This window comes from Kocuria dechangensis, from assembly GCF_014636775.1.
GTDB classification, from domain to species: domain Bacteria; phylum Actinomycetota; class Actinomycetes; order Actinomycetales; family Micrococcaceae; genus Kocuria; species Kocuria dechangensis.
In genome coordinates this window covers 1-55,360 of record NZ_BMEQ01000024.1, presented here as the reverse complement: position 1 = coordinate 55,360, position 55,360 = coordinate 1, and the positions used below count along the sequence as shown (strand labels likewise).

The following is a 55,360-nucleotide window of genomic DNA, read 5'->3' as shown; positions in this document are numbered from 1 at the left end:
TCGACGGGGTGGCCTGCCCCGACCCCGGCGCCGAGGTCCCGGCCGGAGCGACCCTCGACGTCCTCCCACCCTTCTCCGGCGGGTGAACTCTTGCGGTTCCGTCGAGCGGATGGACCAGCTCACCGCCGAAACCTCGTTCCATTCCCGACCTCAAGGAAACGACATGACCGTGCACGACGACAGCGCCCCCGACCTGGACCAGTGGAGCCGGCGGCTCACCCAGGCTCTGCAGATCCTGGACCTGAAGGTGGACACCCAGGAGATCCTACAGCTCGCCCGGCAGGCCTCCGGGTCCGTCTCCCCCGAGGCCGGGGCGCTCACCACCTTCTACGTGGGCTACGCCGCCGCGCTGGACGCCGCGGGGAACCGGTCCAGCAGGACCCCGGACCAGGCGGTGCGGGACGCCGCCGCCACGGCCGCTCGCCTGGCCGATCAGGGCGTCAACGGCGGCCCGGACAGCGTTGGCTGGGCCGCCACCGGCCAGTAGGCGCAGGGTCCGGGCGGCGCACGGCGTCGCCCGCGCCCTGCGCGACGCGGCGCGGCCGCCGCCCCCTCGAGGGGACGGCGGCCGCGCCGCTCTTGTCCGATGACCGGGAGGATCAGGCGGTGGCGGGCACGCCGGCCACCGCGTTCTCCTGGCTGCTGCCGCCGGAGGGGCCCTCGGCCGTCGGCTCCAGGCGCACGATCACGCCCTTGGACACGGGGGTGTTGCTGCCCGTGACCGTGTCGTCGAGGGGCACCAGGACGTTGGCCTCCGGGTAGTAGGCCGCCGCGCACCCGCGGGCGGTCGGGTAGGAGACGATCCGGAACCTCCGCAGCACCCGGTCCTTGCCGTCCACGTACTCGCCGTGGACGTCCACGAGCTGGCCGTCCTCCAGGCCGAGCTCGGCGATGTCCTCGGGGTTCACGAACACCACGTGCCGGCCCTTCTTGATGCCGCGGTAGCGGTCGTTGTAGCCGTAGATCGTGGTGTTGAACTGGTCGTGCGAGCGCATGGTCTGCAGGATGAGCCGGCCCGGCGGGCACTCGAGCGGATACAGGGCGTTGACGGTGAGCTGAGCCTTGCCCGTGGGGGTGTTGAAGGTGCGGGAGTCGCGAGGCCCGTTGGCCATCACGAACCCGCCCTCCTGCCGGATCCGCTCGTTGTAGTTCTCGCAGCCGACGACGACGTTCGCGATGTGGTCGCGGATGCGGTCGTAGTCGGCTTCGAAGCCCTCCCAGTCCGCGTCGAGCCTCTCTCCGAGCGTGGCTCGTGCCAGTCGGCTGACGATGGCGACCTCGGAGAGGAGGTTCGGCGCGACGGGCTCGACCTTGCCCCAGGAGGGGTGCACCGCGCTCACGGTGTCCTCCACGGAGACGAACTGGGGGCCGGTGGCCTGGATGTCGACCTCGGTCCGGCCCAGGGTGGGCAGGATCAGCGCCTCCGCGCCGGTCACCGTGTGGGACCGGTTGAGCTTGGTGGAGATCTGCACGTTCATGTCCAGCTTGTCCATCGCGGCCTCGGTCGCGACGGTGTCCGACATGGCCGCCACGAAGTTCCCGCCCAGGGCGAGGAAGAACTTCATCCGGCCGTCGCGCATCCTGCGGACGGCGTCCACGGCGTCGACCCCGTGGTCGCGGGGCGGGGCGAAGGAGAACTCCTGGCCCAGGGCGTCGAGGAACGCCGGCGGCATCTGCTCCCAGATGCCCATGGTGCGGTCGCCCTGCACGTTGGAATGCCCGCGAATGGGCGATGCCCCGGCACCGGGCTTGCCGATGTTGCCGCGCAGCAGGAGGAGGTTGATGATCTCCTTGATGGTCGCCACGCCGTTCTTCTGCTGGGTGACGCCCATGGCCCAGGTGATGATGACCTTCTCGGCCTGCAGGTAGCGCTGCGCGAGCTCGTCGATCTCCGCGGAGGTGAGACCGGTGGCTTCGAGCACCGTCTGCTCGTCCAGCTCGGCGAGGTGCGCTGTGAGCTCTTCGAGCCCTTCGCAGTGCTCCGCGAGGAACTCGTGGTCCAGCACCGTGCCGGGAGCGGCTGCCTCCGCCTCCAGCACCCGCTTGGACACGGCCTGCAGCAGGGCCATGTCCCCGCCGCTGCGGATCTGCAGGAACTGGTCCGCGAGCTGGGTGCCCCTGCCCACCACGCCCTTGGCCTTCTGCGGGTTCTTGAACCGGCGCAGCCCTGCCTCCGGGAGCGGGTTCACGGCGACGATCCGGCCGCCGTTCTCCTTCAGCCGTTCCAGGGCGGTGAGCATGCGCGGGTGGTTGGTGCCCGGGTTCTGCCCGATGATGATCATCAGATCCGTGCTGACGTAGTCGTCGTAGCTGACGGTGGCCTTGCCGACGCCGATGGTCTGGCCCATTCCCCACCCGGAGGACTCGTGGCACATGTTCGAGCAGTCGGGCAGGTTGTTGGTGCCGAAGCCCCGCACGAACAGCTGGTAGAGGAAGGCCGCCTCGTTGGAGGCGCGGCCGCTGGTGTAGAATGCCGCCTGGTCCGGGGAGTCCAGGCTCTTGAGCTTGTCGGCCACGAGGGAGATCGCCTCGTCCCAGCCGATGGGCCGGTAGTGCTCCTCGCCCGGCGCCTTGTACACCGGTTCGGTGAGCCGGCCCTGCATGCCCAGCCAGTACTCGGAGCGCTCGCGCAGTTCGCAGATCGAGTGCTCCGACCAGAACTCCGGGGCGATCGTCACCGGGGTGGCCTCCCAGGTGACGGCCTTGGCGCCGTTCTCGCAGTACTCGAAGGTGCTGCGGTGCCCGGGATCCGGCCAGGCGCAGCTCATGCAGTCGAAGCCGCCCTTCTGGTTCATGCTCAGCAGGATCCGGCCGGCCCGCACCGGACCCATGTGGTCCAGCGCGGGCTCCATCGAGTAGTAGACGGCCGGCAGGCCGGCGGCCCACTCCTTGGGGGGGTGGACCTCGAGGTCGTTCTCGTCGACCTCACGCACCCGGGGGTTCTGACGTGTCATGGCGCACTTCCCTTCTCTGTCGTTGCTCGCATCGCGCAAACGACGTCACGGAAAGTTCCGCCCGACTGCGTCCCATACGGACACAGAACTCCTGGGATTTCCGTGCCGCTCGGCACCGAGCGCATGTCTGCTGCCCGCAACCGGGGCCGAGGAGCACCGGTCGGTCAACTGGCTTGGGGGTCCTGGGACTCGTGCCCGGTGGTGGTGAGGCCAGGAGGAAGGTTGGGGGCTTCCCGCGATTCCTCGACCATGATGTAGCCGTCGACGACCTCGACCCTGTGCGTCCGCACCGGCAGCTTGGCCGGGGGTGAATCGACCGCCCCCGTCCGGAGATCGAATTTCGAGGCGTGCAGAGGGCATTCCACCTCGCAGCCCTCGACCCAGCCGTCGGCCAGGGAGGCGTCCTGGTGGGTGCAGGTGTCGTCAAGGGCGAACAGCTGTCCGTCCTCCGTGTGGAACACCGCGATCGGGGGAGAGGTCTCGAGCCGAATGGCGTCGCCGGGGGCGAGATCGGTCAGAGCGCAGGCCTTGTGCATGGGAGTGGTTCTTTCGCTGGGTCCTGAGGAGGAGCGCCACGGAGATCTGAAAAACCATCTCGGTATGCGCAACCTCTGCCGTAATACGCAACATTCTCCGAGAGCCGGAGGAGGGGTGTCAAGAGGCGTGGGCCGTCGGAGGGGCGGGCGCAGGGTGTCGATCGGGGGTGCGAGGTAACAGGTGCGTGAAAAACGGCCGTGACCCTTGACAGGCATTGGTGACGCACCTCACGCTGGTTCTCACATTACGAATCGGGTTGCGTAATACGCATCCCATCGAAGATGGGGGTCTCCGACTCCCGTTGCCGTTCGCCTGTCTTTGCATCCTGATACCCGAAAGGGGTCGTTCATGGAGTCCCTCGTCATCGTCGGAGCTTCGCTCGCCGGCCTGTCCGCCGCGCGAGCCGCCCGCCGTCAAGGCTTTGTCGGTCGTCTCGTGATCATCGGTGATGATCCGGAGCGCCCCTACGACCGTCCTCCGCTGTCGAAGGAGTTCCTCAGCGGGCAGTGCCAGGCCGAGGACCTCGCCCTGGAGGCCGAGGGGGAGCAGCTCGACGCGGAGTGGCTGCTCGGGGTGCGCGCCGTCTCCTTCGACACCCTCACCCGTGAGGTGCGGCTCGAGGACGGGCGCGTCGTGCACGCCGACCTCCTGGTCGTCGCCACCGGCGCCTCGGCGCGCCAGCTGCCGGACCTCGCCGGCCTCGAGAACGTGCTGACGCTGCGGACGCTCGAGGACGCACGGAAGCTGCGGGCGCTGGTGCAGCGCGGCGGGCGGCTGGTGGTCGTCGGCGCCGGGTTCATCGGCGCGGAGGTCGCCTCGACCGCCCACTCCCTGGGCCTGCACGTGACCGTGCTGGAGAAGTCGTCCACTCCCCTGTGCGGGCCGCTGGGTGCCGAGATGGGCTCCGTGGTGGCGCGTCTGCACGACCGGGCCGGCGTCGAGCTGCTCTGCGGTGTCGGCATCGAAGGCTTCACCACGGACGGAGACGCCGTCACGCACGTCCGCCTCGACGATGGGCGGGTGCTCCCCGCTGACATCGTCGTGGTCGGCATCGGAGCCCAGCCCAACGTCGCCTGGCTCGAGGGCTCCGGGATCGAGATCGGCAACGGCGTGGTCTGCGACGCCACTGGGCGCACCAGCGTGCCCGGGGTCGTGGCCGTCGGCGACTGCGCCGCGTGGCTGGACCCCCGCACCGGGCAGCATCGGCGCGTCGAGCACTGGACCGGCGCCCTGGATCGCCCCGCGATCGCTGTGGGCGCCCTGCTCGGCCACGCGGACGCGTCCCTGCCGGTGGAGCAGCCCTACTTCTGGTCCAACCAGTACGGGGCGCGACTGCAGTTCGTGGGCGACATCACCCGCGCCGACCGCGTCGTCTACGAGCACGGCGGACCCGGAGAGGACAGCTTCCTGGCCGTCTACTACGCCGCCGATGAGCCGGTGGCCGCGCTGGGCTGGAACCAGTCGCGGCTCTTCTGCCGCTGGCGCAAGTCCCTGGCCAAGACGGCCACGCCCGTGCCAGCCCACACTCTCACCGCCTGAAGGGCGGATTCCGCACCCGTTCCCCGTTTCCGCCCCGTGAAACAGATCTACAAGGAGGACCCCCTGTGTCGACCAACATCATCTCCGAGAGCCTCATCGCCACCCTGCCCGGCAACACCTACACCGACGAGGCCGTCTTCCGGGCCGAGCAGGAGCGCATCTTCGAGCAGATGTGGTTCTGCGCCGTCCGCGCCGCGGACCTGGACAAGCCCGGTGCGTTCCGCACCGTCCAGATCGGCCGGGAGAGCATCATCATCACCCGCAACCGCAAGCACGGCATCCGGGCGTTCTACAACGTCTGCCGGCACCGCGGGGTGAAGCTGTGCATGGAGGAGAAGGGCGAGGCGGGCCGCTCCTTCCAGTGCCCCTACCACGCATGGACCTACGACTTCGACGGCAAGCTCGTCGCCGCCCCCAACCTCACCAAGATGCCCGACATCGACCGGCAGGAGTACGGCCTCGTCACGGTCCCCGTGCGGGAGTACCTTGGGTATGTGTGGGTGTGCCTGGCCGATGAGCCCCCCTCGTTCGAGGAGGACGTCATGGGCGACATCGAGGAGCGCCTGGGCGACACCCAGGCCATCGAGGGCTACGACGTCGCGAACCTGGCTCTGGGGCGGAGGATCACCTACGACGTGAAGGCGAACTGGAAGCTCATCATCGAGAACTTCATGGAGTGCTACCACTGCGCCACCATCCACCCGGAGCTCACCGAGGTGCTGCCCGAGTTCGCCGACGGGCTGGCCGCCCAGTACTTCGTGGGCCACGGCGCGGAGTTCGGCGAGGACGTCATGGGCTTCACCGTCGACGGCTCCGAGGGCCTGGAGAAGATCCCCGGCGTCGACGAGGACCACGACCGGCGCTACTACGCGATCACCATCAAGCCGACGGTGTTCGTCAACCTCGTCCCCGACCACGTGATCATCCACCGGATGTTCCCGATGGCGGCCGACCGCACGATCGTCGAGTGCGACTGGCTGTACCTGCCCTCGGTCGTGGAGTCCGGCAAGGACGTCTCCGCCTCGGTGGAGCTGTTCCACCGGGTCAACCAGCAGGACTTCGACGCCTGCGAGCGCTGCCAGCCCGCCATGGGGTCCAAGGTCTACGCCAAGGGCGGGGTGCTGGTGCCCAGCGAGCACCACATCGGCGCCTTCCACGACTGGGTCATGGACAAGGTCGGCGACGTCGTCGAGGCGGCCCACCGCTAGGCGGACGTCGAGGCGCGCACGCCGCCGACCCCGGTGCGGTCATCTCTCGTATGAAGGACGGTGGTCCCAGGAGATGGAGGGAGCGGTGCCGGTGGCCGGGGCGCTCGGCCACCGGCACCTGTTCGCATGCTGAACCACGTGATTCGAAGAGTCGGGCGAAGCTGTACCGCTTCGGCAGCACGATGTTCCGGCCTCATATATTCCCGGAAAGGGACCATGATGAGCAATGAAAATCTGAATGCAGGGCCGGGGCCGGACCCCGGAGCGCCGGCCTGTCCGGTGGACGATCCGACGGATCTGCACCATGCCGAAGCCGAGGAGGCGAAGATCCTCGGCGAGCTCAAGGAGGGCGTGCAGGAACGGCGCGGCTCGCTGCGGGAGGGCTTCGAGGGTCTCGACAAGGTCATCCTCGGGGTGACGGGCGCGCTGGTCGTGGCCTTCGTGGTGTGGGGCTTCGTCGCCACCGAGAACCTGTCCAGCGTCTCGACGGCGGCGCTGGGCTGGGTGCTGGAGAACACGGGTTGGATCTTCGTCCTGTTCTCCTCCCTGTTCGTCGTCTACGTGCTGTGGCTGGCGCTGGGCCGTTTCGGCGCCATCCCCCTGGGGAAGGACGGCGAGCGGCCGGAGTTCCACACGGTGTCGTGGATCTCGATGATGTTCGCCTGCGGGATGGGCATCGGCCTGATGTTCTACGGCGTGGCCGAGCCCCTGTACCACTACATCTCCCCGCCCCCGGCCACGGTGGACGGGCAGACGGCCGAGGCGATCGAGACGGCGATGGCCACGTCGCTGTTCCACTGGACCCTGCACCCGTGGGCCATGTATGCGGTGGTGGGCATCGCCATCGCCTACGGCACGTTCCGCATGGGCCGCAAGAACCTGCTCTCCGAGGCGTTCGTCTCCCTGTTCGGGCGGCGGGCGGTCGACGGCGTCGGCGGGAAGGTCATCAACATCCTGGCCATCTTCGCCACCCTCTTCGGGTCGGCGGCCTCGCTGGGCCTGGGAGCGCTTCAGATCGGCAGCGGTCTGCAGTTCAACGGTGTCGTGGGCCAGGTCGCCACCCCGCTGCTCGTGCTGATCATCGCGGTCCTGACGTTCTGCTTCGTGGCCTCGGCGGTGTCGGGGATCGAGCGCGGCATCCAGTTCCTGGCCAACTCGAACATGGTGCTGGCCGTCCTGATGGCCGTGGTGGTCTTCGCCGTGGGCCCCACCCTGTTCATCCTTAACCTCATCCCCAACGCGATCGGCTCCTACTTCCAGCAGTTGCCGGAGATGGCGGCCCGGACGGAGGCGGTGGGCGACGAGTCGATGCGCGAGTGGCTGTCCGGGTGGACGGTCTTCTACTGGGCCTGGTGGATCTCCTGGACCCCGTTCGTGGGCATGTTCATCGCCCGGATCTCCCGCGGGCGCACGATCCGCCAGTTCGTCACCGGCGTGCTGCTGGTCCCCTCACTGGTGTCCCTGCTGTGGTTCGCCGTCTTCGGCGGCACCGCCGTCCACATCCAGCACACCGCCGACGCCACCCCGGACCCGTCCGACGGGATCGCCACGGTCGTGGACGGCGTGCCCACGATCTCCTTCGACGGGGCGATCTACGACATGTTCAACGCCCTCGGCACCTCGCAGGCCCTCACCGTGGGGCTGGCGGTGCTGGCGATGGTCCTCACCGGCATCTTCTTCGTCACCGGCGCGGACTCCGCCTCCATCGTCATGGGCTCGCTGAGCTCCCGCGGCAGCCTGGAGCCGTCCCGGCCCGTCGTGATCTTCTGGGGCGTGCTCATGGGCGGAGTCGCCGCCGTCATGCTCCTGGCCGGCGGGGACACCCCCGCCGAGGCCCTGGGCGGGCTGCAACGGCTGACCATCGTGGCGGCGCTGCCGTTCGTGCTGGTGATGTTCGTGCTCTGCCTCGCGCTGACCCGCGACCTGCAGCGCGATCCCATGTGGCTGCGCCAGCGCCTCTCCGACTCCGTGATGCGCCGGGCGATCCGCACCGCCGTGGACGAGTACGGCCACCAGAAGTTCACCTTCGTCACCCGGGAGAGCACCGAACCGCTCACCGCCCAGTTCCAGGCCGTGGACGCCACGGCGGCCGGACAGCCCATCTACCCGTCCGAGAACGGCAACGGGGACGGGCGCCGGCGGAGACTTCGCGGTGAACGCACCGAACCGCGCATCGAGAAGGAGCCGATCGTCGGAACAAGGCAGGCTCCGAGCCGTGAGACTCCTGACGGTGAGGTCACCCCGACCAAGCTGTGACCGGCACGCCACCACCCAGGACCAGAAGGCCTCCGGTCCGATGCGGAACGACGAACCGCATCGGACCGGAGGCCTTCGACCGTCGACGGGCGCGCAGGTCGCGGGGCCGTCCTCCCTCGGCGGCCGCGGGAACGAGGGGGTTCCGTGCCCAGCATCTTTGTCCTAACATCTTTACATCCGTAGAAATGAGGTCTGTGTCACTTCTGCGGGTGCGGTGTCGGACCGACCGATCGCCGGCGTGAAGAGCGCGATCCTGCGCGTGAACAAAGGAATCTCCCGTGGCCACCACCTCCTCGCCCCATGAAAAAGCTGCTTCGCTGCCTCCACTGACCCCCGGTCCGCATCGCATGCGCCTCGGTCTCATCTCCGTCGTCGCCTGCTTCGGCGGTCTGCTCTTCGGCTACGACACCGGGGTGATCAACGGGGCGCTGCGCCCGATGTCGGAGGAGCTGGGCCTCACCCCGTTCACCGAGGGCGTGGTCACCAGCTCGCTGGTGTTCGCGGCCGCGATCGGTGCGCTCTCCGGCGGGCGTCTCTCGGACGCCTGGGGGCGCCGGAAGACCATCCTGCTGCTCGCCGTCCTGTTCTTCATCGGCACGGCGATCGTCGTGTTCACTCCCAGCTACGAGATCCTGGTGGTCGGGCGCATCTGCCTGGGCCTGGCCGTCGGCGGCGCCTCGGCGGTGGTGCCCGTCTTCCTCGCGGAGCTGGCCCCCTACGAGATCCGCGGATCGATCGCGGGACGCAACGAGGTGGCCATCGTGATCGGTCAGCTCTCGGCGTTCGTGATCAACGCGATCATCGGCAACGTCTTCAGCGAGTCCCCGAGCGTCTGGCGCGTCATGTTCGCGGTCTCCGCGCTGCCGGCCGTGGCGCTGTTCATCGGGATGCTCCGGATGCCGGAGTCCCCGCGGTGGCTCGTCGAGAAGGGCCGGCACCAGGAGGCCCTCGAGGTGCTCAAGAGCGTGCGCTCCGAGGACCGGGCGATCGCCGAGCTCGGCGAGGTCGAGCACGTCACCGAGGAGGAGAGGGCCGCGCAGCAGATCGGACTGCGCGCGATCCTGAGCAACAAGCACCTGGTCCGCATCATGCTCGTCGGCATCGGCCTCGGCGTGGCCCAGCAGCTCACCGGCATCAACTCGATCATGTACTACGGGCAGATCGTGCTGATCGAATCGGGCTTCAGCGCGAACGCGGCCCTGGTCGCCAACATCGCCCCCGGGGTGATCGCCGTGGTCGGCGGCTTCATCGCGCTGTACCTGATGGACCGGCTCGACCGGCGGAAGACCTTCATGATCGGCCTGACCCTCACGACCATCTGCCACCTGCTGATCGGGTTCTCCTCGATGGTGATGGAGGAGGGCAACCCGCTGCGGCCCTACGTGATCCTGGCGCTGGTGGTGGCCTTCGTCGGCTCCATGCAGACCTTCCTCAACGTCGCCGTGTGGGTGTACCTCTCCGAGGTGTTCCCGCTGCACATGCGCGGCTTCGGGATCGGGGTGTCCATCTTCATGCTGTGGGTCGCCAACGGCTTCCTCTCGCTCTACTTCCCCTCCCTGGTCGCCGCGGTCGGGATCACCGGGACCTTCTTCCTCTTCGCCGCCGTCGGTGTGCTGGCACTGCTCTTCGTCGCCACCCAGGTCCCCGAGACCCGTGGGCGGACGCTCGAGGCACTCGAGGAGGACGTGTCGACCGGCGCGATCTACACGGTCAAGGCGAAGGCCTCCCGGTAGGGGTACGTGCCGAAGGTCTCCGCCGGTCGTCCCCGGGAGCGGGAGAATGCAGGAACGGCTCAGGCCCCTGGCGCATCGTGCGCCGGGGGCCTGGGGTCGTGGTGGCCGCCGGGGGCGGGGAGGGTTCAGCCCTCGCAGTCGGTGCAGTAGCTGGTGCCGTTCTTCTGGCGGGCGAGCTGGGAGCGGTGGCGGACCAGGAAGCAGGAGGCGCAGGTGAACTCGTCGAGCTGTTCGGGGATCACCGCCACGGTGAGCTCCTCGTGGGAGAGGTCGGCGCCGGGCAGGTCGATGCCCTCGGCGGTGTCGAAGTCCTCGGCGTCGATGACGGCGGTCTGGACGGTGGCGCTGCGCTGGGCCTGGATGGCTTCCAGGGACTCGTTGGCCGGCTCGTCCTCGGGCCGGGTGCGCGGGGCGTCGTAATCGGTGGTGGCCATGCTGTGGTGGGTCCTCCTGGACAAGGGGGAAGAGGGAGTCGCCGTGCAGGAGAGTCCTGCACGGGAGAGACAAGAGTGTATCCCCACGGGGTGAGGGGCTGCTGAGCCCCCGGGTGGCTGCAGGATCGGCCGCTCGGCGCAGAGGTCCCGCGGGCGCTCCGGTGCCCGGCTCAGTGTCGCAGATAGCCGGCCAGGTTGGCGAGGGACGAGGCGAGTCCGGCCGCGTGGTCCTCTGCGGAGATGCCGGGAGGAACGTTGTCGGCGCGGATCTCCACGAGAGTGCCGCCGTCGACCTCGGTGAGCTCCCACGTCATGGTCATGGTGCCGGCGTAGGCCGGGTCGTCGGAGACGAAGTCCACGGCCTGCACGATGCGCACGCCGGGCACGACGTCCACGAAGCGTGCGTCCACGACGTCGGTGTCGGCGGCGGCCTTGCCCGGCGCGGCTGAGGCGTCGGTGTAGGTGAGGACCATCCGGTAGGACCCGCCCGGCCGGGGGTCGAACCGTTCGATGCGACCGGTCATCCCCTCCGGCGGCAGCCAGGCCGTGAGCGCGTCCGGGTCGACCAGCGCGGCGTAGACGCGGTCGGGTGGGGCCGGGACCACCTGTGAGGCTGCGTCCGTTCGTGCCATGGCGTCATCGTAGGACCCGGGCGCTCGCCGTGCACCGTCTCGGGCTCCTTCCGGGAGCGGACTCCGTCGCCCTCACCGCGGGTCGCGGTCACCCGGATCAGCGGTCACCCGGATCAGCGGTCGACCGGCGACCGTGAGGCGGGGCGGCGTCGTCGGCGCCGTGGAGATGGGCGCGCTGCCCGTCGTGGTCGAAGACGGTGAGGATCTCCACGGGTCCGTGGTGGGCCTCGATGGCGTGGGGGACCATGGTCGAGAACTGGGCCGCGTGGCCTGCCTCGACGAGCACGGTCCGTTCACCCAGGCGCAGGCGTGCGGTGCCGGAGAGCACCGTGAACCACTCCCGGCCCGGATGCACGGCCAGCTGCTCCGCGTCCGCGGGCCGGGCCGGGCTGATGCGCATCTTGGCGACCGTCATCCCGTGCAGCGCATCCTCCCTGGACAGCAACCATGTGGTCACTCCGGGAGCGTGCCCGGGTTCGGGGCGGATCACCACGTCCTCGTCGCCAGGGGATTCCACGAGCTCGTCCAGCGTGGTGCCCAGGGCCTTGGCGATGGGCACCAGCTGGTCCAGGGCGATCCGGCGGTGCCCCGTCTCGATGCGGCTGAGGGTGGAGGGGCTGAGGTGGCACCGGCCGGCCAGGGCGTCCAGCGACCAGCCGCGGGCGAGGCGCAGGCCGCGGATGCGCCGGCGGATCACGGTGTCCACGTCAGATTCTTGCGTCATGAGCAAGAGTGTATGCGTTGGAGGCATGACCCGCCTACCCTCGGGGCATGACGAAGCACTCTCACCCGCAGCTCCCCACCGGCCACGACGCCGACCACGGGCACGAGGAGGGCCTGGCGCAGCTGCTGGATCTGGACGCCGAGGTCTCCGGCTCCGTTCTGGAGGACCTGACCGCGTGGGCCGCGCAGCTCGTGGTGGCCGGCCCGCACCGGGTCGTCGACCTGGGCGCCGGAACGGGCGCCGGCGGCCTGGCCCTGGCCCGGCGCTTCCCCGCCGCGGAGGTGCTGGCGGTCGACCGGTCGACCGTGATGCTCGAGCGCGTGCGGGCCGCGGCCCGCGGCCAGGGGCTGGACGGCCGGGTGCACGTCGTGCACGCCGACCTGGACGTGGCGTGGCCCGCGGTCGCGTCAGGGGTGGACCTGGTGTGGGCCTCGTCGTTCCTGCACGAGGTCGCCGACCCCGGCGCAGTGCTGGGGGGCATCCGTGCCGCACTGCGGCCCGGCGGGCTGCTGGTGGTCGTCGAGATGGACGCCCTGCCCCGTTTCCTGCCCGGCGACACGGGGACCGGCCTCCCGGGGCTGGAGTCCCGGTGCCACCAGGCCCTGGCCCGAGCGGGCTGGAACGCGCACCCGGACTGGCGGCCCCACCTGGAGCGAGCCGGGTTCGAGGTCCTCGGCCCGCGGACCGTCAGCACAGAAGCGCACCCGGCGCAGCCGGCCACCGGTCGGTTCGCCCATGCCTGGTTCTCCCGCATGCGGACGGCTCTCCAGGGCCGGCTGGCCCCCGAGGACCGTGCCGTCCTGGACCGCCTGCTGGCTCAGGATCACCCCGAGGCCCTGCTCAACCGCCGGGACCTGAGCATCCGCGGTAGCCGCACCGCCTGGGCTGCACGGCGCCCCTGACCCGCGCCGGTGCGTCCGGACCAACCCGACAGATCGAGGAGCTCTCCCATGAACACCACCCCCACCCATGATGTCGCGGTCCTCGGAGGCGGCGCGGCCGGACTGAGCGCAGCCGTCGCGCTGGCACGCTCGCTCCGCTCGGTGGTCGTCGTCGACGCCGGCGAACCCCGCAACGCCCCGGCCGGCGGCGCCCACAACCTCCTGGCCAGAGAAGGCGTCCCACCGCTGGAGCTGCTGGCGACCGGCCGGGAGGAGGCCCAGCGCTACGGCGCGCACCTGCGGCGGACCCGTGCCCTCGCCGCACGCCGGGTCGACGGCGGCTTCGACGTCGAGCTCGCCGACGGCGGGACCGTCCGGGCGCGACGGCTGCTGCTGGCCACGGGGCTGGTCGACGAACTGCCCGAGATCCCCGGCATCCGCCGGTTCTGGGGCACCAGCGTGCTGCACTGCCCCTACTGCCACGGATGGGAGGTCCGCGGGCAGCGCATCGGGGTGCTCGGCGCCGGTCCTGCGAGCATCCATCAGGCTCTGCTGTTCCGCCGGCTCAGCGAGCACGTCACGCTCGTGCGCCACAGCATGCCCGATCCGGGCGAGGCGGCGTGGGAGCAGCTGGCCGCCGTGGGCATCCGCGTCGTGGATGCCGCGGCGGAGAGGCTGCGCGGCACGGACGGGGTCCTGCAGGCGCTCGTCCTCGAGGACGGGCAGGAGATCCCCCTCGACGCCCTGGTCGTCGCACCGCGGTTCACGGCCCGGACCGAGCTGTACGAACAGCTCGGCGGAACGCCTGCCGAGCACCCCCTCGGGACCTGCGTCGCCACCGACGCCGTGGGCCGCACGGACCTCCCCGGCGTCTGGGCCGCGGGGAACACCGCCGATCCCGCAGCGATGGTGTCCGTCGCCGCGGGATCCGGGGTCGTGGCCGCCGCCGCCATCAACGCGGACCTCCTCGCCGAGGACACCGACGCCGCAGTCCGGGCCCGCTCGGCTGCTTCTGCCCGGCCCCGAGGAACGCGGGCAGGTGCAGCGCCCCGGTGAGTTCCGTGCCGTTCCGTCTTCCCCGCCGGCGGTGCCGGCCCGGCCTCAGTACTCGGTGCGGGCGGTGTTCGCGGCCCACGCCTCGAAGGGCGCCGTGCGCTCCTCGAGGTCCACGGAGCGCACCGGCAGGGACCGCTCGTCGGCCGGCTTCGTGAAGAACTCGTGGAACTCGGCGTCGTCGAACCCGCCGGCCGCGGCGTCGTACCGGTCCGCCGCGAAGTACACGGCGTCCAGGCGGGCCCAGAGGGCCGCGGACAGGCACAGCGGGCACGGCTCGCAGCTCGTGTAGAGGGTGGAGCCGCTCAGGTCGAAGGTCCCGAGCTCCCGGGAGGCGGTGCGGATGGCCATGACCTCAGCGTGCGCCGTGGGGTCGTTGTCGGCCGTGACGCGGTTGACGCCGGGAAAGCGGCGCCCGTCCGCGGTGACCACCAGGGCGCCGAAGGGTCCTCCGTCGCCGGAGGCGTTGCTCACGGCCAGGTCGATGGCCTCCAGCAGCCGCTTCCGGACGGTGGACTCGGTGCTGTCGGGGGTGTCGGCGCTGTCGGTGGGGTGCGGTGCGTCCATGCGGACCTCCGGGGGTCGGGCAGGCGCCGCCGTGGGGCTTCCGTCTCGAGACGGGAGGCATGCCGACGGCGACCGCTGCGTGCCGGCTGGTGCAGATCTGCCTGGTAGATGGTCCGTGGGGGACCCGCCGTTGGCCTCTCCGAGACTACCCAGCAGGTGCCGGTGCCACAACGACCGCTGCACCGGTCGCCACACCGGCTGCCACACCGGCTACCACACCGGCGGCCGGTCGCGCGGCATCCCGGCGCGGGCGAGCGCGGTGGCTAGGCTGGGCGGCGGAGAAGACCTGCCACCGCGACCCCTCGAGGAGAGCCGCATGCCCGTGCCCATGATCCAGCGCCACCTGTTCGGTCCCGGCCCGTCCAACCCCTACCCCGAGGCCACCGCGGCGCTCACGCACCCGCTGCTGGGCCACCTGGACCCGGCGTTCCTCGAGGTCATGGACAGCGCCTGCGACGGCCTGCGGGCGGTCTGGGGCACCGGGAACCGGCGGACGCTGCCGCTGAGCGCCACGGGCTCGGCCGGGATGGAGGCGGCCTTCGTCAACACCGTGGAGGAGGGCGACGTCGTCGTCGTCGCCGTCAACGGGCTCTTCGGCGAGCGCATGTGCGACGTCGCGGCCCGCTGCGGGGCCGAGGTGGTGCGGGTGGACTTCCCGTACGGGCAGCCGATCGACCCGCAGCGGGTGGCCGAGGCCCACCCCGCCCCGAAGATCATCGCCGCCGTGCACGCGGAGACCTCCACCGGGGTCCGCTCCGACATCGCGGCCCTGGGCGAGCTCAAGGGCGACGCCCTGCTGCTCGTCGACGCCGTGACGTCGATCGGCGGCATCGAGCTGCGCGCGGACGACTGGGGCGTGGACATCGGCTACGCGGGCACCCAGAAGTGCCTGGGGGTGGCCCCCGGCCTGGCGCCCTTCACGATCTCGGACGCCGCGTTCGAGCGCCGCGTCGAGCGCCCGCGCTCCTGGTACCTCGACCTGGGGATGCTGGGCGGCTACGCGGGCGAGGCCCAGGGCCGTGCCCGCACCTACCACCACACCGCGCCCACGGCGATGATCGCGTCCCTGGACGCCGGTCTGCGGCGGATCTCGGACGAGGGCCTGGACAACGTCTGGGCGCGGCACCAGGCCGCCGGGGACGCCCTGCAGGAGGGCCTCGAGGAGATGGGCCTGGAGCTGTTCGCGGCCGAGGGCCACCGGCTGCCCGAGCTCACCACGGTGAAGGTGCCCGAGGGCGTGGACTCCGCCGCCGTGCGCGGCTACCTGCTGGAGCACTTCTCCCTCGAGATCGGGGCCGGCGTGAAGGAGCACGCGAGCACGGTGTGGCGGATCGGGCTGATGGGCCCGAACGCGAACCCGGGCTCGGTGGCCCTCGTGCTCGGGGCGCTGCAGGAGGCGCTGCGGAAGGTCCCCCAGCCGGTCTGAGCCCTGCCCGTCCCGCCGGGCCGGATCAGCTCAGGTCGGTCTCGGAGCGCTCGATCCGTTCGCCGGTCACCGGGTCCGCCACGGTCCGGCGGGTGGAGCGGCGCCGGGACGGCACGGCGGCCGAGAGCAGGACCAGGGCCAGGTAGGCCACGCCGACCCAGAAGACGATCTGGCCGACCAGCCGGAGGTTGACGGGTCCCACCACGGAGGGCAGTGCCAGCCAGAGGATCAGGCCCAGGGCGATGGTGATCAGGGGGCCGGCGAAGCTGACGCGCATGAGGGGTCCTCTCGGAGTCGGGCACTGGACGTTTATTGTCGCAAATCCCGGCCCTCCGCGGGAGGGGGGGCGGCGCCCGGGTCCCGCCCCGGGGACGGGGGTCCCCGCCCACCGGGGCGCCGGACGGGGCCGGCGGCACCCTCCGCTACTCGCCCAGGACGGCCACGAGGCGCCCGACCACCTCGCCGCGCGCGAGCCGCTCCAGGCCCTCGGGGATCTCGTCGAAGCCGATCTCCGTGACGGCCGGGGCGAGCTGCCCGCTCGCGAAGTGGTCGTAGACCCCCTGGACGTCCTCCTTGGTCCCGCCGTTGGAGCCGATGAGCGTGACCTGACTCAGGATCAGGGCCTTGGTGCTGATGGTCGCCTCGAGCCGGCCCATGCCGACCTGCACCACGCGACCGCCCGTGCGGACCGTCTCGATCGCCTCCGCCGTGGTGGTGCCGAAGCCGGCGAAGTCCACGACGACGTCGAGCCCCACGTCCTTGAAGGCGGCGATCGAGGGCTTCACGTCCTTCGCCCCGATCTCCCGCGCGAGCGGCCAGACCTTCTCGTTGACTTCCGCGGCGTAGACCTCGGCCCCGGCGAGGACGGCCACGCGGGCGCCGATCTGCCCGAGGCCGCCCAGGCCGATGATCCCGACCCGGGTGCCGGCCGTGACCTGGCCGTTGGCGATCACCGCGTGGTGGCTGGTCATGCCGGCGTCGGTGCCCGCCGCGCCGAGGGCGAAGGAGACGTTGGCGGGGATCCGCACCAGGGCGTCCGTGCCGACGACGACCTGCTCGCCGAAGCCGCCGTCGTAGTTGAACCCCGGTGCGCCGAGGGGCGTGGTGGGGCAGATGCCGACGCGGTCGCCCGTGGAGAACTCCGTGACGCCCTCGCCGACCGCGGAGACCACGCCGGCCACCTCGTGGCCCATCGTGATCGGGGTGCGCACGAGGGTGGAGAGCCAGCCCTCGTCCTCCAGGACCCCGACGTCGGTGTGGCACAGGCCGGCGGCGCGGACGTCCACGACGACCTCGCCGGGCCGCGCCCTGGGCTCGGGGACCTCGGTCAGGACCAGGGGCTCGTGGGTGGTGGTGAACTGCCATGCCTTCATGGGGCTCCAGCCTTTCGGACGACGGCGGCACCACCGCACCGGCGATGCCGGGAACGAGGCGGAGCGACGGCGCGCGCCTCGTTCCCGAGTCTATCGAGCCGGGCCGCGGCCGCCCCTGGCGCGGCTCGCCGGACAGCCGGTGCGGCCCCACTAGGATGCGGGGCATGGAAGCGGAACACCCCCGGCCGCGCCGACTGCTGGTCCACCTCACCGATCTCCACCTGCTGGCCTCCGGCCTCCTGGCGGGCGCGGTGGACCCGGCGGCCCGCCTGCGGGAGGCCCTGGCGGCCCTCGAGGGCTCCGGGCTGCGACCGGACGCCCTGGTGCTCACGGGGGACCTCGCCCACGACGGGGAGCCGGCCGCGTACCGGCTGCTGCGGGAGCTCGTCGACCCGCTCGCGGCCCGTCTGGGCGCCGAGGTCGTGTGGGGGATCGGCAACCACGACGACCGCGCCGCGTTCGGCGAGATCCTCCTGGGGGAGGACCCGCCGGCACCCGGCCCCGTGGACCGGGTGCACCGGATCGGGGGCCTGCGGGTGCTCGCCCTGGACACCACCGTCCCGGGGGCCCACCACGGCGGGCTGACGGAGGGGCAGCTGGCGTGGCTCGCGGCGCAGCTGGCGGAGCCGGCGCCGGAGGGGACGGTGCTGGCGATGCACCACGCCCCGCTGCCGTGCGTCCAGGACCTCGCGGTGCGCGTCGAGCTGCGCGGGCAGCGGGCGCTGGCCGCGGTGCTGCGCGGCACCGACGTCCGGGCGATCCTCGGCGGGCACCTGCACCACTCGGGCTTCGGCACGTTCGCCGGCATCCCGGTCTCCGTGTCCGGCGGGACCTGCTACACGCAGGACCTCCTGGTGCCCGTGGGCGGGCAGCGCGCCCAGGACGGCGGGCAGGGACTGCACCTCGTCCACGTCTACGAGGACACGGTCCTGCACTCGCCGGTGCCCCTCGGGCCGTGGCCCTCGGTGGGGGCGGTCCTGGGGCCGGAGGAGGCGGCGGTCAAGCTCGCCGCGGCGGACCTGAGCTTCCCCGGCGACGGCCCGGTGCTGCCCGGGACGGCCGGGGTCCCCGTGCGGGGGCCGGCCGCAGCGGTCAGTTCTCCCAGGGCGCCTTGACGGGGAAGTAGCGCTCCAGGAAACCGATCATCCGTTCGGCACGCTCCGCGGCGGGCACCTCCGGGAAGCTGCCGTCGTTGAGGCAGAACATGTCCTGGCTGCGGCGGGAGAGCAGCTTCTCCATCTGCTGGAGGCCCGCGCGGGTGGTGGTGTCCACGTACTCCGTGCGCGCCGTCTCCTGGGTCACGGCCCGGCCGGTCAGCAGCGCGTAGTAGTGGTACAGCGAGTTGGTCACCGAGATGTTGTCCGCGGCGCGGAAGCGGCTGGCGGCCGTGCGTTCGAACTCCCGCGGGAACTCCCGCTCCAGCTCCGCGATCACGCTGCGGCGCAGCGGGGCGGCGCAGTGCTCGAGGTGCCGGGTGGTGACGCGCCCGAAGCGCTCCCACAGCAGCCGGCGGTTGACGCGCGCCGCGTTCTCGAACCCGGAGCGCTCGGGGTGGTCCTCGCCGAGGCCGATGCGGGTGCTGGCCTCCACGAACTTGGTGACCCCGCCGGGGGAGAAGAACAGGGAGGGACCGATCTGGCGGCCGAAGAACATGTCGTCGTTCGAGTACAGGAAGTGCTCGGAGAGCCCCTCGATGTGGTGCAGCTGCGCCTCGACCGCCTGGGAGTTGTACACGGGCAGCACCGAGGTGTCCGGGAAGAACTCCTCGTTGCGCACGACCCGCACCCGGGGGTGCTCGGCCAGCCACGCGGGGGTCTTGGAGTCGGTGACGATGTAGATCCTGCGCACCCACGGCGCGAACATGTGCACCGAGCGCAGCGCGTACTTCAGCTCGTCGACCTGGCGGAAGCGGGCCTCGTGGGCGTCGCCCTCGCCCACCACGGCGTTCTCCATGTAGGAGGCCCGGATCCGGCGGTACTCCGGGTCGGAGCCGTCCACCCAGGAGAAGACGAGGTCCACCGGGAAGTCGATGTCGCTCGCGTGGTCGGCGAACATGTTCTCGATCGTCGGCCACTCCAGGCCGAAGCGCTCCACGGTGCCGCGCACGGCGTCGGCGCGCAGGACGGTCCGGCGGGTCAGGGAGTTCTCCACGGGCAGCCGGATCTCCCGCTCCCCGAACTCCCACAGCTCGATCTGCACGCCGGTCGCGGCGCCGTAGTAGAGCTTGGACTCCTTCGAGTAGTGCGGCCGGTACAGGCGCAGGACGCGGGAGTTGCGGCGGGCGGAGAGGTCCCCGTCCGCCAGCAGCTGGGACGTCTTCTTCTTCGTGTCCATGGGCTTGACGTAGTACGGCTCGCCCTCGGCCGCCTCGACGAGGGCCTCCCGCAGCCGGGCGCGGTCCCTCCGGTCCACGGCGATCACGGGCCGCTCGTCGTTGCCGCGCACCAGCAGGTAGTCGACCCCGGCGCGGTCCAGGACGGTCCGCACGAACAGCAGGTTCTCCACCATGACCTCGTAGGGCGTCCGGTCGGTGATCCGCAGCGCGAAGCGGTCCTTGTAGCGGACCACGTCGGGGCGCTGGTCGAGGGTCGCGGCGGCGGCGCGGGAGGCGGCGCGGAACTCGTCGCCGTCCGCCCTGTTCTCGGGCGCGGGGAAGTAGGCGGGGTCGAGCAGAGTGGTGTCGATGGGGGTCTCCTCAGCGGTCTCAGATGCTGGTCCCATGATAGGACCCGGCGCCGGGGATCAGGAGAGGGGCTGGCAGCGGGGGCAGAACCATAGCGCCCGGTCGCGCGGCGGACCGGGGGAGGGTTCGCCCGGGACGAGCTCGGCGTCGTCGATCCGGGCCTCCTCGATCCGGGTGCCGCAGCGGCGGCAGGGCTGCCGCCCGCGGCCGTAGACCCAGAACTGCTCGCCCCGCCGCGCGGGCCCGCCCACGGTGGAGCGCTGGGAGCGGTCCCGGTTGGCGTGCAGCAACCGGTGGGAGAGGTCAACCAGCGCCCCGAGGTCCGGTACCTCCCCGACCGGGGTGAACGGGTGCAGACGCCGCAGGAACAGGACCTCGTTGCGATAGACGTTGCCGATCCCGGCGAGGTTGCGCTGGTCCATGATCGCCGCCGCGACGTGCCGGCGCGGGTGCCGGGCCAGCCGGGCCAGGGCCTCGGCCCGGTCCCAGTCGGGGCCGAGCAGGTCGGGGCCCAGGTGGCCCACGACGTCGTCCTCGTCCGCCGTGGGCACGAGGTCGAGCATCCCCAGGTCGAAGCCCACCGCCTGCGCGGCGGCGGTCTCCAGCACAGCCCGAGCCTGGTGGCCGGGCCGCCGCCACCGCGCGCCGCGGGGGTAGACGTGCCACATGCCCTCCATGAGCAGGTGGGAGTGCAGGGTCAGCGGGACGAGCCCGTCGGGTCCGCCGTCGACGCGGATCAGCAGGTGCTTGCCGCGGGGGACCACCTCGGTCACGGTGCGCCCGGACAGGTCCGCGGTCGCGATCGAGGGGAACCGCAGGTCGCTGCGCTCGAGCACCTTCCCGGCCAGGGCGCGGCGCAGCAGCGCGGCCTGGCGGTAGACGGTGTCACCCTCGGGCACGGGCACCTCCCCGGTCCGCCGCGGCGCTCACCGGCGCATCCTCAGCCCGCGCGGCGTCGAGTAGAACCCGCCGGCCAGGAGGGACTTCCGCACCGCGGTCTCGAGGGGGCCGGAGCCGAGGACCTCGGCGCCGTTGACCTTCTCCACGGTGAGCCTGTCCACCGCACCGCGCCGGACGGTCTCGGCGACCGCGGGTCCGGCGGCCGCCAGGGCGTCCGGGTCGTCCGTGAACGCGAGGACCGTGCGGCCCCCGCGCTCGACGTACAGGGCCAGGGCGCCGTCCACGAGCACGACGACGGCTCCCGCCTTGCGCCCGGGCCGGTGCCGGCCCGCGGGACCGGTGCCGGCGTCCGGGGCGGGCGCGGCGACCGGGTCCGGCCACTCCAGGGCGGCCCCGTACGGGTTGGCGGGGTCGGTGGCGGCCAGGGCGAGCGCCACGGGCTCCTCGGTGCGCACCTGGTCGTCGGTGCTGAAGGTGCGCAGGTGGTCCACGGTGGCGGCCTGGGCGAACTGGGCGGCGCCCAGGCCCTCGATGAAGTAGCCGCGCCGGGCCCGGCCGGTGTCCTCGAGCGTGGAGAGCACCTTGTAGACCGTGGCGAAGCCCCCGGGGATCTCCTCCACGGCCACCGGGCCCTTGGTCACCACGCCGTAGCGGTCCATGAGCAGCTCCGCGGTGGCCGAGGCCCGCAGGGTGGGGTCGAGGGGCTCGGGGCGCAGCATCGACCAGCGACCGGCCACGATCGGGGAGTCGTGGCGCTCCATGGTGGCCGCGCCCGTGCGCAGGGCCCCGCCGGCCCGGGGAGCGGCCCCGCCCGGGCTGAGCCGGGCCGCGCCGCGGCGCACGGTCGAGCGCCCGCGCGGGGCCCGGGGCTTGTGCCGGTGGGCGGCCTGGCCCCCGGAGAGCATCGCCCGCACCGGGAGGAAGGTGTCGTTGGTGATCAGTCCCGCCCACACGAGGTCCCACAGGGCGGTGGTGAGCTCCGGGGCCCGGACGGGCTCCCCGCCGGCGTCGAGCAGGCCCAGCAGCTGGGGGAAGAAGTACGCGCCGCCGGAGCCGAGGACGTCGAGCACGCGCCGCTCCAGCGCGGAGTCCAGGGCCGCGGCCCGCGCGCCGAGGGTCTCGGCGGGCGGCAGGGTGAGCTGCGCGGCCTCGCTCAGGTGCAGGGACACCCACCCGTCGTCGCCGGCCAGCGAGCCCGCCCCGGACCAGAGCAGCTCCCCGGAGGCGGTGAGCTCGTCGAGCAGCTCCGGCCGGTAGTCGGCCACCCGCGCGGCGAGGACCAGCGGCTCCCACGCCGAGGCGGGGATCGCGACGCCCGCGAGCTGGTCCACCACGGTCAGGACGCCGTCCTCGCCGCGCAGCTGGTGGCCCCGGCCCGCGTGCTGCCACGCCGGGAGGAACCGGGCGTAGACCTCCCCCGGGACGGGCTCGACGTCGCGGCGCAGCGCGGCCAGGGAGCGGCGCCGGATTCGGCGCAGCACCTCGGTCTCGCACCACTCGGACCCGGCGGGGACGCCGGTCCCGGCCAGCAGCTCGGGTGGGCGGAACTCGCCCTGCACGACCCGCCGGTCCGCGCCGAGCCGCTCCAGGGTGGTGCGCACGACCGCGACGCCCAGGCCGAGGCCGGTCGCGGCCTCGTCGACGGTGAAGGGGCCGTGGGTGCGGGCGAAGCGGGAGACGAGGTCGGCCAGGGGGTCCTCGACCGGCTCGACGAAGGCGAGCGGGACCCCCATGGGCAGGGGCACCCCCAGGGCGTCCCGCAGCCGGGCGGCGTCCTCGATCGCGGCCCAGTGCTCCACCCCGCGCAGGTGGACCCGCAGTGCCCGGTTGGCCGCCACGAGCCGGTCGAGCCACCCGGCGGCGGCGTCCTCGGGGCAGGCCCGCTCGGGGTCCTCGGGGTCATGCAGACGCCGGGCCGCCTCGGCCACCGTGAGCGGGCCGAGCAGGCGCAGCAGGTCGGCGGCGCCCTCCAGCCCGCGCAGCCGGCGGTCCGGGGCGAGACGCTGCAGCTCCGCCTCCGTCCGGGCGATCACGTCCGGGTCCAGCAGCTCGCGCAGCTCCGCGCGGCCCAGCAGCTCGTTGAGCAGCGCGGCGTCCAGGGACAGGACGGCGGCCTTGCGCTCGGCCAGCGGGGAGTCGCCCTCGTAGAGGAACTGGGACACGTAGCCGAACAGCAGGGTGCGGGCGAACGGGGAGGGCTGCTCCGTGGTGGTCTCCACCACGCGGATCGCCCGGCGCTCCACGGCCTGGTGCAGGGCCTTGAGCGCGGGCAGGTCGTAGACGTCCTGCAGGCACTCGCGCACGGTCTCCAGGATGATCGGGAACTGCGGGTACTTCCGGGCCACGTCCAGCAGCTGGGCCGAGCGCTGGCGCTGCTGCCACAGGGGCGTGCGCCGGCCCGGGTCGCGGCGGGGCAGCAGCAGGGCGCGGGCGGCGCACTCCCGGAACCGGGACGCGAACAGCGCCGAGCCGCCCACCTGCTCCGTGACGATCTGCTCGAGCTCGTCCGGGTCGAAGAGGAACAGCTCCGCGCCCGGGGGCTCGTCCTCCATGGCGGGCACGCGCAGCACGATGCCGTCGTCGGCGGCCTGCGCGGAGCCGTCCAGGCCGTACCGCTCCTGCAGCCGGGCGCCCACGGCCAGGGCCCACGGGGCGTGCACGGGCATCCCGAAGGGCGAGTGCAGCACCACCCGCCAGTCGCCGAGCTCGTCGTGGAAGCGCTCGACGACGAAGAGGGTGTCGGAGGGGACCTGGCCCACGGCCTCCTTCTGCTCGCCCACGTAGGCGAGCAGGTTGTCGGCGGCCCACTCGTCGAGCCCGGCCGCGGCCAGGCGGGCACGGGCCTCCTTCTCGGAGGCCCCGGCGATCTCCCGGTTGAACCGGCCCACGGCCCGGCCCAGCTCCACGGGCCGGCCCTGGCCGTCGCCGTGCCAGAACGGCAGCTTGCCCGGGACGCCCGGGGCGGGGGAGACGATGACCCGGTCGTGGGTGATCTCCTCGATCCGCCAGCTGGAGGCGCCCAGCGCGATGATGTCGCCCACGCGGGACTCGTAGACCATCTCCTCGTCGAGCTCGCCCACCCGCTTCGAGTTCTTCCCGTCCTGCTCGCCCACCAGGTAGACGGCGAACAGCCCGCGGTCGGGGATGGTCCCGCCCGAGGTCACGGCCAGCCGCTGGGCCCCCGGGCGGCCCTCGATGCTGCCCGTCTCGCGGTCCCAGACGATGCGGGGGCGCAGCTCGGCGAACTCGTCGGAGGGGTAGCGGCCCGAGAGCAGGTCCAGGGTGGCGTCGAAGGCGGAGCGCGGCAGCGCCAGGAAGGGCGCGGACCGGCGGACGGTGTCGAACCAGTCCTCGACGTCGACCGGCCCCAGGGCGGTGGCGGCGACGGTCTGCTGGGCCAGGACGTCCAGGGGATTGGCGGGCACGGCCAGGGGCTCGATCCGCCCCTGCAGCATCCGCTCGACCGTCACCGCGGCGTCCAGGAGGTCCCCCCGGTGCTTGGGGTAGAGCCAGCCGCGGGAGACCTCGCCCACCTGGTGGCCGGCGCGGCCCACGCGCTGCAGGCCGGACGCCGCCGAGGGCGGGGCCTCGATCTGCACCACGAGGTCCACGGCGCCCATGTCGATGCCCAGTTCCAGGGAGGACGTGGCGACGACGCAGCGCAGCCTCCCGGTCTTGAGGTCGTCCTCGATGAGCGCCCGCTGGTCCTTCGACACCGACCCGTGGTGGGCGCGCGCGAGCACCGGCGGGGCGCCCTCGAAGCGGCCGTGCTGGCGGGCGGGTCCGGCGGGCGCCGGGGCCCCCGCTGCGGGGTCCTCGGTCCCGGCCAGGGCGCGGCGCAGGACGTCCCCCACCTGCTGCGGCGCGGCACCGGCGGCCTCGGCGGAGGCGGGGCTGGGACGACAGCTGGGACGGCTGTCGTCCCAGCTGTCGTCCCAGCTGTCTTCCCAGGGGACGGGAGACCCCGCGGGCGCTCCGCCGTCCGCGCCGTGCTCCAGGCGGAACGCGTAGATCTCGTTGAGCCGTGCGGTGAGCTTCTCGGCCAGGCCGCGGGAGTTGGCGAACACGATCGTGGAGCGGTTCTCGAGCACGAGGTCCACGACCCGCTCCTCGACGTGCGGCCAGATCGAGGCGGTGGCCTGGGGGGCGAGGGCGTCGAGGTCGTCGTCGCCGAAGGCGGAGCCGGCGAGGGACGGCGACGCGCCGGGCCCGCCCAGCACGGTCATGTCCGGGATGGGCACGGAGACGGTGAGGTCCCACTTCTTCTCGATCCGCGGGGCGACGACGGTGACCGGCTCCCGCCCGCCCAGGAACCGCGCGACCGTCTCGACCGGCTCCACGGTCGCGGACAGCCCGATCCGCTGCACCGGCTTCTCCAGCAGGGCGTCCAGCCGTTCCAGGGTGACGGCCAGGTGGGCGCCGCGCTTCGTGCCGGCCACGGCGTGCACCTCGTCCACGATGACGGTCTCCACGTCCGTGAGGGTCTCCCGGGCCTTGGACGTGAGCATGAGGTACAGCGACTCGGGCGTGGTGATGAGGATGTCCGGGGGGTTGGTCAGCAGCGCCCGGCGGATCGCCTGCGGGGTGTCCCCGGAGCGCACGCCCACGCTGATCTCGGGGGGCTCGACCCCCTGGTGCCGGGCGGTCTGCGAGATGCCGATCAGCGGGGCCCGCAGGTTGCGCTCCACGTCCACGCCCAGGGCCTTGAGCGGGGAGATGTAGAGCACCCGCGTCCCGCGCCGCTCGCCGCGGGCGCTCGCGGCGCTGGCCTTGGCACGGAGGTCGGTGCCCCCGCGAGCGCTCCCGCCCGGGCCGGCCCCGGTCCTGGACCCGGCCCCGGCCCCCGTGCCGGGGCCCGGTCCGGGGGCCGGCGCGGGGGCGGCGTCGGCGACGAAGCGGTCCAGGGCCCACAGGAACGCGGCGAGGGTCTTGCCCGAGCCCGTGGGCGCCACGATGAGGGCGTGGCGGCCCGCGGCGATCGCCCGCCACGCCCCGTCCTGGGCGGAGGTGGGCGCCGCGAACGCACCCGCGAACCAGGTGCGGGTGGCCTCGGTGAAGAGGTCGAGGGCTGGGTCAGGCGCCAAAGCCCTGGATCTCGAGCTGCTGGACGGCGGGGTTGGCGCACGCCTGGGTGGTGAAGGGGACCACGACGGACTCCGTGTTCTCGGGCGGGTAGATCCGCAGGCCCGCGGCGGGCCGCGGGTCGCACTGGCTGTGGTTGTCGGCCTGCGAGATGCGCAGGCTCGCGGTGGCGCTCTGGCCGGGCACGAGGACCAGGGCCTCCCCGCCCGCGCCCGGCGTCCGTTCGGCGGGGACGCCGATCATCGCGCCGGCACCGTCGACGAAGGACACCCCGGGGTAGCCGTCGAGGGTGCAGGGCGCGTCCCCGTCGTTGGTGAGGGTGACGGTGGCGATCACCGACCCCGCGGCGCCCTGGGTGGGCGCCGCCTCGAGGCTGAGGTAGGGGAGGTAGCACAGGCCGTGGGCCTCCGGGCCCGCCTCCGGCGGGTGGATCACGGCGGCGCCGCCGCGCCGCTGGTCCTCCCCGGCCGGGGCCCCGGGAGCGGGGGCCTCGGCTGCGGGCTCAGGTGCGGGCTCGGATGCGGGGGAGCCGCCGATGGCGGGGGTGCTCTCCGCCGCCGGCGTGTCGGCGGGGGCCTCCGCGGGTGCCGCCGAGGAGGGCGCCGCCGAGGAGGGCTCCGCCGCGGGCTCGGTGGCGGAGGGCGTGGGGGTCGCGCCGGCGGTCCGGCCGGGGGTGGCGGAGGTCGTGGGGGTCGCGGTGGCGGGGGATCCGGACGGGGAGGGCGTGGCGGAGGCGTCCGCGGTGGGGGCCGAGGCCGTGCCGATCCGGTCGTCGCCGGAGCAGGCGGACAGGGCGAGGGCCGAGGCGAGGGCGAGGGCGGCCAGCCGGGAACGGGCGGCGGGTGAGGTGGGGAGCATTGGGGGGAGATCCTCCTCGAGCGGACGTCGTGGCAGGCCACGCCCGGGAGGGCTGCGGTGCCTCCGGGATCCCCAGTCTAGGGGTGGGCCCCGACACCGCGGCGGGACCGGCGCACGGACCCGCCGCGGTCCTGCGCGCCTGCTGCCGGCGCCCGGCGGGCCGTCAGGCCCCGCCGCCGGCCGGGAGGGCCGCCTGCATCACCTGGGCCAGGTGCACGCCCTCAGCGCCGGTGCCCTGGGCGATCTGGGTGCGGCAGGAGAAGCCGTCGGCCAGCACGATCGTGCCGTCCGCGGCCGCCCGGATCGCGGGGAACAGCTCCCGCTCCCCGAGCCGCTGGGAGACCTCGTAGTGGCCCGGCTCGAAGCCCCAGTTGCCCGCCAGCCCGCAGCAGCCGCCGCCCACGACGGCGGTGTCCACGCCCAGCTTCGCCAGCACCTCGAGCTCGGGGCCGTAGCCGCTCATCGACTTCTGGTGGCAGTGCACCTGGCACACGGCCTGCGCCGGTCCCGCCTCGGTGGCCAGCTCCTGGAAGGGCCAGGGCCCGCCCGCGGCCAGGTGGCGGGCCGCGAAGGCGCCCAGTGTCGTCGTCAGCTCGGCCACGCGCTTCGCGCGCGGGTCCTCGGGGAGCAGCTCCGTGATCTCGTCCTGGAGCATCACGGTGCAGGAGGGCTCCAGGCCGATGATCGGGTAGCCGGCCTCGATCAGCGGCTCCATGACGTCGAGGGTGTCGCGCAGGATCTTCTGCGTCATGTCGAGCTGGCCGGTGGAGTGCCAGGTCAGCCCGCAGCACACGTTGTCCATGGGCAGCAGCACCCGGTAGCCCATGGCCTCCAGGACCTCCACGGCGGCCCTGCCGGGGGCGTCCGCCGAGAAGTTCGTGAACGTGTCCGGCCACAGCACCACGGTCTCCCGCCCGGCCGCGTCGTCGCCCGGCCGGTGCCCCTCCGCCTGCCGCCGGCGGAACCACCGGGTGAGCGGCTGCGGCGCGAAGGAGATCATCCGCCGCCTCGGCTCGATCCCGCCGAGCCGCTTGGTCAGCTCCTCGACGGGACGGAAGGACTCGAGGAGGTTGACGGCCCGGAACGCGAACGGCACCTTCTCCACGATCCGCATCAGCAGCGGCATCCAGCCCATCGTGAACTGGGCCATCGGGCGGCGGTCGCGGCCCAGGAAGGAGAGCAGGCCGTGCCGGTAGTGGTGGTGCAGGAACTCGGCCTTGTAGGTGGCCATGTCCACGTTGACGGGGCACTCGGTGGCGCAGGCCTTGCAGGACAGGCACAGGTCGAGGGCCTCGAGGGTCTCCTTCGACTTCCAGCCGTCGGTGATCGTCTCGCCGCGCAGCATCTCGGCCAGGGACCGGGCGCGGCCGCGGGTGGAGTGCACCTCGTCGCGGGTGGCCTGGAAGGACGGGCACATCGCGCCCACGTCGGAGCGGCACTGCCCCACGCCCACGCACCGGTTGACGGCGCTGGAGAAGGAGCCGCCGTCGCGGGAGAACGCGTGCACGGGCCTGAGGTCGAACGTGCGGGCGCCGGGGCCGGGGCGGATCCCCTGGTCGATGGGCTCGGGGTCCACGAGCACGCCCGGGTTGAACACGCCCTCGGGGTCGAAGACGGCCTTGAACTCGGCGAAGGAGGCCAGGGCCTCGGGGGAGTAGATGGTGGCCAGCAGCTCGGAGCGGGCCCGGCCGTCGCCGTGCTCGCCCGAGACGGACCCGCCGTAGCGGTGCACGAGCTCGGCGGCGCGCTCGATGAACGTCCGGTAGGTCGCGACCCCCGCGTCGGTGCCGAAGTCGAAGGAGATCCGGATGTGCACGCAGCCCTCGCCGAAGTGTCCGAAGGGGATGCCGGTGAGGCCCAGCTCGTGCAGCAGGTCGTAGAGGTCCCGCAGGTACTCGCCCAGACGGGCGGGGGGCACCGCGGAGTCCTCCCAGCCCGGCCAGGCCTCCCCTCCGTCGGGCAGGCGGGTCACGATGCCCGCGCCGGCCTCGCGGATCCCCCACAGGGCCCGGGCCAGCGGCGCCTCGGCCACGATGATCGAGTCGACGACGTTCTCGGGCACCAGGCCCGGCAGCTCGCGGGCCCGCGCCTCGGCCTCCTCGAGGGTGTCGGCACCGACCTCGCAGTACAGCCAGCCGCCGCCGCGGGGCAGCTCGGAGCCGGACTCCTCCCGGCCCGGGCGGGTCTGCAGGGCCTCGACCAGGTCGGAGCCCATGCCCTCGATCGTGTAGACGCCGGGCACGCGCAGCTTCGGGGCGGCCGTCGCGGCCTCGAAGGCGTCCTCGAAGCCCAGCACGGCCAGGGCGGTGTGGGCGGGCTTGCGGACCAGGCGCACCGTGAGCTGCGTGATGATCCCGCACGTGCCCTCGGAGCCTGCGAAGGCCTTGGCGGTGTCGAAGCCCTTCTCGCCCAGGAGGTAGTGCAGCCCGTAGCCGGAGACCTGGCGCGGGAACTGGCCGAGCTCGGTGCGCAGCATCGCCAGGTGCCGGTCCCGGATCGCGGTCAGCGCCCGGTCGATCGCGGGGTCGGACGTGCCGCCCTCGTGCAGCTCGACCTCGCGGCCGTCCGCGAGCATGACCGTCAGCGAGACCAGGTTGTCCGCGGAGGTGCCCCACGCCACGGAGTGGGAGCCGCACGCGTTGTTGGCCACCATCCCGCCGATCGTGCAGCGGGCGTGCGTCGAGGGGTCGGGGCCGTAGGTGAGGCCGAACTCGGAGGCCGCGGCCCGCAGCTGGTCGCAGATCACGCCCGGCTCGATCGTGGCGGTCATGGCCTCCGGGTCGATGGACAGGATCCGGTTGAAGTGCCGGGAGGTGTCGATGACCAGGCCGTCGCCGATCGCGTTGCCGGCCACCGACGTGCCGCCGCCGCGGGAGACCACCGACCAGCCGCGCTCCCGGGCCAGGGCCAGCAGCTCGCGGACCTCCTCGACGCCGCGCGGCTCCGCGACGGCCTCGGGCAGCCGCCGGTAGATGGACGCGTCGGAGACGTAGGCGGCGCGGGTGGTGAGGTCGTCTCGGATGTCGGTCATGGGTCCACTTCCTGCGCGGCGGTCTCGCCGGTCCGTCTGATGCTGCTGGTCAGTGCTGGTGGCCGGCGCCGCCGGTCCGGCGGCTCACCACTCGGGGGCGATGGTGACCTCGGCGCCGTCGAGGTCCTCGGACCACTCGACCTGGCAGCTGAGCCGGGAGGTCTCGTGACGGGTGTCGTCGAGCATCTCGAGCAGGTCCTCCTCCTCCTCGTTGGTCCCGCCGGACTTCCGGAAGGCCTCCGGGTCCAGGTAGGCGTGGCAGGTGGAGCAGGAGGCGTTGCCGCCGCACGTCGCGAGGATGGGGTACTTGTGGCGGGTGAGGGCCTCCATCAGGCTCTCGTAGTCCTTCCAGTCCACACCCTCGGTGCGGGTGCCCTCGCGGTCGATCACGGTGACGGTGATGCTGCTCATGGGGTGGCCTCCTCGGGACGTGCTCGCCCCTGGTCTCGACGTCGGAAATCCCGCCCCATTGTACGGTCGCGCGGGAGTCCGGCCGGACGGGCGCGCTCAGCCGGCGGAGGGGAGGGGTCGGATCGTGAGGGACTGCGCCACCTGGCCGAGGTAGCCCGCCTCGTCGTGCAGCTGGGACTCCGTGAGGCCCACCCCGGTGGGGCCGAAGGTCACGTGGGTGTCGAGGCCCACCCAGGAGGAGACCGGCTCCCGGACCAGGTGCACGCCGAGGTCCACGTTGGGGAAGGCCAGCTCGTCGGGGGCGACGCGCACGGCGATCCCGTTGGCGGCGTCCACGGCCGCGAGGAACTGCGCGGTGGTCGAGGCCTCCTCGCCGGCGACGAGGGGGTGCGGCGCCCGCAGCCACATGGCGGCGCTGCCGGGCCGGTGCTCGCGCACGGCCCGGCTCTGCAGCGAGGCGATGTACCCGCCGCTCCACCGGTCGGTCATGCCGGTGGGGACGGCGTCGGCCACGGGGGCGATGGCCTCCCGGTGCGTGCCGGCGGTCCCCGCGGTCTCGCCCCGCACCAGCCGCCACACGCTCAGCCGGATGCAGGCGCGGCCCGCGTGGCTCATCGTGGCCTCGACCAGCTCGATCGTGCGGCCCGGCCGGAGCATGCGGGTGGTCACCTCGACCTCCCCGCCGGGGATGAAGCCCAGGATGTCGTAGGAGAAGCGCGCCGGCACCACGTCCGGGCGGGGATGGTCGAGCTCCACCACGTGGGCCAGCAGGCCGGAGGCGGCCGCCATGTGCTGCTCGGCGTCGTTCCACGCGCCCTGCGAGTGCAGCGTGGAGCGGAACCGGGTCCCGTCCAGCCGCACGAAGTAGGCGTCGGGGAAGTCCTCCCCGCCCGCGCCCAGGTGTCCCGGTGCTCCGGCCATGGCCCCTCTTCGTCGTCCGTCCCGTCCGTGGTGTGACGGGGACGACACTACCCATCGGTCGGCCCGGGGGACGATCACGCCCCGGACCGGACGGGAGTCCTGTGTCCCGGATCTACTCGCCGGTTGCTGCCGTGACTCCATCGTTATGCCTGTAATCCGTGGCATCCGGGTCTGACCAGGGGCGATCCCTCCTACGATGAAGGCGGGCCCGGGTCCCCCACGGCGCCTCCGTCCGGGGCCCGCGCGCCGAGGGACGTCCCACGACGCGTCCCTCGCGCCACGAACACCGACACGCACACGGGCACGCACCGACACCGAGACCTTCCGGGGGTGGACGCCATGACGGGTACGGACGACGGTCCTGTCCGCCTCGCTCCGCCCCGAGCCGGCGGACTCGTCCGCGAGCGCCTGATCCGCAGGCTCGACCCGGTGCTCTCGGCGCGGCTGGGCGTGGTCGCAGCCCCGCACGGGACCGGCAAGACCACGCTCCTGGCCCACTGGGCGGCGCGGCGGCCGGAGCATCTGGTCTGGCACCGGGCGGACCCGGCGGACGCGCAACCGGAACGGCTGCTCGCCGGCCTGGCCAGGGACGTGGCGGCTCTCGTGCACGTTCCCGAGCCGAGCTCCACGGCGGGCCTGGCCTCCCTCCTGGCGGCGGACGCCGGCCGGCCCCTGTGCATCGTGCTGGACGACGTCCACCTGATCATCGGCACCCCGGCCGAGGCCGAACTGGAACGACTGCTCCTCCTCTGCCCGCCCAACGTCCATCTCGTGGTGGCCGGCCGGCAGGCGCCGTCGTTCAGCCTCGCCCGCCCCGAGTTCTCAGCGGTGGTGCTCGTGGACGGGGAGGACCTGCGCTTCCGGGCCGACGAGGCCCACGCCCTCTTCCGCGACGTCGACGGTCTGCGCATCGATCCGGTCCGGGTGCTCGACCTGGTGCACGCCACGGACGGATGGGCTGCGGCGCTGCACCTCTTCCGCCTCCACACGATGAAGCGCAGCCCCGTGGAGCGGCACCGGGCGGCGTGCGACACCGGGGCCCACTACGCGTGGGACCATCTCAGACGCCACGTGCTCGCCGACCTGGCCGAGGACGAGGCGGAGCTGCTGCGGGTCGCGTCCATGCTCGACCTCGTCACCCCCCGGCGCTGCGATGCGCTGCTCGGCACCTCCGGCGCCGCGGCGACCGCCCTGCACGAACTCGGCCGGCGGTCCCTCCTCGTGGACGACGACACCGCGCCGTGCCTGCGGATGCCGGAGGTGGTGCGCCGCTACTTCGCCGACGAGCTGCGGGAGAGCACGGAACGGGACACCTACGCGGCCCTGCGCGGCCGGGCGGTGGAGCTGCTGGAGCGGGACGGTGCCCTGGGCAACGCCCTCGCTCTCCTCGCGGCGGACGGCCGGTGGCCGGAGGCGCGCCGGCTGCTGGTGCGCTCCGGTGCCGGGGCGTTCGCCCCGGGGTCCTGCGCGTGGGCCGAGCTGGTGCCCCCCGAGCTGACCGGCACGGACCCCTGGTTCGCCCTCGCCGAGGCGCGGCGGCTGTTCGACGACGGGCGGCTGGCGGGGGCCCGTGCGGCGGCGTGCCGGGCGCTGACGCTCGCCGGCGGCACCGGGTGCGCGGTGATCGCCACGGAGCTCCGGGCCCGGTCGGCGGCCTGGGACGCGGCCAGCGAGGAGCTGCCGGAGGGGGGACCGGGCGGGGAGCCTCCGCTGCGCGCGGCCATCAGGGGCAGTCCCGCGGCCGTGGCCCGCTCCCTGGGGGCGGACCCCCGGGAAGAGGACCTGCTGGCGTCCGGCATCGCCTCCCTGCTGGCGGGCGACCGGCGGACGGCGCTGCCGGTGCTCCGCCGGTGTGCCGAGCGCCTCGACCGGGACCGGCTCGCCGCGCTCGCGGCGCAGCTGGTCCTGGCACTCTTCGAGTCCGACGAGGCGGGCGCCGTTCCCGACGCGTCCGCCGCGGAGATCGAGGCCGTCCACCGCCACGCACGGTGCGGCGGGCTCTCCTGGCTGGCCCGGCTGACGGACGGGATGCTGGCGGTCCTGTCCGGCAGCACAGCGGGGGACGAACTCGCCGAGGCCGTGTCCCGCGACTGCGAACGACGCGGTGACGCCTGGGGCGCGGCTCTGCTGCACGCGGCCGCCCTGCTCGCCGGTGGCTCCGGCGGCGCCTCGTCGCGGCAGGGCTACACGGCCCTCGCCGGGGAGTTCCGCGCCCTGGGCGCGGACGTCCTGGCGGCGTGGGCGATGTCCCGGGCCGCGCCTCCGTACGGGCCGGACGCCGTTCCCTCCGCGGCCGGGTTCCCCGAGGGGCCTCTCGCCGGGCCCCGGCCCGCTCTGCGCGGTCCGGGCTCCGACGGCACGGACGACAAGGGCGCAGCCCGCTGCCTGACGGGGGAGCTGCCGGCGGGGACCGGCGCCCCCTCGCTCGCCGTGACGTGCTTCGGGGGTCTGGCGGTGCACCTGGGCGGGGAGCCGGTGGACCTGGCCGAGGTGCGCCCCCGGGCCCGGACGGTGCTGCGGCTGCTGGCCCTGAACGCCGGGCGGCCGGTGCACCGGGAGTGGCTCGCCACCACCCTGTGGGCCGACCTGGACGAGGCCCGGGCCCTGCACAACCTGCAGGTGAGCATCTCCGCCCTGCGCCACGTCCTGGACCCGCGGGGGGCGGGGGGCGGTCGCAGGGCGGTCCTGCGCCAGGACGACTCCTACGTGCTCGTCCTCGGTCCCAGCTCGTGGTCCGATCTCGCCGAGTTCGACCGGCTCCTGCACGAGGCGGACCGCGCCCACCGGCGGGGAGACCCGGCACGGGCCGCGGTCGCACTCCAGGGCGCGCTCGACCTCTACACCGGTGACCTCCTCCCGGAGGAGGGGCCCGCCGAGTGGGTGGTGGGGGCCCGGGACCGCTACCGTCTGCGGGCGGCCGGGACCGCCGGGGCGCTGGCCCGGACGAGGCTGTCCCTCGGGCAGGAGAAGCAGGCGGTCGGGGCGGCGGCCCGCAGCGTGGAGATCAACCCCTGGAGCGACGAGTCCTGGCGGTTGCTCATCGCGCTGCTGCGTGACTCCGGTGAGGTCGCCGAGGCCGAGCGCACGCGCCGGCGCTACTGCGACATGCTGGCGTCACTGGGCATCGATGCCGGGACCGACCCCCGGCGGCGTTGAGGACTGGTGCCACGTCCGGCCGGCCGGATCGTCGTGGCCGAGCGGGCCTTCCGCCGCCGAGGCCGCGAACCCGGCGTACAGCAGGTACACGGCCACGAGGACGACGAGGACGATCAGCCCCCACAGCAGCGGCGACAGACCCTTCCGGTGCGGGCGTGACTGTCCCACGGGCTGGGGCGGGGGCGGAGCGAGGGCGCGGCTGAGGTCCAGGGCGCAGCGGCGGCAGAAGTGCCGGTCGGGTGGGTTCCCCGCCCCGCAGCGGGGGCAGACGATCTCCCCCGGTGCAGGAGGCGTCTCGGGTTCTTCGTCGGGCGGTCGGGGAGGCCGGGGGCGGCTCTCCTCGGGAGGGACGGGGGGCGGGTCGCCCGGACGGTGAGGGGCACGGGGGTGGGACTCCTGATCGGGCACCCGCGGCAGCACGGTCGTCCGGTCGTCCTTCCCGGGGCCCTCGGGGCGATCGGGGAGGGCGTCCGGGGGGAGCTTGCGGACCTTGTCCGGATTGTGCGGTATCCGTCTCCGGTCCGTTCCGTCGTCCTGGCCGCTCCGGTCCCGGTTGTGCTGGGACCGCTGGAGCTCGGGCTCCGGGGACGGGCCCGGTGCAGGACGCGGTGGGGGGACCGGGGCGGGGGACGGGGCGGCCTCCCACTCCAGGTAGGCGCCGCAGTTGGTGCAGAACCGGGTGCCCGCCGCGTTGCGGGTGCCGCACTCCGGACAGATCAGCATGACGTCCTCCTCAGGACCCGTTCCCCGCCACCAGGACCACCTCGAGCGTGTGGGGGACGTGGGCGGGCTTCACGGCACGCACCACGGCGTCCAGCCTCCGCACGTCCACGTCGTCCTGGGACCGGGCGTGGACCCGGACGTGGAGGGCTGCGCGCGGGCTGCCGGGGAGCTCGGAGCCCGGCGACGAGGACCACACCGTGCCCCCGGAGTCCTCGACGTCGACGTCGACGACTCCCGACCCGGTCAGCCGCACGGCGTCGGCGATGCCTGCCGCGGTGCCCCGCCGCCGGTGGATGAGGGCGCCGTGGGCCACCACTTCGCGGCGCTGGGCCACGGGCCAGTGCTCGTCGACGCGCACTCCCACCCACTCGGCCAGCCAGGCGAGGAAGTCCTCGGGGGCGAGCCGGGGATCGACGTACGACGCCAGCCCGTCGAGGGTGAGGAAGACCGGGGCGAGAGACTCGTCGAAGCTCGCCAGGAACCTCTGCAGGAACTCGTCCTCCTGCAGGACGGCCGGCAGCCGGGAGACCACGGGGACGGGGCTGGGGAGCCCGGGGATCCGCCCGCGCATCTCATTCTCCTTCCGTGACGCGCACCTGGTGCCCGAAGGAGAACACCAGGTCGTGCTTGCCCAGGTCGATCCGCTGGACGGGGTCCCCCCGCTCGCCGGTGCGGGGGTCGGCGGCGAAGATCAGCACGTCGTCCACGATCTCCGTGCCGGACAGCCGCTGCAGCACCGCGTGCACCTCGCCGGCCTGCACCGGCCGGCCGAACGGCCAGCCGTCCCCGTCGGGGCCGCCGCGGATGGGGTCGAAGTACCGGTAGAGAGCCCGCAGCGCCTCCCGCTTGAGCCCGTCGGTGGCCGCCCGGCGGCGCGCCGTGAGGCGTGCCACGACGGTCACGCCGCGGTAGCGGGGCGGCTCCACGGCGACGCGGACGCCGACCGGGCGCCGCTCGTCCAGGTACTCCGCCACCGTGGCGAGGGTCCCCTCGTCGGGGACGAGGTCCCCGAATCGGAGCCGGTCGTCGTCGTCGGGCACGGCGGTGGGGACCACGAGCACGCGCACCCCGCCGGCCTCGGCGGCGGTGGTCGCGGGGATGCAGCGCACGCGGGCGATCCCCGGGGCGGCCCGGCGGGACAGCTGCTCGTAGTCCTCGGCGGTGACCGCCCGGTCGCGGGTCCGCAGGGCGAGCGGGCCGCGCTCCCGTGCCTGGTCGACGGTCTCCAAGGCCACCCCGCCCTGGGCGGCCCGGCGGTTCTCGACCCGGACCACGAACGGGATCGTGGAGCGCAGCACGGACACCTCGTGCGCGACGACGTTGCCGCGCGGGCCCCCGCCGGTCCGGTACTCCGGGACCCGCAGCGTGCCGCCGACGGGCGGGACCGCGCCGTAGGAGCGCAGGGAGCCGTCCGCCTCCCGCACGGCGGGCGGGAACCGGACGACGCCCTCGGCGCGGTCCAGCTCGACCACCCGGTCCTCCGGGCCGCTGTTGGCGAAGGAGTCCACCTCCCGCCAGGTCTGCCACCCGGAGCCGTCGGTGACCTCCACGGTGAAGGGGCTACCTCCCGGCACCACGGGACGGCGGGCCAGGGGGAAGGCCTGGCCGGGCACGCCCTCGGACGTGCCGAGGACCTCGCCGTGGACGGTCTCCGCGTGCACCGCGGGAACGGAGCCTCCGATGGTGAAGGCGCTGACCGATCGGATCCGCGGCGAGGCGCTGTAGGGCGGATATCCCTCCAGCGGGTGGACCACACGGCAGCGGATCCAGCCCGCGCGGGCGCCGCCGACCACGGACGCCGTGTGGGTGTGGGGCAGGTGGACGACCACGTCCCCGGACCGGTTGAGGCCTCCCGTCTCGTCCTTGTCCACGTCGCAGCGGGTCCACCCGGAGCCGGTCCAGGCCTCCCAGACCAGGGGCGGGTAGCGGGGGTCCACCCCGACGCCGCGGACCTCGCAGTCGAACCGGAGGGCCAGGGCGCAGGAGGGGGCGCTGTCGTCGAGGCCCAGCAGCAGCGCGTCGTCGGGGGTGGGGGGTTCCCCGAAGGCGGGGAAGTCCTCGTCCCCCCGGGGCCGGAGGGGGCGCGGCACGGGCTCGCCCCCTCGGGTGCTCGTGCGGAGGTGGGCCAGTCTCCGGGGCGGGATCACCAGCTCGCGGGCGGTCGTGAAGGAGACGGCCTCGTCCTCGTCGGTGCGCCGCGTGGCGGCCTCGGTGCCGCGGGGCACGACCACGGCGTTGGGCTGGGGTGCCGAGAGCCACAGCAGCAGCTCCACGGTGGCGGCCGTCGGCGGGTGCAGGCTCACACCGAGGAGCTCGAGGAACGCGATGTACAGGCGGTCCGGGACGCGGTTGAGGCGGTAGAAGAGCTCGTCCGTCATGAACGCGAACGCCTCGATCAGCGTCACCCCCGGATCGGAGACGTTGTGGTCGGTCCACTCGGGGCAGCGCTGGGCGATCATCCGCTTGGCGTCGTCCACCAGGTCCTGGAAGCGCCGGTCGTCGAGGTTCGGTGAGGGGAGCATCGGATCACGTCTCCTGGTCGTGGCGGGGGATCGTGTAGAAGGGGAAGACCAGGTTGCGCGGGTCGTTGGTGCCCCGCACGGTGTACTGCACCTCGATGAGCAGGACCCCGTCCGTGGCGGTGTCCAGGTGCACCAGGACGTCCTCCAGACCGATCCTCGGCTCCCACCGGTCGAGAGCCACGCGCACGGCGAAGGCGATGTCCCCGGCGGTGGCCGCGTCCGCCGGGGCGAACACGTAGTCGTGCACGGCGCAGCCGAACTCGGGGCGCATCGGCCGCTCGCCGGGGGAGGTGGCCAGGATGAGGTAGATGCTCTCCTCGATCTCCCGGATCTCCCGCACCAGGGCGACGCCGCCCGTGCGGTCCGTGCGCACCGGGAAGGCCCACCCGGAGCCGATGAACTCCTGTCCCACCGTCCTGCCTCCTTCCCGTGGTGCGGCCCCTCCGGCCGCACCTAGTTGATGCGGACCAGCCCGCCCCTGATGGTGGTGGTGGCGGAGCCCGAGAGCTCGGCCGTGGCGGTGGCGTCCACCTTCACGCTCGCGCCCTTCAGCTCGGCCGTGGTCCGGCCCTCCACGGACACCGTGGCGCCCTTGAGCGCGAGCGCGGAGGCGGCCTCGACCGTCACGTTCCTGCCCTTGACGGTGATGTCCCCGGTGGTCGTGGTGACGTCGACCCTGTCCTTGGCCGTCACGGTCACCGGGCCCTCCGAGAGGATCTCGACGCCGGCCTCCCCCTTCTGGACGAGGGAGATCTTCTGTCTGCCGCCGTGGGTGCTCAGCGTCAGCCGCTCCTCCCCGGGGGTCTCCACGAACTCGACGAGCATCCCGGTGCGGGAGACGAAGGCGCGCCGCTCGATCGCCCCGTCGGTGGAGCCGACGTGCGCGGACCACGGCTGGTCGGGGGTGTCCTGGCCGTTGTAGAGCCCCCCGAGGACGAAGGGCTGCTGGAAGCTGCCCTGGCCGAAGGCGACGAGCACCTCGTCGCCGACCTCGGGCAGGACCACCGCGCCGCGGGCGGGTCCGGCCCCGAGCTGCACGGTCCGCACCCATCCGCTCTCGTAGGTGTCGGAGAGCAGGGGGAACTTGAGCTTGACCCGTCCCTGGTTCTCGGGGTCCTGCGCCGCGGTCACCACCGCGTTGAGCACCCCGGGGAACCCGGCGGCGCGGGCTGAGCCCGTGGCGGCCCCGGCGGCGACGCCGTAGAAGGAGCGCTCCGAGGCGTGGCTGACGGTGAAGGACGTCTGATAGCCGCCCTCGGGGCTGAACTCGTGGCGCGAGGAGCTGAGGGTGTAGCGGCCCTCGAACGGCTTGCCGACGCCCACCAGGGAGACGGCCGCCCCGGAGCGCAGCCGGGGGTTGCCCCGCGCCACGCCGTCGAGCTCGGCGAAGCCACCGGCCACGTGGCTCGCCAGGGCGGCGGCCGCGCTCTCGCACTGGGCCGGCTGGTCGAAGACCGTGGCCGGGGCGACGTAGCGGGGACTGCCGAACTGCTTGGCCAGGTCCGCGGGCCGGACGTCGGGGAGCACCGCGCTGGTGGTCTCGGCGGGGGCGACGGCCACGATCTCGCGCTTGCCGTCCACGTCCCAGCCCCGCACCTCGACGTCGGGCACCTGGTCCGCGGAGGTCACCGTGCCGCGCAGCACCAGGAGGTTGACGCCCTTCTCGACGACCAAGGGGTCCTGCCGCGCACCGCTCTCCCCGCTCGGCGCGGTCGAGGAGTCGGTGGCGGCCGTGAAGTGCAGGGCGCCGTCGGAGACGTTGAGCAGCGCCCCCGCGTCCTGGGCCAGACGCCGGAGGAAGTCCCAGTCGTTGACCGCGTCCTGGGCCACGTGCTCGAGGACGGGGCCCCGGGCGTCGATCCTGCCCGCTCTCAGCCCGGCCCGGGTGGCGACCTTCCGCGCGATGTCCGCCGCGGTGCTCTGCAGGTAGGCCTCCACCCGTCGGCCGCGGAAGAGCCGGTGCGAGTGGTCCAGGCCGCGCACCACCGTGTAGGCGCCGTCGCTGCCGAGCTCGGTCTCGAGGGCGGTCACCTCGCCCGAGAGCAGGGGCGTGGGGCCGGAGGGGCCGCTCGTCTGGACGGAGAGCCTCACGGGGTCGCCGATCCGGACGGAGGTCTTCTCGAGGAACGTGGCGTTCGCGTCGCTGTAGCGCAGCACGAACAGGTCCGGGACGTTGGCGCTGTCGTCCACGTAACCGGCCAGGAACAGCGCCGCGAGATCGGGCGGCAGCGCCTTGCCCTTGATCTCGACCAGCAGCGTGCTGCTGTACTCCTCACCGAAGGTCATCCTCCGCCCCCCTCCGCGGTGCGCCGGCCCCCGGGGGGGCGGAGCACCTCGTCCGTGGTGGGCAGCAGCACGGTGCTTCCCGGCCGCAGGCGCATGGGGTCGTCGAGCCGGTTCAGCTCGGCCACCGCGCGCCACAGGGCGGGGTTGCCGTACTCGGCGTAGGCGATGGCGGCGAGGGTGTCGCCGTCGACGACCGTGTGGGCCTTGCGGGGCACGAGTCCGCCCGAGGTGGGGTTCTGCCCCGGGGGCTCCCCCTTGATCTCCTCGAGGGTGACGGTGCACGTGGCCCGGATCGGGAGCCCGGCGGCCGTGAACAGGGTGTACTTGGCCTGCACGCTGCTGATGTACGCCACGAACCCGGTCAGGCTGCCCCAGCGGAACAGCACCCAGGGGGGAGAGCTCTTCTTCCGCTGGTGGGAGTCCGTGGTCGGCACGCAGCAGGTGAACAGCTGCTCCACCCGCTTGACCACGCTGTCGTTGCGGGTCGCGGACGCGTCGAAGAACATCTCCAGCGTGAGCTTCGAGGGCTGGGGTCCCTTGTACTGCGGGGTGCTGTTCTTCTTGCCCTTGCCGGTGTCCGGCTGCCAGGAGGCCGACTTCGCCAGCGTCAGCTCCTTGGGGTTGAACTGGAACTCGATCTTGCCCATCGACGGCCCGGGCTTGTCGAGGGACCCGTCCTTGGACGGCTCGAAGAGCTGCAGGTAGGCGTGCTCCAGTTTCGGGGCGAACGCGTCGCGGCGCCCCTTGCCGGCGGACGGCGTGGCCGTGGCGCTCATCGCCTCGGGCGAGGAAGACATGCTGTTCGCCTCCTTGGGAAGCTGGTCGTCAGTTCTGGCCCGTCGGGCCGGCCGCGAAGCCGTGGTGGGCGATCTCCAGGGTCTCCACGAGGACCTTGGGCTGATCCGGGTTGAAGGAGGGGCCTTTCCACCGCACGGGCACGACGTCGTGGAGCTGCCACGACGCGATCGTCACCCCTTTGGCGTTCCTCGCCTCGATGAGGCCGGTGCACCGGTCGTATCCGGTCGCCAGCGCCGCGAACCAGGACGCGATCTTCGCCGTATCGGGTCCCAGGGGCCGGGTGAGGGTGATGTTGGGGTACTTGAGCCTGCTCGGGAGCTGCCAGACGAAGTCGTTGTTGCCGCCCTCCTCGCGGGTCTCCATCACGACCTCGCACCCGAGGCCTTCGCAGGTGCTGAAGGATCCCAGGCTCTGTTCGTCGAGCGTGACCACGTACTGCACGTTGACCGCGGTGTCCACGGCTTCCAGGACCTTGTCCATCTCCGTCTCCTCAGCTCACGTCGGTCCGCAGACCGCGGCGCTCGCGGTCCAGGAGCATGTCGGCCTTGATCCGCCGCACGATCGGCGCGACGAGCCGCTGGGCGAGCTCGTCGATCTGTTCCGGGCTCATCCCCGTGCCGCCCGGGGGCCCGGGCACGGCGCCGGGTCCGGCCGGAACGGTCGTCGAACGGCTGTCCTGGGCGGCGACGGCGGCCTCGCGCTGGACGGCCGTCGTGCTGCCGTCCGGAGGGACGGATCCGGGGGCGGTCGTCGCGCTGATCGCGGTCTCCTGCCGCTGCACGGACTCCTGCGCGGACTCCTGCATGGACTCCCACAAGCCGGGGGAGGAAGCAGGGGAGGGGACCGTCCCGGACGGTTCCCGGGCCGGAAGGGCGAGGCGCATGGTCACAGGCTCCCCGCCCACCGGCGAGGTCCGGTCCCGCGCGAGGGACGGCGCCCCCGCATCGTGGTGCGGCCCGCCCCGGGGGACGACGGCGCCGGGCGGCGTCGTCCGCAGGCGCGGCACAGCATCCTGTGCCGCCGGGGGGCCGTTCGGTGCCGAGGTCCCGGTGGCACGCTGGACCACGCTGATGGACGAAGGCCCGGCCGGCGAAGTGCCGAGCGGTGGAGGGAGATGTCCGGACCGGAGCGACGCCCGGCCGGCCCCTCCCGCCGGAATCGTGACCGGAATCGCGGCCGGGACCGCTGCCGGAACCGCCGCTGCGGTCGGGACGGTTCTCTGCGCCGCTCCGCCCTGTCCGGGGCGGAGGCCGGCATCGGCTCGGCCCTCCGCGTCGAGGACGGCGGCTGGGCCGCTCCGGCGGGGCAGTTCGGTCGTGGTGGTCCGGGCTCCCGGTTCCCAGGACGCGTCGGCTGCCTCCGGGCCGCCGCCCTCCTGCGCGCTCTCCCGCTGCACGCTCTCCCGCTGCGCAGCGAACGACGAGAGCACCGGCGCCGGCGCCGACGGCGGGCCGGCGGATCCCGGTACGGGATCCGTGGGCGTGTCCGGGGCGGGGACAGGGCGGGCCGATGGCCCCGAGGCCGGACGCACCCCGGCGGCCGGCGCCAGGGCACCCCCATCGGTCGAGCGGGAGACCACGGGCAGCTCCGTCGGAGGGCGCAACCCGGGCGGAGGGACGGGACGGGTGGCCGGCATCCGCTGGACCGGGCCCGGAACCCCGTGCTGGGAGCCGGCACCCTCCGGACCCGCGCCGGCCGGCTCCGGACCCGCGCCGGCCGCCTCGGACCCCGTCGGGGTCGGGCGGCGGGCGGGTCCTCCGCCCGCGGAACCGCCGTCGCCCCCCGTGGTGGCCGCGACTCCCGGTGATGCGGTCGCCCGGGAGACCACCGGCAGGTCTGCGGGGTGGGGGGCTGCCGGGGAACGGTCCGTCACCGGACTGCCCGGCGACGACGCCGGTTCCGGCCCGCCGGCCGGATGGTCCGGAGCCACGGACCGGTCGTCCTCGGCGACGGGCTGCGGGCGGGACCCGGTCGTGTCGCTCTCCGGTGCGCGCTGCTCGGCTCCGACCGCCGTGGAGGTCCGCGCCGCCGGCCCCGGCGCTGCTCCGTCCGCTGCGGTCCGCCCTGTTGCGGTCCGCTGCGGGGAGGCATCGCTCGTGACCCCCGAGCGGGCAACCACGGGGAGGGACTCTGCGGGGCCGCGGTCGGGGGACTGCCTGCCCGCGGAGCGGGGAGGATCGGGGAACCGGGTGTGGGCGGGGAGGTGTGGCACGGCCTGCGACGCCGCGGCCTGCGACGCCGCTGTCGGCGTGGCCCGGTCCGGCTCCGCCGACCGCGACACCACGGAGCCGGGGGAGACCGCGATCCCGGCCCGGGGAGCCGCCGGTGAGGACGGCGCAGGCGCGGCGGGCGACGAGGGGCCCGGTGCCCGCGACGTCGTCCCCTCGGCTGCGCGGGCGGACCGCGCGGCAGCAGGCTGCCGCCCGTGCTCCTCCGGCGGACCGGGGAGCTCCCGGGCCCGCTGAAGCGCCGTGGTGGGCGCCGCGCCGGTTCCGGGGACGGCCGACGGGCGAGCGGCCTCCGGCCACGGGCGCCCCAGCCCCAGCTTCCGCGAGGACGAGGGGAGCGGCGCGGGTGGGGGAGTCCTCGGCGGGGTCCCGGTGTCCGTGGCCGGCGTGCTGCGCCGGCCGGCCGGCCGGACGGGCAGCGGAACGGACGTGGCCGAGCCGTCGAAGGCGCTGCCCGCGCCGCTCCCGGGCCGATCCGCCGTCTGCCGCTGCAGCGGCGCGGAAGGAGGGGGAACGGCAGGTCCCGACGCGGCGGACGCACCGCCGCCAGCGGCTGCCGGGGAGGCCGTGCCGTCGGACGTGCCGATCCCGGGGGCCGGTCTCTCGGGCGCTGACGTCCCGGGTGCGGGATCGGCGGGGACGTCGTCCTGGCCGTCCGGCGACGCATCGGGGCTGTCGTCCGCGTCGGGGAGCGCAGGGAGCTCCAGCACTCCGAAGCCGCCCTCGGGGACGGTGGTCAGGGATCCTCCCTCCGCCGGGGCGCCGGCGGTGAGGCGCTGCACCGGTGCGGCCGCACCGCCCCGGGCACTCCGGGCGCCCCCAGGGGTCGGAGCACGGAGCAGCGTCATCTCCCCGGGCGCGCTCGCCGCTCCCGTGTGCCCGGGAAGCGGATCGGCGTCCGGACCGTCGAGGTCGATGACGCCCTTCGGAGCGTCCGCGCTGACCAGGTGGGACATCGTCCCGGTGAACGACGGGTTGGTCCGGGTGGGGAGCCGGTCCGTGAAACGGTGGGGCGCCGTCGTGGTCTCGAGCTCCCCCAGGGTCCGCTGGAGGGGAGGCAGGAACGCCCAGCCGGCCGGGGAGGGGGGTGGTCCGGCCTGCGCACGCGGTGGCGTCACGGCGGGCGTCGCGGAGGTCGTCCCAGCACGCACCCCGGCGGGCGTCCCGGGCGCGGGATCCGGCGCCTTCCGCTGCCACGGCCAGCGCACGGCTCAGCGCTCCTCGCTCAGCCGGCGGTTGATGCCGGCGATCTCCCGCACGTAGCGCAGGCGCTGGCCGTGCTCGAGGTCCAGGATGTCGTCGAGCCCCCAGTGGAAGTGGTACGCCACGTACGCGACCTCCTCGTAGATCCGATCGGCCGCGTACGTCATGATTCCCCCAGGCGCCCACCGGCGAGGTCGGCCGTGAAGCGGTGCGAGCACTCCGGGCAGGTCACCGCAATCCGGGTGTGGCCCTCCGCGTTGATCCGCCGGTAGAAGTCCTGCAGGAACGCCACGTCCGAGGCGAACATGTTCTCCACGACGTTGGACGTGATCGATCCCAGCGTCCCCAGGGCGGTGATGACCCGGCTGAGCAGGACCACCGTGGTGAAGGCGGGGTTCTCCTGCACCCGGGCGTCGTAGAGCGGGAGCAGCTCGTCGCGGGCGGTGGCCAGGCGCATGACCCCGGCGCGGTGGACCGTCCCGTCCGGATCCACGTAGCCGCGCGGCAGGTCGAAGGCGAACTCGGTCCGCAGGGCGGGCTGCTCCGCCTGCTGCCGTGCCGCCGACCGCTCGCCGGCGGGGGCACCGGCGTGCTCGGGCACCGGCACCACGGCCGGGCCTCCGTGGTTGCGCTGCATCACTCGACCGTCGACTCGTCGTAGCAGATCACGAACTTCTCCGTGGTCTGCTCCGTGGCGCCGGCCTTCAAGGAGTTGACCTCCACGCTGCGCACCCAGCAGTTGACGAAGTTGTAGGTCTTGACGGTCTCGCCCTTGTAGTCGAGGAGAGCGACGGCGGCGGTCTTGCGGGCACCGGCCACGTCCCCCTCCATGACGGTCTTGAGCCAGTCCGTCACGGTCTTGCTCTCGGTCAGGCCCCGGGTGACGGTGATCTCCCCGGCCTTGGGGCGGCCGATGAGCTGGCGGACGATGTACTTGCCGTCCTTCGTCTGCTGCTTCAGCTCGATCTTGTCCACCTCGTGCTTGAGGCCGCTCACCTCGATCACGCGCGGCACCTCGATGCCGTCGATGGTGACCGTGAAGCCGTTGGCGGGGGCGTTGTCGAACTCTTCGAGTGCCATGGTCCTGGTCCTTTCCGGACGATCATTCGTTCACGAGGCTGGTGCCGCCGGAGAACTGCGACAGCTGGAAGACGACGAACTCGGCGGGCTTCACCGGGGCCACCCCGACCTGGCAGACCACCTGCCCCGCGTCGATGCCCTCCGCGGGATTGGTCTCGGCGTCGCACTTCACGAAGAACGCCTCTCCGGGGGTGGCGCCGAACAGGGCGCCCTTGCGCCACTCGTTCGTCAGGAAGGCGCTGACGGTGCGGCGGATGCGCGCCCACAGCGCCGGGTCGTTGGGCTCGAAGACCGCCCACTGGGTGCCCTGGAGGATGGACTCCTCCAGGTAGTTGAACAGCCGCCGGACGTTCACGTAGCGCCACGCGGCGTCGCTCGAGAGCGTGCGGGCGCCCCAGACCCGGATCCCGCGGCCGGGGAACGAGCGGACGCAGTTCACCCCGATGGGGTTGAGCAGCTCCTGCTCCGCGCTCGTGATGTTCGTCTCCAGGCTCGTCACCCCGCGGATCACCTCGTTCGCCGGTGCCTTGTGCACGCCGCGCGTGTCGTCGTTGCGGGCCCAGACGCCCGCGATGTGCCCCGACGGCGGGACGAAGCGGTGGACCCCCTCGGACGGGTCGAGGACCTTCAGGCGCGGCCAGTAGAGGGCCGCGTACTTCGAGTCGTAGCCGGCGTCGTCGACGCGCCACTCCTTGATCTGCTGCGCGTTCAGGTCGGGCGGCGGGTCGATGATGGCCATCCGGTCGCCCATCAGCTCGCAGTGGGCGATCAGCGCCAGCTGCACGGCCTTGAGGGTCTCCCCGTCGATCGCGCCCTGCTCGTACGCGGCGATCAGGTCCGGGACGGCGACCATGGTGACCTCGTCCACGGCCTCGAGGCCGCTGAAGCCGGTCCGGTCCGCGGCGTCGCCCACGTAGGCGTCCGCGCTGAGGGTGTCGGTCGAGGGCGGCTCCGGCTCGGGCTCCTGGGCCTGCAGCTGCACGGTGCCCTTGTCGGGCTTGGCCAGGGCGCTGCCGGTCGTGGTCTCCTCGATGGTCACGAGCTTCGACTCCGCGCTCACCTTCGTGGCCACGTTGTTGGGACCCTTCTTGGTGGTCACGTTGTCGAAGACCTCGGGCTGGCGGCCTTCGACGGTGATGGTGATCTTGAACTGGTCCTCGGAGGGGTTCTCCCCGCCGGGGGCGTCGAACTCGACCGTCACGGGCTTGGGGTTGGCCGCCGTGGACTTCGCGATGATGCGGTAGCCGCCCACCTCGGCCATGGGAGGGCCGGCCACGGCCTTGGGCTGCCTGGCCTTCGAGCGGTGTCCGTCCCCGTCGGCGCCGTCGGCCCCGATCCGGACGATGTAGCAGTTGCCGCCGCCGTTGAGGAAGTAGCCGTACACCGAGTGGGCCAGGTAGGAACCGGGCACGAAGTCGCCGAAGGTCTCGGCGAACTGGGTCCAGTTGGACACCAGGGTGGGCTCGTTGACGGGGCCTCTGGCGGCCAGGCCCACGAACGCGGCGACCGCTGTGCCGACGCCCTCGATCGGGCGCGTGCCCGCCTCGACCTCCTGGACGTAGACGCCGGGCGAAAGATAGGTAGGCATCGTGTCTCTCCTCGGAAGGGTCCGGATCGTGGTTCAAGGGTCGGACCGGGGGAGCGGATGCCGAGAGGCTTCGGGGCCGCGTGTTGGGGTAGGAGAGAGTGCACGAAGGGGCACTGCGGGGTCTGCAATCGTTCACCCGCAGCCCCGCCCTGCTGCCCTGCAGCTCCCTGTCACGCAAGGAACCCGGGGGCTGAAGGCAGCCGGACACTCAGAGGTCCGGATCTGACGTCTGACATGTTCGACCTCCCCACCCAGCGGGGGCCGTGGCTCGTCAGACAGCGCCTTGCCCGCGTAGCTGGGTGGCCGTGCCGCTTCCTCTGAAGAAGCGCGCCCCGCCCTTGGGGCCGCCGGGCCAGAGGTAGACAACCGTCCCGCCGAACGTGTCGACCGCCTTCTGCATCCGTGCCAGGCAGAAGCGGCAGGGGGCGTATCTGCCGTTGATGTACATCGTCTCGCCCGGGTGGATGCCCAGCTCGCGCAGCGCCTTGGCTTCTGTATGGCTGCGGGTGTTGGCTTCGTTGAAGCCGTGTTCGGCGACGTCGAGGTCTTTGACTCCGCCGCTGGTGAAGCGGTCACTCCGCAGGCGTTTGCCGGCCTTGCCGTTCACCCAGACCTCTGCCTCGTGGGGCATGCGGTAATCGCGCTCCATCCACTTGACGTCCTCGGCCAGCAGGTGTTTGCGCCTGATCTCCTCGCTGAGCAACGGATCGCGACGGTGCCGGCGCTCCAGCGGCTTCTTCCTGGCCTTCTTCATCGTCTCGACGGCCTGGTCCTCCAGCCGCTTCAAGTCATCGAGCACCCATTTCGGCTGGTCCCGGTAGAGCTCCCTGAGCTCGTGCGCGGATGCGGCGTTCTTCATGGCGCCGGCGCGCAGCTGCTCCGCCTGCTGGCGGACGCCCTCGACCCGTCGATCGTTCGCCGCCTTCAGCCGTGCAGCCCGCAGTTCGAGGTCGTGCACAGCGGCGGCTTTGCTCGGGCCGCGCTTCATTCCTCTGATGCGACTCCACTCCTGAGCCAGCGCCGGGTCGGCGATGAACTCGCGCTCGTAGCGGACGTTCTGTCGCCTCAGGGTCTCGGCATTGACCTTCTCGGCCTCCAGCACCGCCACCTCCGCCTTGGCGGCAGCCCCGGCGGGCTTGCCCCGTGCGGCCACCCGTTCGGCCTCGGCGACCTCGGCGGCTACTCCTGGGTGGGTGATCGCTTCACCCACCGCGTCCTTCAGATCCGGGCACAGCTGACAGACCACGATCCGATCGCCGGTGACGTGGACTTCGCTGTGGCCGCCGGCGACGACCTTCGACGCCTCCGGGGCCTTCGGCGGTCCAGCGGGCGGGGCATGGGCCTTCGCGGATTGCGCCGGCTCGACATCGGCCGGGTGTCGGGTGGGTTCACCGGTCGCCGCCTTCTTCGCCGCACCCGCCTCCGCCTTGGCGATCTCAGCGGTTTCGGCCTGTTTGACCCCGTCCAGCCACGCCTCGGTCTTCTGCTGCGCCTGCGCGATCGTGTTGCGCTCGGCCGCGGAGAGCCCGGTAGGAGCTTCCGCTCGCCAGCGGCGGAGAGCCGGGGCCACTTTGGCCTGCACCGCACGGAGCCCGTCCACCCCGAGCCGCCCCCAGCCGTAGAGGCCGGCAATGCCCTCGGCCATGTCCCACGCTGCGAGGAAGCTCCGTCCACCGCTCGTCCTGGCGATGTCCTTGCGGTAGGTGTTGACGAATATCGATCCCGCACTGATCGCGAACGCCACGGTGTCGGCCCAGCCGAGGATCCCGGCCCCACCGACCCCACCCAGTCCGGCCGTGGCGCCCAGGAAGGTGATCGTCGTCACCTTGCCGATGAAGTCCACTTGCTGCTGGTTGAAGAAGTCGATCAGCTTGATGGCGGGGATGGGGAGGATGACTCCGTCCTGGTCGAAAAGCTGGACCATCACTACTTCGTCGGGCTGGAGGATCATCCCGGTGAAGACTTTGTCGTCGCCGAATCGCCGGCCGAGGGTGTTGAGCGCCTGCTTGAACCGGGGCTGCCGGGCACCCGTCTTCGTGTCGTAGTAGACCATGACGGTGCCGTCGGATTGCAGGTGGGCGACGATCGTGGCCGTGGAACCCCACCCGGTGGCGAGGGGGAAGATCGTCGGGTTTTCCAGGGCCTCGCCCGCGCCGCCGTGGCCGCTGCTGCTGATCCGCGCCGCCAGGATGCGGTCTCCCTGCAGGCGTTCGAAGGCGGTGACGGAACCGGTGATGATGGCGTCGTAGCAGACGTCGAGCATGGTGCGGCCCGCTGCTGCCCGGGCTGCTGCCTCGAGCTGCGGCGTGGTGAGCAGCTCGATCAGATGCGCCGCGATGTTGTCCTCGACGTTGGCGGGGGCGTCCTGGATCTTCTTGGTGATCGCGTCATATCGCTGAACCGCTATCAGATCGCTCATGGAGTGCGCCAGCTTCATCGCCTGCTGGTCCACCGCCAGCTCGGTGACCGAGTCCTCGGCTCGGTGCCGGAGCTTGGCGATCCGGGTCGTTTCCTTCGCCTGTTGCTCCGGGGTGATCGTCCTGCCCTTGGCGCTGAGGATCCGGTTGGCCTGCAGCGTTTCGAAGGAGGTCACGTGGCCGGTGAGCATCGCCTCGGTGAGGAGGTCGAGCATGGCCCGCCCTGCCGGTGTCGCGGCGTACTCCTCCAGCTGGTTGGTGTTCTGCAACTGGGTGAAGTCAGCGGCGACGTTGTCCTGGATGTCGGAGTCCACCCGGGCGAAGATGCTGCGGATGTGCGCGTAGGGGGACGCGTGGCCAGCGGCGTATGCGGCGAGGTCCTTGGCGATGTAGGCCGCCAGATCTTCGTCGGCTGATCGTTGCATGGTGAACGACTCGTCCGTGACCGGTGCGGCCAGGTTCTTCCCGTCATGCACTGCGTGGTCGGCCGGTTCCGGGCCCGAGCCGTCGCACGAGGTCGGCCCACAACGCTGGAGGGGAACCAGCCCCGGGGGCTGCAGCTTTCGCGGCTGTACCTGGGCCAGGTGCTGGACCACTGCGGCGTTGCCGGCGCTGCGCTGCAGGGCGTGAAGCCTGGCGGAGGAACTCCGGCGCGGGGTTGCGGGACGGTTCCGGTCGCCCAGCAGCGGGTCCTGCCCGGGGCTCGTTCTCGTGGGTGAGGGACATGGGAGCGGCCGGCCCGGGCTTCAGGCCTGCTCTTCCTCCTCGTCGCCCTCGGCCCGCTGGACGACGTCGCGCTGGGCCGTGGCGCCCTCCGTGAAGGACCCCTGGGCGGTCTCCTCTTCCTCCTCCTCGCCCTCGGCCCGCTGGACGGGCAGCGCGGCATCGTCGGCCGCCGCCCGTTGCACGGCGGCAGGCGCCGGCGTCACGGGGGCCGGGCCGGACATGACCCGCTCCGCGTTGGCGGCGGCCTCCCGCTCGAAGCGGTCCGAGGGATCGCTGACGCGGATGCCCGAGCCCGTCGGGGTGCCGTCCACCGGGCCGGAGCGCTGCTGGACCACGTGGGTGAGCTCGTGGGCGAGCATCGTGCGCCCGGCGGCCGAGTCCGGGTCGTACTTGTCCCGCTGGAAGACGACATCGGAGCCCACCGTGTAGGCGTGGGCGTTCACGGACGCCGCGGACCGGCTCGCGGAGTCGTCGGTGTGCACCCGCACGTCCGAGAAGTCGTGGCCCAGCCGCGCCTCCATGTCCGTGCGGACGGGCTCCTCCAGCGGTCGCCCGCCGGAGGAGACGACGTCCAGCACCGGGGAGCGCTCCTCCTCCGCCAGCCGCTGCACGCCGGTGTTGCCGACCGCCCGTTGCATGGCGAGCATGCCGGCGGGGCCGACGACGTCGGTGCGCCCGGCCGCCGCGGCCCGCCACAGCTGCGGCTGGGCGTTCTCCTCGACGCGGTCCGCCCGCGGCCGCAGGCTCTCGCCGTCGTCGTGGTCATGGTCGTGGATGTGCATGACGAGTCCCTTCCTCTCGGGCCTTGCGGCCACCATGCGCCCGGGCCGGAGGCCCTGCAAGCGGTTGCCCGGCCGCCGCAGGGGCAGCGGAGACTGCCCCGAAGGGCAGCCATGGTTCACAGGTCGAAGTGCATGAAGTCCTTGGCACCCTTCCAGTTGCCGCCCCACCGCAGCCCTGCGCCGGTCAGGGCCTCCACGACCTCCTGCGGGAGGTTGAGGATCCCCCCGGCGCCGTACGTGCGGAGGGGCTCGGCGTCGCGCGCCCTCCGCTTCTTCTCGAGGGCCGCCGTCTTCCGGGCGAGCTCGGTCCTCCTCCGCGTCAGCTCCTTCTGCAGGCCGGACCGCAGGCGGCGCTCCGCGCGGGCGCCGCGGTCGTCCCCCAGAACCCGGCTCTCCTGCTCGCTGCGCTGCGAGCGCGCGATCTGCGCCTCCAGGGCGGCGACCGCCGCCGGCAGGGCCGTCGTCCGGGCCTCCAGCCCGGCGACGGCGCTGTCGGTGGCCTCGTACTTCGCCAGGTGCGCCTCCAGCACGGCACGGTCCTTCGACGACGCGGTCGCCTCGGCGGTGCGTCTCTTCAGCACCGTGCCGTGCTGCTTCAGCTGCGCGTCGAGGCGTCGGAGCTCCGCGTCACGTTCCCCGATGGCGGCGGTGAGCTCGGCGGCCCGGGCGGTGTCGACGGACGACGCCCGGTGGCCGCGGGGGAGGCCCCTCAGCTCCTGGCGCAGCGCGGAGCGCGCGGTGGCGGCCGCCGCCCGGTCACCGCGCAGCCGGTCCCGCTCGGCCTTCGCCGCGTCCACCGCCGTCCTCCGCAGCGCCTCGACGGCCAGCAGCTGGAGGATCCGCAGGCGCAGGCCGGCCGGGTTGTAGAAGGCCCGGAAGGCGTCGCTGGCCCGTCTCATGGCGGCGTACCCCTGGCCCCCGGCCTCCAGGTCCGTGCCGCTGACCAGGCTGATGACGCGCCGCTGGGCCTTGCTGGTCAGGTGGGGGTTGCCGCCGGGGTCGAGGTCGACCGCGCGGCCGTCGGCGTGGTTGCTCCACCCGCCGGCGCTCGTGGTGCGGGCGTTGAGGGCCCACACCTTCGTCACCGGCGCCGTGCTGATGCCCCTGGCCCGGAGCGTGGCCTCGGCGGTGCGCAGGGCCGCGGCCAGGTCCCGGTGCGCGGGGGTGGAGAAGCCGTAGAACGTGGCGGTGGTGATGGACGTGGCCAGGTACGGCATCGGCCGGAGGATGCCGTGGGCCTTGTACAAGGGGGCGAGGACGTCGTAGCGCCGGCGGGGCGTCCCGGGAGGGCGGCCGGTGGCCCGGAAGTGCCGTTGCTGGGCCGGGTGGGCGGCCCAGTCCTGGGCCCACTGCTGGGCGTCCGTCAGGGCCTGGCGCTGGACCACCAGCTGGGCGGCGCGGTTTCCCACCTGCCGCTGCACCTGGGCCATCACCCGGGCGCGCGTCCCGCCGTCGGCCCCGCGCAGCCATGGGAGCAGACCCGTGGCGAGGGGCGGCTCCTCGGCCCGTCGCCCCGGTGCGGGACGCCGGAGGGGGCGCCGGGCGTCCCTGCGGTGGGTGCTGCTGCTGCGGGTGGCCTCCATCGTCCGCTCCGGTCAGGGACCGTGCGACGGCGCGTGCCGGGCAGCCGTCAGCGTGCTCCAGTAGGGACCGAACTCGCTCTCGAGGGTGAGCCGGCCGAGCTTGCGGTACTCCCGCTGCACCGCGGTGACCAGGTGCGTCATGGTCACCGGGGTGCCGTCCTCCGCGGCCAGGTAGGCGGCGGTCACCGCGGCGGAGCGGATGCCGCCGCCGGCGAGCTCGAAGGCCCGGCCCAGGAAGTCCAGGTCCAGGTCCGGGGCCCGCTCCATCAGCCGGCCCAGGCACCGGTCCCACAGCAGTGCACGGTGCTCCGGGTCGGGCAGGGGGAAGTCGACGATCACGTCGAGCCGGCGCGTGAAGGCCTCGTCGATGTTGGCCCGCAGGTTCGTGGCCAGCACCACCAGCCCGTCGAAGGTCTCCATCCGCTGGAGCAGGTAGGCGCTCTCGATGTTCGCGTAGCGGTCGTGCGCGTCCTTCACCTCGGAGCGGCGGCCGAAGACGGCGTCGGCCTCGTCGAAGAGGAGCACCCCGTTGACCCCGGAGGCGGCGGTGAAGATGCGCTCCAGGTTCTTCTCCGTCTCCCCGACGTACTTGTCCACGACGGTGGCGAGGTCGACGACGTACAGGTCCAGGCCCAGCTCCTTGGCCACCACCTCCGCCGACATCGTCTTTCCCGTCCCGGAGTCCCCGGCGAACAGCGCCGCCACGCCGTGGCCGCGCCCGGCTCCCGGCCGCATGGCCCAGTCGCCGAGCACCCGCTCGCGGTGCCGGGCCCGCATCGCCAGCTCCTGGAGGGACAGCAGGACCGGGTCCGGCAGCACCAGGTCCGCCCAGCCGACGGCGGGATCGACCCGGCGGGCGAGCCGGTCCAGGGCGGAGCCGTTCTCGGCCCGGGCGCCCGACTGCAGATGGGCACCGGTCAGCCGCCGGTCGGGGCCGAGCGCCGCCTGCGCCCGGGCGGCCCGCGCCGCCCGGGCGACCTGCTCCGGGCTCAGCCGGAACTGGGCCGTCGCCTGCCGGATCTCGGCACCGGGCAGGGCTCCCTCCAGGGCGTCCTGCCAGAGCCCGGACCGTTCGGCGGCGGTGCTCGCAGGGACGTCGACGACGACGGGCGGTCGCTCCGTCCACACGGGGTCCCAGGCGGTGTCCCCGAACAACAGGACGGGCTGGGGATCGGCGCGCAGCTCGCGCAGCAGAGCGGGGCGGTCGGCCACGGCCGTCACCGGCCCGGCCACGATCCCGGCCCGGCGCAGCCTCGCCTCCCGGACCGCGATCGCCACCAGGCCCGGGGCGTCGCGCTCTCCGGCCAGCCGGTCGAGGTCGAGGCCCACGACGTCGTGCCCCGCGGCCCGGAGAGCTTCCCCGGCCAGGATCCGCGCCGAGCCCGTCGCGGGCTCCCGCAGGTAGGCGAGGAGCACTCCGGAGCGCAGCGCCCGGCCCAGCGGCGCGGGGTCGCCCCACAGCACGTCCGGAGGATCGACGAGGACGGCCGTCAGCGCCGGGTCGGGGGTGTCGTCGCCGAGCAGGTGGCCGACCACGCGGTCCGGCACCCGCAGCGCGCGGCCGGGCAGGGGCCGGTCCGAGTCCTCCAGGGCCAGGAGGCAACCGGTGACCAGCGGCCCCGACAGCAGGCGGGCGCGGGCTCCGGCGGCGGACAGGGCGGCCCCGCACAGGGCGAGCGCGACGGCCGCCGAGGGCCGGCGGCGGGTGACGTCGTCGTTGAGGTAGCCGAACAGCTGCTCGAAGCGCGGGTCGAGGTCGGCCGCGAGGGCGACGAGCAGCAGGTCCACGTCGAGGTCCGAGAGCCCGACGACGGCGGCCAGCTCCCGCAGCCGCAGCCGCTGCCCGTCCCGCTCGGCGCGGTCGGCCGCCCGTTCGCACGCCTTGAGCCGGGGCGAGGCGACGGGCACGCCGGGGCGTTCCGGGGCGGCGGCCAGGATCCGGTCCACCGCCTCCTCGCTGAGGTACAGGCCCCGGAACGGGTCGTCCGGCTGCGGATCCTCCGCGCGGCGCTCGGCGACGAGCCGGCGGATGTGCTCCTCCACCACCCCGATCCGGCCGAGCAGGTGGGACAGGCTCGCGGAGCCGGTCACCGGGTCCTCCGCCGCGGTGCGGGGCGGGGCTCCTCGGCCGGTGGCCGGTGGACGCGGCGACCCGTGTCCCCAGCCCTCCCGGTCCGGTCCGCCATGTCCACCACGGTCCCCGCGGAGGCGGGCGGGGCGACCTCGTAGACGATCCCCGTCTCGACCGGGGCGATGACCACGATGTCCAGGGACGGCTTGAGCTCCCCGCCGAGGGCGGACCACACGTCCGCGAACGCCCGGTCCTCCGGTGGAGGCAGCCCCACGGTGATCGGCACGGGCATGCCCGGCTCCGCGAGCCGGCCGGTCACCAGGTTCTGGGGCAGCGCCTCGTAGCGCAGGAAGCACCGCAGCAGCTGGTCCAGCAGCAGGTGCTCGTCCTCGGGGCGATGGGTCCAGGCGGTCACCAGGTAGGAGAGCTTGAAGTGCCGGGGCGCCGGGCGGCGACGCCGGACCGTCCCGTCGTCGTCGCGCTCCTCGGACAGTCCGCGCTCGCGACGCCGGAGGTCCTCCCGGATGTCGTAGAGGTACAGGTTCACGGTGGGGGCGTTGCGGCGGGCTGCCCAGTCCTTCGTGGGGGCGTCGAAGAGCACCTCCACCTCGGCACCCTCGAGCGCCTGCGTGCGGACCAGGGTGCGCAGCGCGTCGTCCACCTGGGCGATCACGGCTCTGCCCTCCTCACCATGGTCTCGACTGTGGACCGCGAGGCACCCGGCGGCGACGGAGTCCGGACCGTCCTGGGGGAAGACGCCGGTGCCCCGACGGGCAGGTCCCGAGGAGGCCTTCGGGCAGAAGGCCGATCTCCCGGCCCAAGCGGCGGCGCGACCTCACCGTCGGCAGGAGGTTCGGCAGGAGGTTCGGCAGGAGGTTCGGCAGGAGGTGAGAAGGAGCTCCCGCTCGGCTCCGGCAGGTCAGGAGCCGCCGGCGGGCAGTCGGTGCGCGCTTCCGGGGCCTGGACCGCCGGGCAGTCCTCGGCCCCGGGGACG

42 protein-coding genes are annotated in these 55,360 nt (G+C 73.3%); 10 read left to right on the top strand and 32 right to left on the bottom strand.

Going from position 1 to position 55,360, the window contains the following annotated elements; translation table 11 throughout:
• Positions 1-163: 163 nt before the first annotated feature.
• The gene (locus IEW07_RS16710; RefSeq protein ID WP_188539317.1) at positions 164-487 is read left to right on the top strand and encodes a DUF6457 domain-containing protein; all 324 of its coding nucleotides are present in this window, start codon (positions 164-166) and stop codon (positions 485-487) included.
• Positions 488-599: 112 nt separating this feature from the next.
• On the opposite strand, the gene IEW07_RS16705 is transcribed toward IEW07_RS16710, so the two are convergent.
• Positions 600-2,954, bottom strand: a complete 2,355-nt coding sequence (locus IEW07_RS16705; protein ID WP_188539315.1) for an FdhF/YdeP family oxidoreductase — start codon at positions 2,952-2,954, stop codon at positions 600-602.
• A gap of 164 nt (positions 2,955-3,118) precedes the next feature.
• Positions 3,119-3,490 (bottom strand): bifunctional 3-phenylpropionate/cinnamic acid dioxygenase ferredoxin subunit, encoded by a 372-nt coding sequence (locus IEW07_RS16700; RefSeq protein WP_188539313.1) that lies wholly within the window; start codon positions 3,488-3,490, stop codon positions 3,119-3,121.
• Positions 3,491-3,839: 349 nt separating this feature from the next.
• Here IEW07_RS16700 and IEW07_RS16695 point away from each other — a divergent pair, with 349 nt between their 5' ends.
• The 4 genes from IEW07_RS16695 to IEW07_RS16680 all read left to right on the top strand — a co-directional run bounded on the left by IEW07_RS16695 (position 3,840) and on the right by IEW07_RS16680 (position 10,227).
• Positions 3,840-5,030: an NAD(P)/FAD-dependent oxidoreductase gene (locus IEW07_RS16695; protein ID WP_188539311.1), complete on the top strand. Its 1,191-nt coding sequence runs from the start codon at positions 3,840-3,842 to the stop codon at positions 5,028-5,030.
• Between the two features lie 65 nt (positions 5,031-5,095).
• Complete coding sequence (locus tag IEW07_RS16690) at positions 5,096-6,238, top strand: aromatic ring-hydroxylating oxygenase subunit alpha (RefSeq protein WP_188539309.1); 1,143 nt, start codon at positions 5,096-5,098, stop codon at positions 6,236-6,238.
• 216 nt (positions 6,239-6,454) lie between these two features.
• Positions 6,455-8,494 carry a BCCT family transporter gene (locus IEW07_RS16685; protein WP_371870241.1) on the top strand — a complete coding sequence of 680 codons (2,040 nt, stop codon included), beginning with the start codon at positions 6,455-6,457 and terminating at the stop codon, positions 8,492-8,494.
• A 278-nt stretch (positions 8,495-8,772) separates the two neighbouring features.
• The gene (locus tag IEW07_RS16680) at positions 8,773-10,227 is read left to right on the top strand and encodes a sugar porter family MFS transporter (RefSeq protein ID WP_188539305.1); all 1,455 of its coding nucleotides are present in this window, start codon (positions 8,773-8,775) and stop codon (positions 10,225-10,227) included.
• A gap of 125 nt (positions 10,228-10,352) precedes the next feature.
• Here IEW07_RS16680 and IEW07_RS16675 read toward each other — a convergent pair whose 3' ends face one another.
• From IEW07_RS16675 to IEW07_RS16665, 3 genes are all read right to left on the bottom strand, one after another.
• Complete coding sequence (locus IEW07_RS16675; protein WP_188539303.1) at positions 10,353-10,661, bottom strand: DUF4193 domain-containing protein; 309 nt, start codon at positions 10,659-10,661, stop codon at positions 10,353-10,355.
• 170 nt (positions 10,662-10,831) lie between these two features.
• A complete protein-coding gene (locus IEW07_RS16670) occupies positions 10,832-11,293 on the bottom strand; it encodes an SRPBCC family protein (RefSeq protein ID WP_188539301.1) in 462 nt (153 codons plus the stop codon).
• 97 nt (positions 11,294-11,390) lie between these two features.
• Complete coding sequence (locus tag IEW07_RS16665; RefSeq protein WP_188539299.1) at positions 11,391-12,017, bottom strand: helix-turn-helix domain-containing protein; 627 nt, start codon at positions 12,015-12,017, stop codon at positions 11,391-11,393.
• 47 nt (positions 12,018-12,064) lie between these two features.
• Here IEW07_RS16665 and IEW07_RS16660 point away from each other — a divergent pair, with 47 nt between their 5' ends.
• A complete protein-coding gene (locus tag IEW07_RS16660) occupies positions 12,065-12,919 on the top strand; it encodes a class I SAM-dependent methyltransferase (RefSeq protein ID WP_188539297.1) in 855 nt (284 codons plus the stop codon).
• Positions 12,920-12,967: 48 nt separating this feature from the next.
• Positions 12,968-13,954 (top strand): NAD(P)/FAD-dependent oxidoreductase, encoded by a 987-nt coding sequence (locus IEW07_RS16655; protein WP_188539296.1) that lies wholly within the window; start codon positions 12,968-12,970, stop codon positions 13,952-13,954.
• 45 nt (positions 13,955-13,999) lie between these two features.
• Here IEW07_RS16655 and IEW07_RS16650 read toward each other — a convergent pair whose 3' ends face one another.
• Entirely contained in the window at positions 14,000-14,518 is a 519-nt protein-coding gene (locus IEW07_RS16650) for a nucleoside deaminase (RefSeq protein ID WP_188539294.1), read from the bottom strand.
• A 316-nt stretch (positions 14,519-14,834) separates the two neighbouring features.
• Between IEW07_RS16650 and IEW07_RS16645 the strand changes: the two genes are divergently transcribed.
• Positions 14,835-15,944, top strand: a complete 1,110-nt coding sequence (locus tag IEW07_RS16645; RefSeq protein ID WP_188539292.1) for a pyridoxal-phosphate-dependent aminotransferase family protein — start codon at positions 14,835-14,837, stop codon at positions 15,942-15,944.
• Between the two features lie 25 nt (positions 15,945-15,969).
• Here the strand turns inward: IEW07_RS16645 and IEW07_RS16640 are convergent, their stop codons facing one another.
• On the bottom strand, positions 15,970-16,221 hold the full coding sequence (locus IEW07_RS16640) for a DUF6458 family protein (protein ID WP_188539290.1): 252 nt from the start codon (positions 16,219-16,221) through the stop codon (positions 15,970-15,972).
• A 145-nt stretch (positions 16,222-16,366) separates the two neighbouring features.
• Positions 16,367-17,317 (bottom strand): zinc-binding dehydrogenase, encoded by a 951-nt coding sequence (locus IEW07_RS16635; RefSeq protein WP_188539288.1) that lies wholly within the window; start codon positions 17,315-17,317, stop codon positions 16,367-16,369.
• A gap of 164 nt (positions 17,318-17,481) precedes the next feature.
• Between IEW07_RS16635 and IEW07_RS16630 the strand changes: the two genes are divergently transcribed.
• Positions 17,482-18,432, top strand: coding sequence for a phosphodiesterase (locus IEW07_RS16630; RefSeq protein ID WP_229741922.1), 951 nt, complete (start codon positions 17,482-17,484; stop codon positions 18,430-18,432).
• Here the strand turns inward: IEW07_RS16630 and IEW07_RS16625 are convergent.
• The 7 genes from IEW07_RS16625 to IEW07_RS16595 form a co-directional block, all read right to left on the bottom strand.
• Complete coding sequence (locus IEW07_RS16625; RefSeq protein WP_188539284.1) at positions 18,410-20,038, bottom strand: stealth family protein; 1,629 nt, start codon at positions 20,036-20,038, stop codon at positions 18,410-18,412. The two genes, IEW07_RS16630 and IEW07_RS16625, sit on opposite strands and share 23 nt — an antisense overlap.
• A gap of 21 nt (positions 20,039-20,059) precedes the next feature.
• On the bottom strand, positions 20,060-20,899 hold the full coding sequence (locus tag IEW07_RS16620; protein WP_188539281.1) for a DNA-formamidopyrimidine glycosylase family protein: 840 nt from the start codon (positions 20,897-20,899) through the stop codon (positions 20,060-20,062).
• Between the two features lie 27 nt (positions 20,900-20,926).
• On the bottom strand, positions 20,927-25,984 hold the full coding sequence (locus IEW07_RS16615) for an Lhr family ATP-dependent helicase (protein WP_188539279.1): 5,058 nt from the start codon (positions 25,982-25,984) through the stop codon (positions 20,927-20,929).
• Positions 25,974-26,840 carry a DUF4232 domain-containing protein gene (locus IEW07_RS16610; RefSeq protein ID WP_188539277.1) on the bottom strand — a complete coding sequence of 289 codons (867 nt, stop codon included), beginning with the start codon at positions 26,838-26,840 and terminating at the stop codon, positions 25,974-25,976. The genes IEW07_RS16615 and IEW07_RS16610 overlap by 11 nt, the downstream gene beginning before the upstream one ends.
• A gap of 163 nt (positions 26,841-27,003) precedes the next feature.
• A complete protein-coding gene (locus tag IEW07_RS16605; protein WP_188539275.1) occupies positions 27,004-29,871 on the bottom strand; it encodes an FAD-binding and (Fe-S)-binding domain-containing protein in 2,868 nt (955 codons plus the stop codon).
• An 84-nt stretch (positions 29,872-29,955) separates the two neighbouring features.
• Positions 29,956-30,282, bottom strand: a complete 327-nt coding sequence (locus tag IEW07_RS16600) for a 2Fe-2S iron-sulfur cluster-binding protein (protein WP_188539273.1) — start codon at positions 30,280-30,282, stop codon at positions 29,956-29,958.
• 96 nt (positions 30,283-30,378) lie between these two features.
• On the bottom strand, positions 30,379-31,203 hold the full coding sequence (locus tag IEW07_RS16595; protein WP_188539271.1) for a thioesterase family protein: 825 nt from the start codon (positions 31,201-31,203) through the stop codon (positions 30,379-30,381).
• A gap of 339 nt (positions 31,204-31,542) precedes the next feature.
• Between IEW07_RS16595 and IEW07_RS16590 the strand changes: the two genes are divergently transcribed.
• The gene (locus IEW07_RS16590) at positions 31,543-34,359 is read left to right on the top strand and encodes an AfsR/SARP family transcriptional regulator (protein WP_188539269.1); all 2,817 of its coding nucleotides are present in this window, start codon (positions 31,543-31,545) and stop codon (positions 34,357-34,359) included.
• On the opposite strand, the gene IEW07_RS16585 is transcribed toward IEW07_RS16590, so the two are convergent.
• The 17 genes from IEW07_RS16585 to IEW07_RS16505 form a co-directional block, all read right to left on the bottom strand.
• A complete protein-coding gene (locus IEW07_RS16585) occupies positions 34,318-35,082 on the bottom strand; it encodes a zinc-ribbon domain-containing protein (protein WP_188539267.1) in 765 nt (254 codons plus the stop codon). The genes IEW07_RS16590 and IEW07_RS16585 overlap by 42 nt on opposite strands.
• Before the next feature lie 10 nt (positions 35,083-35,092).
• Positions 35,093-35,653 carry a phage tail protein I gene (locus IEW07_RS16580; protein ID WP_188539265.1) on the bottom strand — a complete coding sequence of 187 codons (561 nt, stop codon included), beginning with the start codon at positions 35,651-35,653 and terminating at the stop codon, positions 35,093-35,095.
• 1 nt (position 35,654) lies between these two features.
• A complete protein-coding gene (locus tag IEW07_RS16575; RefSeq protein ID WP_188539263.1) occupies positions 35,655-37,604 on the bottom strand; it encodes a putative baseplate assembly protein in 1,950 nt (649 codons plus the stop codon).
• A gap of 4 nt (positions 37,605-37,608) precedes the next feature.
• Positions 37,609-38,016, bottom strand: coding sequence for a GPW/gp25 family protein (locus tag IEW07_RS16570; protein ID WP_188539261.1), 408 nt, complete (start codon positions 38,014-38,016; stop codon positions 37,609-37,611).
• 41 nt (positions 38,017-38,057) lie between these two features.
• On the bottom strand, positions 38,058-39,890 hold the full coding sequence (locus tag IEW07_RS16565; RefSeq protein WP_188539260.1) for a VgrG-related protein: 1,833 nt from the start codon (positions 39,888-39,890) through the stop codon (positions 38,058-38,060).
• The gene (locus IEW07_RS16560) at positions 39,887-40,687 is read right to left on the bottom strand and encodes a CIS tube protein (RefSeq protein ID WP_188539258.1); all 801 of its coding nucleotides are present in this window, start codon (positions 40,685-40,687) and stop codon (positions 39,887-39,889) included. Before IEW07_RS16560 ends, IEW07_RS16565 begins: the two co-directional genes overlap by 4 nt.
• A 28-nt stretch (positions 40,688-40,715) precedes the next feature.
• Positions 40,716-41,168 (bottom strand): phage tail protein, encoded by a 453-nt coding sequence (locus IEW07_RS16555; RefSeq protein WP_188539256.1) that lies wholly within the window; start codon positions 41,166-41,168, stop codon positions 40,716-40,718.
• Positions 41,169-41,178: 10 nt separating this feature from the next.
• Complete coding sequence (locus IEW07_RS16550) at positions 41,179-41,571, bottom strand: eisosome protein 1 (protein ID WP_188539254.1); 393 nt, start codon at positions 41,569-41,571, stop codon at positions 41,179-41,181.
• 2,556 nt (positions 41,572-44,127) lie between these two features.
• Positions 44,128-44,286: a DUF6760 family protein gene (locus IEW07_RS16545; protein WP_188539252.1), complete on the bottom strand. Its 159-nt coding sequence runs from the start codon at positions 44,284-44,286 to the stop codon at positions 44,128-44,130.
• Positions 44,283-44,756, bottom strand: coding sequence for a hypothetical protein (locus tag IEW07_RS16540; protein WP_229741921.1), 474 nt, complete (start codon positions 44,754-44,756; stop codon positions 44,283-44,285). The genes IEW07_RS16545 and IEW07_RS16540 overlap by 4 nt, the downstream gene beginning before the upstream one ends.
• Positions 44,756-45,199, bottom strand: a complete 444-nt coding sequence (locus IEW07_RS16535; RefSeq protein WP_188539250.1) for a phage tail protein — start codon at positions 45,197-45,199, stop codon at positions 44,756-44,758. Before IEW07_RS16535 ends, IEW07_RS16540 begins: the two co-directional genes overlap by 1 nt.
• A gap of 22 nt (positions 45,200-45,221) precedes the next feature.
• A complete protein-coding gene (locus IEW07_RS16530; RefSeq protein ID WP_188539248.1) occupies positions 45,222-46,787 on the bottom strand; it encodes a phage tail sheath family protein in 1,566 nt (521 codons plus the stop codon).
• Positions 46,788-47,058: 271 nt separating this feature from the next.
• On the bottom strand, positions 47,059-49,629 hold the full coding sequence (locus tag IEW07_RS16525; protein WP_188539246.1) for a hypothetical protein: 2,571 nt from the start codon (positions 49,627-49,629) through the stop codon (positions 47,059-47,061).
• 321 nt (positions 49,630-49,950) lie between these two features.
• Positions 49,951-50,712: an eCIS core domain-containing protein gene (locus IEW07_RS16520; RefSeq protein ID WP_188539245.1), complete on the bottom strand. Its 762-nt coding sequence runs from the start codon at positions 50,710-50,712 to the stop codon at positions 49,951-49,953.
• Between the two features lie 116 nt (positions 50,713-50,828).
• Complete coding sequence (locus IEW07_RS21475; protein WP_188539243.1) at positions 50,829-52,295, bottom strand: M15 family metallopeptidase; 1,467 nt, start codon at positions 52,293-52,295, stop codon at positions 50,829-50,831.
• 12 nt (positions 52,296-52,307) lie between these two features.
• Positions 52,308-54,386, bottom strand: coding sequence for an ATP-binding protein (locus tag IEW07_RS16510; RefSeq protein ID WP_188539241.1), 2,079 nt, complete (start codon positions 54,384-54,386; stop codon positions 52,308-52,310).
• A complete protein-coding gene (locus tag IEW07_RS16505; RefSeq protein ID WP_188539239.1) occupies positions 54,383-55,039 on the bottom strand; it encodes a Pvc16 family protein in 657 nt (218 codons plus the stop codon). The genes IEW07_RS16510 and IEW07_RS16505 overlap by 4 nt, the downstream gene beginning before the upstream one ends.
• Positions 55,040-55,360 lie beyond the last annotated feature (321 nt).

Coding starts and splice junctions, on each gene's coding strand:
- IEW07_RS16665 (WP_188539299.1), bottom strand. CDS start 12,017: ATGACGCAAGAATCTGACGTGGACACCGTGATCCGCCGGCGCATCCGC.
- IEW07_RS16580 (WP_188539265.1), bottom strand. CDS start 35,653: ATGCGCGGGCGGATCCCCGGGCTCCCCAGCCCCGTCCCCGTGGTCTCC.
- IEW07_RS16635 (WP_188539288.1), bottom strand. CDS start 17,317: ATGAAGGCATGGCAGTTCACCACCACCCACGAGCCCCTGGTCCTGACC.
- IEW07_RS16590 (WP_188539269.1), top strand. CDS start 31,543: ATGACGGGTACGGACGACGGTCCTGTCCGCCTCGCTCCGCCCCGAGCC.
- IEW07_RS16625 (WP_188539284.1), bottom strand. CDS start 20,038: ATGGGACCAGCATCTGAGACCGCTGAGGAGACCCCCATCGACACCACT.
- IEW07_RS16710 (WP_188539317.1), top strand. CDS start 164: ATGACCGTGCACGACGACAGCGCCCCCGACCTGGACCAGTGGAGCCGG.
- IEW07_RS16685 (WP_371870241.1), top strand. CDS start 6,455: ATGATGAGCAATGAAAATCTGAATGCAGGGCCGGGGCCGGACCCCGGA.
- IEW07_RS16535 (WP_188539250.1), bottom strand. CDS start 45,199: ATGGCACTCGAAGAGTTCGACAACGCCCCCGCCAACGGCTTCACGGTC.
- IEW07_RS16600 (WP_188539273.1), bottom strand. CDS start 30,282: ATGAGCAGCATCACCGTCACCGTGATCGACCGCGAGGGCACCCGCACC.
- IEW07_RS16530 (WP_188539248.1), bottom strand. CDS start 46,787: ATGCCTACCTATCTTTCGCCCGGCGTCTACGTCCAGGAGGTCGAGGCG.
- IEW07_RS16550 (WP_188539254.1), bottom strand. CDS start 41,571: ATGCGCCTCGCCCTTCCGGCCCGGGAACCGTCCGGGACGGTCCCCTCC.
- IEW07_RS16670 (WP_188539301.1), bottom strand. CDS start 11,293: ATGGCACGAACGGACGCAGCCTCACAGGTGGTCCCGGCCCCACCCGAC.
- IEW07_RS16605 (WP_188539275.1), bottom strand. CDS start 29,871: ATGACCGACATCCGAGACGACCTCACCACCCGCGCCGCCTACGTCTCC.
- IEW07_RS16675 (WP_188539303.1), bottom strand. CDS start 10,661: ATGGCCACCACCGATTACGACGCCCCGCGCACCCGGCCCGAGGACGAG.
- IEW07_RS16545 (WP_188539252.1), bottom strand. CDS start 44,286: ATGACGTACGCGGCCGATCGGATCTACGAGGAGGTCGCGTACGTGGCG.
- IEW07_RS21475 (WP_188539243.1), bottom strand. CDS start 52,295: ATGGAGGCCACCCGCAGCAGCAGCACCCACCGCAGGGACGCCCGGCGC.
- IEW07_RS16520 (WP_188539245.1), bottom strand. CDS start 50,712: ATGCACATCCACGACCATGACCACGACGACGGCGAGAGCCTGCGGCCG.
- IEW07_RS16700 (WP_188539313.1), bottom strand. CDS start 3,490: ATGCACAAGGCCTGCGCTCTGACCGATCTCGCCCCCGGCGACGCCATT.
- IEW07_RS16560 (WP_188539258.1), bottom strand. CDS start 40,687: ATGTCTTCCTCGCCCGAGGCGATGAGCGCCACGGCCACGCCGTCCGCC.
- IEW07_RS16555 (WP_188539256.1), bottom strand. CDS start 41,168: ATGGACAAGGTCCTGGAAGCCGTGGACACCGCGGTCAACGTGCAGTAC.
- IEW07_RS16540 (WP_229741921.1), bottom strand. CDS start 44,756: ATGCAGCGCAACCACGGAGGCCCGGCCGTGGTGCCGGTGCCCGAGCAC.
- IEW07_RS16695 (WP_188539311.1), top strand. CDS start 3,840: ATGGAGTCCCTCGTCATCGTCGGAGCTTCGCTCGCCGGCCTGTCCGCC.
- IEW07_RS16660 (WP_188539297.1), top strand. CDS start 12,065: ATGACGAAGCACTCTCACCCGCAGCTCCCCACCGGCCACGACGCCGAC.
- IEW07_RS16640 (WP_188539290.1), bottom strand. CDS start 16,221: ATGCGCGTCAGCTTCGCCGGCCCCCTGATCACCATCGCCCTGGGCCTG.
- IEW07_RS16585 (WP_188539267.1), bottom strand. CDS start 35,082: ATGCTGATCTGTCCGGAGTGCGGCACCCGCAACGCGGCGGGCACCCGG.
- IEW07_RS16525 (WP_188539246.1), bottom strand. CDS start 49,629: ATGCAACGATCAGCCGACGAAGATCTGGCGGCCTACATCGCCAAGGAC.
- IEW07_RS16650 (WP_188539294.1), bottom strand. CDS start 14,518: ATGGACGCACCGCACCCCACCGACAGCGCCGACACCCCCGACAGCACC.
- IEW07_RS16610 (WP_188539277.1), bottom strand. CDS start 26,840: ATGCTCCCCACCTCACCCGCCGCCCGTTCCCGGCTGGCCGCCCTCGCC.
- IEW07_RS16565 (WP_188539260.1), bottom strand. CDS start 39,890: ATGACCTTCGGTGAGGAGTACAGCAGCACGCTGCTGGTCGAGATCAAG.
- IEW07_RS16630 (WP_229741922.1), top strand. CDS start 17,482: ATGGAAGCGGAACACCCCCGGCCGCGCCGACTGCTGGTCCACCTCACC.
- IEW07_RS16575 (WP_188539263.1), bottom strand. CDS start 37,604: ATGCTCCCCTCACCGAACCTCGACGACCGGCGCTTCCAGGACCTGGTG.
- IEW07_RS16655 (WP_188539296.1), top strand. CDS start 12,968: ATGAACACCACCCCCACCCATGATGTCGCGGTCCTCGGAGGCGGCGCG.
- IEW07_RS16595 (WP_188539271.1), bottom strand. CDS start 31,203: ATGGCCGGAGCACCGGGACACCTGGGCGCGGGCGGGGAGGACTTCCCC.
- IEW07_RS16645 (WP_188539292.1), top strand. CDS start 14,835: ATGCCCGTGCCCATGATCCAGCGCCACCTGTTCGGTCCCGGCCCGTCC.
- IEW07_RS16705 (WP_188539315.1), bottom strand. CDS start 2,954: ATGACACGTCAGAACCCCCGGGTGCGTGAGGTCGACGAGAACGACCTC.